Annotated in this window: 53 protein-coding genes and 1 pseudogene (1 of these 54 only partly in view); 42 read left to right on the top strand and 12 right to left on the bottom strand. The window is 74.1% G+C overall.

Annotation, left to right across the window (positions count from 1 at the left end; genetic code table 11):
• From M3185_RS12860 to miaA, 9 genes are all read left to right on the top strand, one after another.
• Positions 1–1,020: the 3' end of an FtsK/SpoIIIE family DNA translocase gene (locus M3185_RS12860; protein WP_251334076.1), read on the top strand. 1,977 nt of this gene lie to the left of the window's left edge; only the last 1,020 of its 2,997 coding nucleotides appear in the window; its start codon lies off the left edge, out of view; its stop codon occupies positions 1,018–1,020.
• 45 nt (positions 1,021–1,065) lie between these two features.
• A complete protein-coding gene (pgsA, locus tag M3185_RS12855; RefSeq protein WP_251334075.1) occupies positions 1,066–1,677 on the top strand; it encodes a CDP-diacylglycerol--glycerol-3-phosphate 3-phosphatidyltransferase in 612 nt (203 codons plus the stop codon).
• Positions 1,674–2,180, top strand: a complete 507-nt coding sequence (locus M3185_RS12850; protein ID WP_251334074.1) for a CinA family protein — start codon at positions 1,674–1,676, stop codon at positions 2,178–2,180. The genes pgsA and M3185_RS12850 overlap by 4 nt, the downstream gene beginning before the upstream one ends.
• Before the next feature lie 123 nt (positions 2,181–2,303).
• Complete coding sequence (locus tag M3185_RS12845) at positions 2,304–2,735, top strand: helix-turn-helix domain-containing protein (RefSeq protein ID WP_285859854.1); 432 nt, start codon at positions 2,304–2,306, stop codon at positions 2,733–2,735.
• Positions 2,736–2,914: 179 nt separating this feature from the next.
• Positions 2,915–3,136, top strand: coding sequence for a DUF3046 domain-containing protein (locus M3185_RS12840; RefSeq protein WP_251334073.1), 222 nt, complete (start codon positions 2,915–2,917; stop codon positions 3,134–3,136).
• Positions 3,137–3,365: 229 nt separating this feature from the next.
• A complete protein-coding gene (gene recA / locus M3185_RS12835) occupies positions 3,366–4,478 on the top strand; it encodes a recombinase RecA (RefSeq protein ID WP_251334072.1) in 1,113 nt (370 codons plus the stop codon).
• Positions 4,479–4,483: 5 nt separating this feature from the next.
• Positions 4,484–5,113, top strand: coding sequence for a regulatory protein RecX (locus M3185_RS12830; RefSeq protein ID WP_251334071.1), 630 nt, complete (start codon positions 4,484–4,486; stop codon positions 5,111–5,113).
• Positions 5,114–5,165: 52 nt separating this feature from the next.
• The gene (gene miaB, locus M3185_RS12825) at positions 5,166–6,719 is read left to right on the top strand and encodes a tRNA (N6-isopentenyl adenosine(37)-C2)-methylthiotransferase MiaB (RefSeq protein ID WP_251334090.1); all 1,554 of its coding nucleotides are present in this window, start codon (positions 5,166–5,168) and stop codon (positions 6,717–6,719) included.
• Positions 6,716–7,645 carry a tRNA (adenosine(37)-N6)-dimethylallyltransferase MiaA gene (gene miaA, locus M3185_RS12820; RefSeq protein WP_251334070.1) on the top strand — a complete coding sequence of 310 codons (930 nt, stop codon included), beginning with the start codon at positions 6,716–6,718 and terminating at the stop codon, positions 7,643–7,645. Before miaB ends, miaA begins: the two co-directional genes overlap by 4 nt.
• Positions 7,646–7,657: 12 nt before the next feature.
• Here the strand turns inward: miaA and M3185_RS12815 are convergent, their stop codons facing one another.
• Together M3185_RS12815 and M3185_RS12810 are read right to left on the bottom strand one after the other, a co-directional pair.
• A complete protein-coding gene (locus M3185_RS12815) occupies positions 7,658–8,335 on the bottom strand; it encodes a TMEM175 family protein (RefSeq protein ID WP_251334069.1) in 678 nt (225 codons plus the stop codon).
• A complete protein-coding gene (locus M3185_RS12810; RefSeq protein WP_251334068.1) occupies positions 8,325–9,227 on the bottom strand; it encodes an LssY C-terminal domain-containing protein in 903 nt (300 codons plus the stop codon). The genes M3185_RS12815 and M3185_RS12810 overlap by 11 nt, the downstream gene beginning before the upstream one ends.
• Positions 9,228–9,369: 142 nt before the next feature.
• Between M3185_RS12810 and dapF the strand changes: the two genes are divergently transcribed.
• Positions 9,370–10,332, top strand: coding sequence for a diaminopimelate epimerase (dapF, locus tag M3185_RS12805; protein WP_374238510.1), 963 nt, complete (start codon positions 9,370–9,372; stop codon positions 10,330–10,332).
• Positions 10,333–10,369: 37 nt separating this feature from the next.
• Here dapF and M3185_RS12800 read toward each other — a convergent pair whose 3' ends face one another.
• Positions 10,370–11,032, bottom strand: coding sequence for a class I SAM-dependent methyltransferase (locus M3185_RS12800; protein WP_251334067.1), 663 nt, complete (start codon positions 11,030–11,032; stop codon positions 10,370–10,372).
• Positions 11,033–11,160: 128 nt separating this feature from the next.
• On the opposite strand from M3185_RS12800, the gene hflX reads away from it, so the two are divergent.
• Complete coding sequence (hflX, locus tag M3185_RS12795) at positions 11,161–12,822, top strand: GTPase HflX (RefSeq protein WP_251334066.1); 1,662 nt, start codon at positions 11,161–11,163, stop codon at positions 12,820–12,822.
• Positions 12,823–12,838: 16 nt separating this feature from the next.
• Positions 12,839–14,899, top strand: coding sequence for an ATP-dependent DNA helicase (locus tag M3185_RS12790; RefSeq protein WP_374238512.1), 2,061 nt, complete (start codon positions 12,839–12,841; stop codon positions 14,897–14,899).
• Positions 14,900–14,986: 87 nt separating this feature from the next.
• Here the strand turns inward: M3185_RS12790 and lexA are convergent, their stop codons facing one another.
• Positions 14,987–15,742: a transcriptional repressor LexA gene (gene lexA / locus M3185_RS12785; RefSeq protein WP_251334065.1), complete on the bottom strand. Its 756-nt coding sequence runs from the start codon at positions 15,740–15,742 to the stop codon at positions 14,987–14,989.
• 335 nt (positions 15,743–16,077) lie between these two features.
• Between lexA and M3185_RS12780 the strand changes: the two genes are divergently transcribed.
• From M3185_RS12780 to M3185_RS12750, 7 genes are all read left to right on the top strand, one after another.
• Entirely contained in the window at positions 16,078–16,530 is a 453-nt protein-coding gene (locus M3185_RS12780; RefSeq protein ID WP_251334064.1) for a LysM peptidoglycan-binding domain-containing protein, read from the top strand.
• Between the two features lie 79 nt (positions 16,531–16,609).
• A complete protein-coding gene (locus M3185_RS12775) occupies positions 16,610–17,713 on the top strand; it encodes a histidinol-phosphate transaminase (protein WP_251334063.1) in 1,104 nt (367 codons plus the stop codon).
• A gap of 145 nt (positions 17,714–17,858) precedes the next feature.
• Positions 17,859–18,482: an imidazoleglycerol-phosphate dehydratase HisB gene (hisB, locus tag M3185_RS12770; RefSeq protein ID WP_251334062.1), complete on the top strand. Its 624-nt coding sequence runs from the start codon at positions 17,859–17,861 to the stop codon at positions 18,480–18,482.
• A gap of 74 nt (positions 18,483–18,556) precedes the next feature.
• Positions 18,557–19,285 (top strand): imidazole glycerol phosphate synthase subunit HisH, encoded by a 729-nt coding sequence (gene hisH, locus M3185_RS12765; RefSeq protein ID WP_251334087.1) that lies wholly within the window; start codon positions 18,557–18,559, stop codon positions 19,283–19,285.
• A complete protein-coding gene (locus M3185_RS12760; protein WP_251334061.1) occupies positions 19,282–19,443 on the top strand; it encodes a hypothetical protein in 162 nt (53 codons plus the stop codon). The genes hisH and M3185_RS12760 overlap by 4 nt, the downstream gene beginning before the upstream one ends.
• A gap of 61 nt (positions 19,444–19,504) precedes the next feature.
• The gene (priA, locus tag M3185_RS12755; RefSeq protein ID WP_251334060.1) at positions 19,505–20,257 is read left to right on the top strand and encodes a bifunctional 1-(5-phosphoribosyl)-5-((5-phosphoribosylamino)methylideneamino)imidazole-4-carboxamide isomerase/phosphoribosylanthranilate isomerase PriA; all 753 of its coding nucleotides are present in this window, start codon (positions 19,505–19,507) and stop codon (positions 20,255–20,257) included.
• A complete protein-coding gene (locus M3185_RS12750; protein WP_251334059.1) occupies positions 20,254–21,108 on the top strand; it encodes an SseB family protein in 855 nt (284 codons plus the stop codon). Before priA ends, M3185_RS12750 begins: the two co-directional genes overlap by 4 nt.
• Before the next feature lie 46 nt (positions 21,109–21,154).
• Here the strand turns inward: M3185_RS12750 and M3185_RS12745 are convergent, their stop codons facing one another.
• On the bottom strand, positions 21,155–21,562 hold the full coding sequence (locus M3185_RS12745) for a DUF1844 domain-containing protein (RefSeq protein ID WP_251334058.1): 408 nt from the start codon (positions 21,560–21,562) through the stop codon (positions 21,155–21,157).
• A gap of 84 nt (positions 21,563–21,646) precedes the next feature.
• Between M3185_RS12745 and M3185_RS12740 the strand changes: the two genes are divergently transcribed.
• The 5 genes from M3185_RS12740 to M3185_RS12720 all read left to right on the top strand — a co-directional run bounded on the left by M3185_RS12740 (position 21,647) and on the right by M3185_RS12720 (position 24,964).
• A complete protein-coding gene (locus M3185_RS12740; RefSeq protein WP_251334057.1) occupies positions 21,647–21,943 on the top strand; it encodes a DUF503 domain-containing protein in 297 nt (98 codons plus the stop codon).
• 352 nt (positions 21,944–22,295) lie between these two features.
• Positions 22,296–23,216: a translation initiation factor IF-3 gene (gene infC, locus M3185_RS12735; protein WP_251334086.1), complete on the top strand. Its 921-nt coding sequence runs from the start codon at positions 22,296–22,298 to the stop codon at positions 23,214–23,216.
• Positions 23,217–23,364: 148 nt separating this feature from the next.
• A complete protein-coding gene (gene rpmI, locus M3185_RS12730; protein WP_047803998.1) occupies positions 23,365–23,559 on the top strand; it encodes a 50S ribosomal protein L35 in 195 nt (64 codons plus the stop codon).
• A 92-nt stretch (positions 23,560–23,651) separates the two neighbouring features.
• Positions 23,652–24,041, top strand: coding sequence for a 50S ribosomal protein L20 (gene rplT, locus M3185_RS12725; RefSeq protein ID WP_251334056.1), 390 nt, complete (start codon positions 23,652–23,654; stop codon positions 24,039–24,041).
• 14 nt (positions 24,042–24,055) lie between these two features.
• Positions 24,056–24,964 (top strand): TrmH family RNA methyltransferase, encoded by a 909-nt coding sequence (locus M3185_RS12720; protein WP_251334055.1) that lies wholly within the window; start codon positions 24,056–24,058, stop codon positions 24,962–24,964.
• Positions 24,965–25,029: 65 nt separating this feature from the next.
• On the opposite strand, the gene M3185_RS12715 is transcribed toward M3185_RS12720, so the two are convergent.
• Positions 25,030–26,106 (bottom strand): DUF808 domain-containing protein, encoded by a 1,077-nt coding sequence (locus M3185_RS12715; RefSeq protein ID WP_251334054.1) that lies wholly within the window; start codon positions 26,104–26,106, stop codon positions 25,030–25,032.
• A gap of 157 nt (positions 26,107–26,263) precedes the next feature.
• On the opposite strand from M3185_RS12715, the gene M3185_RS12710 reads away from it, so the two are divergent.
• A complete protein-coding gene (locus tag M3185_RS12710) occupies positions 26,264–26,767 on the top strand; it encodes a (deoxy)nucleoside triphosphate pyrophosphohydrolase (protein WP_251334053.1) in 504 nt (167 codons plus the stop codon).
• Here M3185_RS12710 and M3185_RS12705 read toward each other — a convergent pair.
• Positions 26,743–27,165, bottom strand: coding sequence for an eCIS core domain-containing protein (locus tag M3185_RS12705; RefSeq protein WP_251334052.1), 423 nt, complete (start codon positions 27,163–27,165; stop codon positions 26,743–26,745). The two genes, M3185_RS12710 and M3185_RS12705, sit on opposite strands and share 25 nt — an antisense overlap.
• A gap of 360 nt (positions 27,166–27,525) precedes the next feature.
• Between M3185_RS12705 and pheS the strand changes: the two genes are divergently transcribed.
• The 3 genes from pheS (at position 27,526) to M3185_RS12690 (ending at position 32,001) form a co-directional block, all read left to right on the top strand.
• Positions 27,526–28,596: a phenylalanine--tRNA ligase subunit alpha gene (gene pheS, locus M3185_RS12700; RefSeq protein ID WP_251334051.1), complete on the top strand. Its 1,071-nt coding sequence runs from the start codon at positions 27,526–27,528 to the stop codon at positions 28,594–28,596.
• Positions 28,597–28,599: 3 nt separating this feature from the next.
• Positions 28,600–31,152 carry a phenylalanine--tRNA ligase subunit beta gene (gene pheT / locus M3185_RS12695; protein ID WP_251334050.1) on the top strand — a complete coding sequence of 851 codons (2,553 nt, stop codon included), beginning with the start codon at positions 28,600–28,602 and terminating at the stop codon, positions 31,150–31,152.
• Positions 31,153–31,350: 198 nt separating this feature from the next.
• Positions 31,351–32,001, top strand: a complete 651-nt coding sequence (locus tag M3185_RS12690; protein WP_251334049.1) for a hypothetical protein — start codon at positions 31,351–31,353, stop codon at positions 31,999–32,001.
• Positions 32,002–32,048: 47 nt separating this feature from the next.
• On the opposite strand, the gene M3185_RS12685 is transcribed toward M3185_RS12690, so the two are convergent.
• From M3185_RS12685 to M3185_RS12675, 3 genes are read right to left on the bottom strand one after another with little or no spacing between them, the layout of a single operon-like run.
• Positions 32,049–33,392: a M1 family metallopeptidase gene (locus M3185_RS12685; RefSeq protein WP_251334048.1), complete on the bottom strand. Its 1,344-nt coding sequence runs from the start codon at positions 33,390–33,392 to the stop codon at positions 32,049–32,051.
• Between the two features lie 41 nt (positions 33,393–33,433).
• Positions 33,434–37,429 (bottom strand): Pls/PosA family non-ribosomal peptide synthetase, encoded by a 3,996-nt coding sequence (locus tag M3185_RS12680; RefSeq protein ID WP_251334047.1) that lies wholly within the window; start codon positions 37,427–37,429, stop codon positions 33,434–33,436.
• Between the two features lie 52 nt (positions 37,430–37,481).
• Entirely contained in the window at positions 37,482–38,450 is a 969-nt protein-coding gene (locus M3185_RS12675) for a quinone oxidoreductase family protein (protein ID WP_251334046.1), read from the bottom strand.
• Positions 38,451–38,628: 178 nt separating this feature from the next.
• Here M3185_RS12675 and argC point away from each other — a divergent pair, with 178 nt between their 5' ends.
• Genes argC through M3185_RS12645 form a run of 6 tightly spaced genes read left to right on the top strand, consistent with a single transcriptional unit; the run spans position 38,629 to position 44,661 of the window.
• Positions 38,629–39,678 carry an N-acetyl-gamma-glutamyl-phosphate reductase gene (argC, locus tag M3185_RS12670; protein WP_251334045.1) on the top strand — a complete coding sequence of 350 codons (1,050 nt, stop codon included), beginning with the start codon at positions 38,629–38,631 and terminating at the stop codon, positions 39,676–39,678.
• Positions 39,675–40,889: a bifunctional glutamate N-acetyltransferase/amino-acid acetyltransferase ArgJ gene (argJ, locus tag M3185_RS12665; RefSeq protein ID WP_251334044.1), complete on the top strand. Its 1,215-nt coding sequence runs from the start codon at positions 39,675–39,677 to the stop codon at positions 40,887–40,889. The genes argC and argJ overlap by 4 nt, the downstream gene beginning before the upstream one ends.
• 54 nt (positions 40,890–40,943) lie before the next feature.
• Entirely contained in the window at positions 40,944–41,885 is a 942-nt protein-coding gene (gene argB, locus M3185_RS12660; protein ID WP_251334043.1) for an acetylglutamate kinase, read from the top strand.
• On the top strand, positions 41,882–43,195 hold the full coding sequence (locus M3185_RS12655; protein ID WP_251334042.1) for an acetylornithine transaminase: 1,314 nt from the start codon (positions 41,882–41,884) through the stop codon (positions 43,193–43,195). The genes argB and M3185_RS12655 overlap by 4 nt, the downstream gene beginning before the upstream one ends.
• Positions 43,196–43,201: 6 nt before the next feature.
• Entirely contained in the window at positions 43,202–44,170 is a 969-nt protein-coding gene (argF, locus tag M3185_RS12650; protein WP_251334041.1) for an ornithine carbamoyltransferase, read from the top strand.
• Positions 44,167–44,661 carry an arginine repressor gene (locus M3185_RS12645; protein ID WP_251334040.1) on the top strand — a complete coding sequence of 165 codons (495 nt, stop codon included), beginning with the start codon at positions 44,167–44,169 and terminating at the stop codon, positions 44,659–44,661. The genes argF and M3185_RS12645 overlap by 4 nt, the downstream gene beginning before the upstream one ends.
• A 22-nt stretch (positions 44,662–44,683) precedes the next feature.
• On the opposite strand, the gene M3185_RS12640 is transcribed toward M3185_RS12645, so the two are convergent.
• The gene (locus tag M3185_RS12640) at positions 44,684–45,118 is read right to left on the bottom strand and encodes an ankyrin repeat domain-containing protein (protein ID WP_251334039.1); all 435 of its coding nucleotides are present in this window, start codon (positions 45,116–45,118) and stop codon (positions 44,684–44,686) included.
• Between the two features lie 206 nt (positions 45,119–45,324).
• On the opposite strand from M3185_RS12640, the pseudogene M3185_RS17555 reads away from it, so the two are divergent.
• Both M3185_RS17555 and M3185_RS17550 read left to right on the top strand, forming a co-directional pair.
• Positions 45,325–46,166 (top strand): annotated as a pseudogene (locus M3185_RS17555) (AMP-binding protein); the annotation flags it as partial.
• Positions 46,167–46,337: 171 nt separating this feature from the next.
• The gene (locus M3185_RS17550) at positions 46,338–46,661 is read left to right on the top strand and encodes an AMP-binding enzyme (RefSeq protein ID WP_374238511.1); all 324 of its coding nucleotides are present in this window, start codon (positions 46,338–46,340) and stop codon (positions 46,659–46,661) included.
• A 108-nt stretch (positions 46,662–46,769) separates the two neighbouring features.
• Here M3185_RS17550 and M3185_RS12630 read toward each other — a convergent pair whose 3' ends face one another.
• Complete coding sequence (locus M3185_RS12630; RefSeq protein WP_251334038.1) at positions 46,770–48,446, bottom strand: catalase; 1,677 nt, start codon at positions 48,444–48,446, stop codon at positions 46,770–46,772.
• Between the two features lie 391 nt (positions 48,447–48,837).
• Here M3185_RS12630 and M3185_RS12625 point away from each other — a divergent pair, with 391 nt between their 5' ends.
• The 6 genes from M3185_RS12625 to tyrS all read left to right on the top strand — a co-directional run bounded on the left by M3185_RS12625 (position 48,838) and on the right by tyrS (position 56,628).
• Complete coding sequence (locus M3185_RS12625; protein WP_251334037.1) at positions 48,838–50,049, top strand: argininosuccinate synthase; 1,212 nt, start codon at positions 48,838–48,840, stop codon at positions 50,047–50,049.
• A 111-nt stretch (positions 50,050–50,160) separates the two neighbouring features.
• Entirely contained in the window at positions 50,161–51,609 is a 1,449-nt protein-coding gene (argH, locus tag M3185_RS12620; RefSeq protein ID WP_251334036.1) for an argininosuccinate lyase, read from the top strand.
• Positions 51,606–52,316: a DNA-3-methyladenine glycosylase gene (locus tag M3185_RS12615; protein ID WP_251334035.1), complete on the top strand. Its 711-nt coding sequence runs from the start codon at positions 51,606–51,608 to the stop codon at positions 52,314–52,316. The genes argH and M3185_RS12615 overlap by 4 nt, the downstream gene beginning before the upstream one ends.
• A complete protein-coding gene (locus M3185_RS12610; RefSeq protein ID WP_251334034.1) occupies positions 52,313–52,849 on the top strand; it encodes an adenine phosphoribosyltransferase in 537 nt (178 codons plus the stop codon). The genes M3185_RS12615 and M3185_RS12610 overlap by 4 nt, the downstream gene beginning before the upstream one ends.
• A gap of 127 nt (positions 52,850–52,976) precedes the next feature.
• Positions 52,977–55,238, top strand: a complete 2,262-nt coding sequence (locus M3185_RS12605) for a HelD family protein (RefSeq protein WP_251334033.1) — start codon at positions 52,977–52,979, stop codon at positions 55,236–55,238.
• 79 nt (positions 55,239–55,317) lie between these two features.
• On the top strand, positions 55,318–56,628 hold the full coding sequence (gene tyrS, locus M3185_RS12600) for a tyrosine--tRNA ligase (RefSeq protein ID WP_251334032.1): 1,311 nt from the start codon (positions 55,318–55,320) through the stop codon (positions 56,626–56,628).
• Positions 56,629–57,018 lie beyond the last annotated feature (390 nt).

The raw sequence follows: 57,018 nt of genomic DNA, 5'->3' as shown, positions 1-57,018 counted from the left end.
GCCTACGAGGGGGTCCCGCACCTGATCACCCCGATCATCACGAACCCGAAGAAGGCCGCCGAGGCGTTGCAGTGGGTCGTGCGGGAGATGGACGCACGCTACGACGACCTCTCCCACTACGGCTACAAGCACGTCGACGACTTCAACAAGGCCGTGCGCAACGGCAAGGTCCAGCCCGAGCCCGGCTCCAAGCGCGTCATCCGCCCGTACCCGTACCTGCTCGTGATCGTGGACGAGCTCGCGGACCTGATGATGGTCGCCCCGCGCGACGTCGAGGACGCGATCGTGCGCATCACCCAGCTCGCCCGCGCCGCCGGGATCCACCTGGTCCTCGCGACCCAGCGGCCCTCCGTGGACGTGGTCACCGGCCTGATCAAGGCCAACGTCCCCTCGCGCATGGCCTTCGCGACGTCGTCGGTCACGGACTCCCGCGTCGTCCTCGACCAGCCCGGGGCCGAGAAGCTCATCGGCCAGGGCGACGCCCTGTTCCTGCCCATGGGCGCCTCCAAGCCCATGCGCGTGCAGGGCGCGTGGGTCTCCGAGTCGGAGATCCACGCGGTCGTCGACCACGTCAAGGGCCAGATGACGGCGCACTACCGCGAGGACGTGGTCCAGGAGGCGCCGAAGAAGGCGATCGACGAGGACATCGGGGACGACCTCGACGTCCTGCTCCAGGCGACCGAGCTCGTCGTGACCACCCAGTTTGGGTCCACCTCAATGCTCCAGCGCAAGCTGCGCGTGGGCTTCGCCAAGGCCGGCCGGCTGATGGACCTGCTGGAGTCGCGCGGCGTCGTCGGGCCCTCCGAGGGCTCCAAGGCCCGCGACGTCCTGGTCAAGCCCGACGACCTCGCCGCCACCCTCGCGGTCATCCGCGGCGAGGAGCCGCCGGCACCGCGCGGCGGGTCCGTGGACTACGGGGACGACCCCGTCGAGGCCTCGCTGGCCGACACCGCCGTGGACTACCACGACGGCGCCGACGCCGAGGGCACCGAGGACGCCTGGCAGCTCACCGGCCGCTGACCCCACCACCTGACCCCGGCCCCACCACCAGGAAGCGAGCACCCGATGAGCCCCGCGGAGACGCAGAAGGCCTCCAACCTCAACCTGCCCAACGCGCTGACCGCCCTGCGCATCGTGCTCGTCCCCTTCTTCGTCTGGTTCCTGTGGGCCGGCGGGCCGTGGGGCGAGGACTCGCTCGCGATGCGGTGGGCGGCCCTCGCCGTGTTCGCGGTGGCGATGTACACGGACAAGCTCGACGGCGACATCGCCCGGGCCCGCGGGCTGATCACGAGCTTCGGCAAGATCGCCGACCCGATCGCCGACAAGCTGCTGACGGGCGCCGCCTTCGTGGTCCTGTCGATGCTCGGGGAGCTGTGGTGGTGGGTGACCGTGGTGATCCTCGTGCGCGAGTGGGGCATCACCCTCATGCGCTTCGTGGTCATCCGGTACGGCGTGATGGCGGCCTCCAAGGGCGGCAAGCTCAAGACCGTCCTGCAGACGGTCGCGCTGCTGCTGCTGCTCCTGCCGCTGGTCCCGCTCGTGGGCCCGTGGTGGCCGTGGCTCGGCTGGATCGCGATGGGCGCCGCCCTCGTGGTCACGGTCGTCACCGGCGTGGACTACGTCGTCAAGGCCGTGCAGCTGCGCCGCCGGGCGCTCGCCGGGCGGGCCGCGCGGTGACGGCCCCGGACGCCCCGGCGGGCGCCGCCGCGGCCGCCCTCGTCGCGGCGGCCGTGCGGCGCGGGGTCACCCTGTCGACCGCCGAGTCCCTGACGGGCGGCGCCCTCGCGGCGGCCGTCGTGGACGTCCCGGGCGCCTCGGCGTGCTTCGAGGGCGCGGTCGTCTCCTACTCCAGCCGGGTCAAGGCCGAGGTCCTGGGCGTCCCCGCCGGGCTGCTGGCAGAGCGCGGGTCCGTGGACCCCGACGTCGCCGTCGCCATGGCGGAGGGGGCGCGCCGGCGGCTGGGCACGGACTGGGGCGTCTCCACGACCGGCGTCGCCGGCCCCGACCCGCACGACGGCAAGCCCGTGGGGACCGTCTACGTGGGCGTCGCCGGGCCGGCGGGCAGCTCAGCGCACGAGCTGGCCGCGGCGGGGGACCGGGCGGCGATCCGGGCCGCCGCGGTCGAAGCCGCCCTCGACCGGCTCACCGCCGCCCTGGTGCTCCCAGACAACTCCCAGTGAAAAAGTTCGCCGCCCGGGGAAGAATGGAACCATCAGCGTGGTTATCAATGTCGAAGGCTCGACTTGAGCCCATCGGAGTCAAGTCGCGGACCGGCCGCGCACACGAGGAGACTAGCGATTCACATGACCAAGCAACCCGTGTCCGTCAATGGCGTCGTCCGTTGGAAGGACGTGGGGGTGGACGATCACGATCGGACCGAGACGAAGGACATGAAGATGGGTGTACTCCGCCAGGAAATCGGTGAGGTTCTGCGCAACGTGCGTCAGCGTCAGGGGCGCACGCTGCGCGAGGTTTCCCACAGCGCCCGCGTGTCCCTCGGCTACCTGAGCGAGGTCGAGCGCGGCCAGAAGGAGGCCTCCTCGGAGCTCCTCGCGTCGATCTGCGCGGCGCTCGACATCCCGATGTCCCAGATGCTGCGCGAGGTCGCCGACCGCCTGGCCTACGCCGAGGGCCTGCTGGTCCCCGACACGGTCCCCAGCGACCTCACCGAGCAGTACTCGCGGGAGTTCGGCCGGGTCAACGGCGGCGAGGCCGCCGCGGCCGGCGCCCGCTGACCCCCACGGGCGGCTCCTCCGCCCCCGCACGGCATCCCCGAGGGCCCGCCGGTCGACAGACCCGGCGGGCCCTCGGCCGCTCAGGTGGCAGAATCGACGGGAACCACGGCCCCGCGGGCCGCCGTCGGCCGGCGAGGGCGCCGGCGGACGGCGCGGGGCACCCCGACGAAGGAGGGCGCGTGAGGCTGAGCAGCTTCTGGGAGCTGATGGCCGGTGAGTTCGGCGCGGGCTACAGCAAGGTCCTGGCGCGCGACCTGGTGCTGGGCGAGCTGGGGCACCGCACGGCCAGCGAGGCCCTCGAGGAGGGCGTCGACCCGAAGGCCGTGTGGTTCGCGGTCTGCCGCGCCCAGGACGTGCCCGAGGCGCGCTGGTGGGGCGAGGACCGGCCGCCGCGCGGCTGACGGGACACGCCCCGGCGCGCCCGTGGACCCGCACCGGCTTCGAAGGTATATTCGAAGAGCGGGTGCGGCCTCCACAGCCGGCCCCGGCCCCGGGCCGGCGCTGCGCGCCCGTCCCCAGGCTCCGCGCGAGGCCTTACGGTGTCCGACCGCGCCGATACCGTGGAACACGACAGCACCAGCAAGAACGGTTCCGGCCCACCGGCGGAGCCCCGCGAACACGAGGTGAATCATGGCAGGCAAGGCCAGCACGCAGCGCCCCGACCAGCAGTTCGGCTCCGACCGCGAGAAGGCCCTCGAGACGGTCCTCGCGCAGATCGACAAGAACTACGGCAAGGGCTCCGTCATGCGCCTGGGCGACCGCCCGGCGACGAAGATCGAGACCATCCCCACCGGCTCCATCGCCATGGACGTGGCCCTGGGCATCGGCGGATTCCCCCGCGGCCGCGTCGTGGAGATCTACGGCCCGGAGTCCTCCGGCAAGACCACGGTCGCCCTGCACGCGGTGGCCAACGTCCAGAAGGCCGGCGGCATCGCGGCGTTCATCGACGCCGAGCACGCGCTCGACCCCTCCTACGCCGAGAAGCTCGGCGTGGACACGGACAGCCTGCTCGTGTCCCAGCCGGACACCGGTGAGCAGGCGCTCGAGATCATGGACATGCTCGTGGGCTCCGGCTCCATCGACATCATCGTCATCGACTCCGTCGCGGCCCTCGTGCCGAAGGCCGAGATCGAGGGCGAGATGGGCGACAGCCACGTGGGCCTGCAGGCCCGCCTGATGAGCCAGGCGCTGCGCAAGATCACGGGCCGGCTCTCCCACACGAACACCACCGCGATCTTCATCAACCAGCTGCGCGAGAAGATCGGCGTGTTCTTCGGCAGCCCCGAGACCACCACGGGCGGCAAGGCGCTGAAGTTCTACGCCTCGGTGCGCGTGGACGTGCGCCGCATCGAGACGCTCAAGGACGGGGCGAACCCCGTGGGCAACCGCACCCGTGCCAAGATCGTCAAGAACAAGATGGCCCCGCCCTTCAAGCAGGCCGAGTTCGACATCCTCTACGGGGAGGGCATCTCCACCGAGGGCGGGCTCATCGACATGGGCGTGGAGCACGGCATCGTCAAGAAGTCGGGCGCCTGGTTCACCTACGAGGGCGACCAGCTCGGGCAGGGCAAGGAGAACGCCCGCCGGTTCCTCAAGGACAACCCGGAGCTCGCCGAGGAGATCGAGCGCCGGATCCTCGTGAAGCTCGGGATCGTGGCCGAGCCCGAGCTGGAGGGCGCCGCCGAGGACCAGGACGCGGAGGCCGCCGGGCTGCCCGCCGAGGCCGCCGGCCCCGCCTTCTGAGCCCGGTGACCGAGAGCCCCTACGCACGACGACGCCGCCGGTCCTCCGCCCGCTCCCGCGGGCCGGAGGGCCCGGCGGCGTCGTCGTCCGCGGCCGCCGACCCGGAGCCCGATCCCCGGGAGGTCGCCCGCGCCATCGTGCTGCGCCAGCTCACCGCCTCCGCCAAGAGCCGCAAGCAGCTCGAGGACAAGCTCGCCGACCGCAACGTCCCCGAGGACGTGGCCCGGGAGGTGCTGGACCGCTTCGAGGAGGTGAACCTCGTCGACGACGCCCAGTACGCCGAGCTCTACGTCCGCTCCCGCGCGGGCTCCCGCAAGCTCGCCCGCTCGGCCATCCGGCGCGAGCTCGCCGCGCGGGGAGTCACCGGGGACGCCGCCGAAGAGGCGCTCGGGCAGCGCACCGACGACGACGAGCGCGCGGACGCCGCCGAGCTCGTGCGCCGCAGGCTGCCCGCCGGCGCGGACCTGGACGACCGCGCCGAGCGGGACCGGCTCGTGCGCCGCCTCGTCGGGATGCTCGGCCGGAAGGGCTACGCGCCGGGTCTCGCCTTCGCGGTGGTCCGGGACGAGCTCGCCGCCCTCGGCGGCCCCGGCCCGGACGACGAGCTCGGCGGGGCGTACCCGGACGCCCCCTGACCGGTGACCCGGGGGCGCCGCGTCCCGCCGCGCCCCGTACAATTGACCGGTGATGTCCAGCCCCGCCGCCCTCTCCCCGGACCTGCCCGTGACCTCCGCCGCGCCCTCGTCCCCGCCCTCCGCAGCCGCCGTGCCGCGCTCCTACGAGGTGCGCACCTTCGGCTGCCAGATGAACGTCCACGACTCCGAGCGGATCACCGGTCTGCTCGAGGCCGCCGGCTACGTCCCCGCCGACGGCGGGGAGCCGGACCTTGTCGTGTTCAACACGTGCGCGGTGCGCGAGAACGCCGACAACAAGCTCTACGGCAACCTCGGCCAGCTCGTGCCGGCGAAGAAGCGCAACAAGGACCTGCAGATCGCCGTGGGCGGGTGCCTGGCGCAGAAGGACCAGGACACCATCCTCACGAAGGCCCCCTGGGTCGACGTCGTCTTCGGCACCCACAACATCGGGTCCCTGCCCACGCTGCTCGAGCGCGCCCGGCACAACGCCGAGGCCCAGATCGAGATCCTCGACGCCCTCGAGATCTTCCCCTCCACCCTGCCCACCAAGCGCGACAGCGCCTACTCCGGGTGGGTGTCGATCTCCGTGGGCTGCAACAACACCTGCACGTTCTGCATCGTCCCGTCGCTGCGCGGCAAGGAGAAGGACCGCCGCCCCGGCGACGTCCTCGCCGAGGTGCAGGCCCTGGTGGACCAGGGCGCCGTGGAGGTCACCCTGCTCGGGCAGAACGTCAACTCCTACGGCGTCGAGTTCGGGGACCGCGGGGCGTTCGCCAAGCTGCTGCGCGCCTGCGGGCAGATCGAGGGGCTCGAGCGGGTGCGGTTCACGAGCCCGCACCCCGCCGCGTTCACCGACGACGTCATCGACGCCATGGCCGAGACCCCCAACGTCATGCCGCAGCTGCACATGCCTCTGCAGTCCGGCTCCGACCGGATCCTCAAGGACATGCGCCGCTCCTACCGCTCGGCGAAGTTCCTTGGCATCCTCGACAAGGTCCGCGCCCGCATCCCGGAGGCCGCAATCACCACGGACATCATCGTGGGCTTCCCGGGCGAGACCGAGGAGGACTTCCAGGACACCCTCGACGTCGTGGCGGCCTCCCGCTTCTCCTCCGCCTACACCTTCCAGTACTCGGTCCGTCCCGGCACGCCCGCCGGGGAGATGGCCGACCAGATCCCCAAGGCCGTCGTCCAGGAGCGCTTCGAGCGCCTCGTGGCGCTGCAGGACCGGATCGCCGCGGAGGAGAACCGGGCGCTCGTCGGCCGGCGGGTCGAGCTGCTCGTCACCGCCGAGGCGGGCCGGAAGGCCGGGTCGACCAGCCGGCTCTCCGGCCGCGCGCAGGACCAGCGGCTCGTGCACTTCGCCGTCCCCGAGGGCGCCGAGGCGCCGCGGCCCGGGGACTTCGTCACGGTCACCGTCACCGACGCCGCCCCGTACCACCTCGTGGCCGACCCCCGCGGGCCCGAGGACTACGTCCTGCGGCGCTCGCGGGCCGGCGACGCGTGGGACCGCCAGCAGGCCGCCTCCTGCGGCGTGCCCGCCGCCCCCGGGACCGCCGGGCCCCGCCCCGTGAGCCTGGGCATGCCGAGCCTGCCGGTCCGGTGAGCGCGCAGCACCTCCCGGTCGTCGCCGTCGTGGGGCCCACCGGCTCCGGCAAGACCGCGCTGGGCGTCGAACTGGCCCTGCGGCTGGACGGGGAGGTCGTCAACGCCGACTCCATGCAGTTCTACCGGGGCATGGACATCGGCACGGCCAAGGCCACCGAGCAGGAGCGCCGGGGCGTCCCGCACCACCTCCTGGACGTCCTCGACGTCACGCAGGAGGCCTCCGTCGCCGACTTCCAGCGCGCCGCCCGCGAGCACTTCGCCGGGATCCGCTCCCGCGGCCGGGTCCCGGTCCTCGTGGGGGGCTCCGGGCTGTACGTGCGGGCGGCCCTCGACGTGCTGGAGCTGCCCGGCACCGATCCCGCCGTGCGGGCCCGGATCGAGCGCGAGCTCGCCGAGCAGGGCCCCGGCGCCCTCCGGGAGCGGCTGCGGCAGGTCGATCCCGAGTCCGCGGCGCGGCTGGCGGACGACCGCCGCGTGGTGCGGGCCCTGGAGGTCTGGGAGCTCACCGGCCGCCCGTTCACCTCCTTCATGCCCCGCCGGGAGTACGTCGCACCCACCGTGCAGCTCGGCCTCGACGGGGACCGGGCCGAGCTGCACGCACGCCTGGCCCGGCGGGTCGAGGCCATGGTCGAGGCCGGCCTGGAGGACGAGGTCCGGCGGCTGGCAGCGGTCGGGCTGCGCCAGGGCCGCACCGCCGCCCGCGCCCTGGGCTACGGCCAGTTCCTCGACGTCGTGGACGGCCGCGCCACCGTGGCCGAGGCGGCCGAGGCCACCGTCGTGGCCACCCGCCGCTTCGCCCGCCGCCAGCTCACCTGGTTCCGGGCGGACCCGCGCGTGCACTGGCTGGACTGGTCCGACCCGCAGCTCGTGGAGCGCGCCGTGGAGCTCGTCGAGCGCTCCGCGCCGGCGCCCGGCCGCCCGTAGGGGCGCCGGCGCTCAGCCGCCGGCCGAGCGGCGCAGCCACCACCGGTCCGCGGCGGCCGCCGGGACGATGAGCAGCCAGGCCCACGGGGCGGCCCCGGGATCCCAGAACGCCACCGGGATGCTCAGGGCGAAGACCACCGGCGCCGGCAGCAGCGCCCGCAGCACGTAGCGGTACAGGGCGGCGTCGACCACGGACGCCATCAGCCCGGCGTGCCAGGCGTGGGCCCACACCAGGTTCAGCGACCCGTAGACGGCCGCCGACACCGCGGCGTACAGCACCACCGGCCACGGCGAGCCGCTCCTGCCGTAGTCGCTGAGCAGGCTCGTGGGCATCGGCAGCAGCGCGACGAAGAACAGCGACAGCAGGTTCAGCCACTGCAGGCCCCGGTCGTAGCGGCAGATGACGGTGAACCGCCGGTGGTGGCTCATCCACGCCGTGCCGATCACGGCGAAGCTCAGGACGTAGGCCAGGAACTCCGGCAGGTGCCCCCGGAGGGCGGAGTCCAGCTCACCGGGGGCCAGGTCCGCCGGGATGATGAGCTCCAGCACGAGCAGTGTCATCGCGATCGCGAAGACGGCGTCGCTGAAGAACACCGTACGCTCCGTGGCCTCACCGCTGCCGAACAGCTGCCGGTACCGCTGGGCGGGACCGTCGCGCCGAGCCGCGCCGGCGCCGTGGTCAGCCGCCACCGGGGGCACCCCCCGACCGCTGCGCCGGCGGGGCCGGCCACACGTCGACGACGGGCAGGTCGCCGTCGGTCTCGATGGCGTCCCCGCCCCCGTTGCGGGCGTGGTAGCCGGTGGAGAAGTGGCGCACCACGTGCACCGTGGCCCCGGCCGAGCGCAGCGCCGCGACGACGCGGTCCCGCTCCTCGTCCGTGCGCTCGGCGATCTTGTGCGTGACCTGCAGGGTGAACAGGGACAGGCCCACCCGCCGGTCGAAGGTCGCCGCGCCCAGCAGGTCGACGGCGTAGCCCCCCGGCAGCAGCCACCCCGGCGGGCAGGTCCAGAACCGCACGTGGTGGCGCTGCGCCGGGCTGCCCGCGACCTCCTGCTCGAAGGCCAGGGCCTGCCGGCAGCCGAAGGCGAACAGCGGGCTGAGGGGTGCCGCGGGATAGCTGCGGCGCAGCAGGGACGCCCGGACGATGTGCCAGCCGGTCCGGACGGTCAGCGGGTCCGCCGCGGTCCAGCCGGCGTCGAGCATCGCCGCCCGCAGCCGCGCGGGGGTGCCCACGACGGCCAGGTTGATCGGGTCCCCCAGGAGCCCGTCCGCGGTCCGGGCGCGTCCGATGAAGTAGTCCGGCACGTAGAGCCGGGTGAGCAGCCGGGTCAGCCGCGGCAGCAGCACGTAGGCCGACAGCACCCAGATCAGCAGGAACGCCCACGGCAGGCGCCCGTCGTCGTCGATCTCCTCGAGGAACAGGTGGTACACGCCCCACCCCGCCAGCACGCTCGTGAGCAGGTACAGGACCCGCTGGCCCCACAGCACGGCGGTGGCCGTCACGCCCCGGCGGCCGGGCGCCCGGGGCTCCTCCCCGGCCGGCCGGAGACCGTCCTCGTCCGTGCCGTCGTGCCTGTTCACCTGACGCACCTCGCTCCCGGGCCGGGCGCCGGACTCCGCCGCCTCCCGCGGGCCGGTGGTCGTGCCCTCAGGCTAGTGGGGGCGGGCGCACCGGGGAAGGGGACGGCCCGGGCCCGTGCGGGCCCGCAGGTATCATGACCGGGTGACTTCCGCGCAGCCCGCCACCGCCCACCCCGCCACCGCCCCGGAGCAGACCGTCTGGGGAGAGCTGCGCGGGTGGTCCTTCGCCAAGGGCCACGGCACGGGCAACGACTTCGTGCTCGTCACGGACCCGGACGCGCGGCTCGTCCTCGACGCGGAGCTCGTGGCCCTCGTCTGCGACCGCCACCGCGGCATCGGCGGGGACGGCCTGATCCGGGCCGTGCGCTCGCAGGCGCTGCCCGAGGGCCGGGCCGTCCTGGAGAGCGCCCCGGACGCCGAGTGGTTCATGGACTACCGCAACAACGACGGCTCGATCGCCGAGATGTGCGGCAACGGCGTGCGCGTGTTCGTGCACCACCTCATTAGCCAGGGCCTCGTGGAGGTCGCCGAGGGCGACGTGCTGCGGATCGGCACCCGCGCGGGCGTGAAGACCGTGGGCCGCACGTCGGCGGGCTACGCCGTGGACATGGGCCCGTGGAGCTTCCTCGACGGCGAGGCCGCCCGCAGCCGCGGCTCGGACGCCGTGGTGACCGCCAAGGGGCTGAAGGTGACCCGCCCGGCGCTGTCCATCGGCATGGGCAACCCCCACACGGTCGTGGCGCTCGCCGAGGGGGAGAAGCTGGACCAGCTCGAGCTGCACACCGCCCCGGTCGTGCGCCCCGTCCCGGAGGACGGGACCAACGTCGAGTTCGTCGTCCCCGCGGACGGCGACGACGACGGGGTCGGCCGCGTCCGGATGCGGGTGCACGAGCGCGGCGTGGGCGAGACGCAGTCCTGCGGCACGGGTGCGTGCGCCGCCGCCGCGGCGACCCGCTTCTGGGGCGGGGCCACGGCCCCGGACCAGTGGCTGGTGCAGGTGCCCGGCGGCGTCGTGTCCGTGACGTTCGTCCCGGCGCCGGACGGCTCGGAGCACGTGGTGCTCGCCGGTCCGGCCGTGCTCGTGGCCGTCGGCACGTTCGTCTGAGCCCGGGCGCGGGCCCGAGCCCCGCCGGCGGCCGGCCTCAGCCGCGGCGGGCGACCCGCAGGACCCGGAAGCCCTTGTCCGTGGCGTGCCGGGAGACGGTGTAGTCCCCGCCCAGGGCCGAGGCCAGCCACTGCTGCAGGGAGTCCGCGCCGAGGTTCTTCTGCACCACGAGCCACGCCGTTCCGCCCGGGGCCAGCCGGGGCAGCCACCGCAGCAGCAGCTCGTGCAGCTGCTGCTTGCCGATCCGGATCGGCGGGTTGGACCAGATGGTGTCGAAGCGCCGCTCCGCGGGCACCCGGTCCGGCGCCATCGCCTCGACGTTGCCGAGCCCGAGCGCCGCGGCGTTGTCCCGGGTCAGGGCGAGCGAGCGCTCGTTGACGTCCACGGCGGTGACCCGCGCCCCCGGGGCGGCCGCGGCCATGCTCAGGGCGATCGGCCCCCACCCGCAGCCCACGTCGAGCAGCTCCCGGCCCGCCGGATCGGGAACATTCTGGAGCAGTACGGACGTTCCCTTGTCGAGACCTCGCGGGCTGAAGACCCCGTTGGAGGTCTGCAGCGCCACCTCCCGCCCGCGCAGCACGACGGTCACCGACCGCCGCTGCTCCGGCGTCGAGGGATCCTCCGAGAAGTAGTGCTCGGCGGCCGGGTTGGGAGCGGCCGAGCTCGTTGCGGGATCGGGGGAGTCGGAACGCGGTGCCATAACCGCCCATGCTACCGACCGCACCGGCCGGGCCCGCACCGCCCGCTTCCCCGCCCCTTCCCACCGACGCCCCCGATGTCCGGGGCGGCGACTAGAATCCGTGTACCACCGTCCTTCCGAAAGGAACCATGACCCAGTCTCACAACACCCCTGCCGAGCGCGGCACCGCGACCTCCGCGGTGCCGGCCGACGACGGCCTGAGCCGGCAGGAGCTCGAGGACGTCGTCGAGCGCGTCCTGTCCCGCGCCCGGGCCCGGGAGGCCCAGCACGGCGAGCAGCAGGCCGCGGAGGGCGACGCCGCCGAGCACGACGACGCCGCGGCCCGCGGCACCGGCCGCCTCACCGGCCGCGCCCGGGAGCTGGCCGACAGCGACCAGGAGCACTCCGACCACGACGGCGAGCAGCAGGACCTCGAGGAGCGCCGCGCCCTGCGCCGCGTGGGTGGACTGTCCACCGAGCTCGAGGACGTCACCGAACTCGAGTACCGCCAGCTGCGCCTGGAGCGCGTGGTGCTCGCCGGCCTCTGGACCGAGGGCACGCTCGAGGACGCGGAGAACTCCCTGCGGGAGCTCGCGGCCCTCGCCGAGACCGCCGGCTCCGAGGTGCTCGACGGCATCGTCCAGCGCCGGCTCAAGCCGGACCCCGCCACCTTCCTGGGCTCGGGCAAGGCCAAGGAGCTGCGGGACATCGTCGCCGCGACCGGCGCCGACACCGTCATCGTCGACTCCGAGCTGGCCCCCTCCCAGCGGCGCGGGCTGGAGGACGTCGTCAAGGTCAAGGTCATCGACCGCACCGGCCTGATCCTCGACATCTTCGCGCAGCACGCGAAGTCCAAGGAGGGCAAGGCCCAGGTCGAGCTCGCCCAGCTCGAGTACCTGCTCCCGCGCCTGCGCGGCTGGGGCGAGTCCCTGTCCCGCCAGGCCGGCGGCCGCGCCGCCGCCGGTGAGGGCATCGGCTCCCGCGGCCCCGGTGAGACCAAGATCGAGCTGGACCGTCGCCGCATCCGCACGCGCATGGCCAAGCTGCGCCGCGACATCGCCGCGATGAAGCCGGCCCGCGAGACCAAGCGCCTCAACCGTCGCCGCAACTCGGTGCCGTCCGTGGCGATCGCCGGGTACACCAACGCGGGCAAGTCATCGCTGCTGAACCGGCTCACGGACGCCGGCGTGCTCGTGGAGAACGCCCTGTTCGCGACCCTGGACCCCACGGTCCGCCGCGCGCAGACCCCCGACGGCATCGGCTACACGCTCTCGGACACGGTCGGCTTCGTCCGCTCGCTGCCCACGCAGCTCGTGGAGGCGTTCCGCTCCACCCTGGAGGAGGTCGCCGACGCCGACCTCATCCTGCACGTGGTCGACGCCTCGCACCCCGACCCGGAGGGTCAGGTCCGCGCGGTGCGCCAGGTCTTCTCGGACATCGGCGCGCAGAACATCCCCGAGATCATCGTGTTGAACAAGGTCGACGCGGCGGACCCCTTCGTCGTGGAGCGGATCAAGCAGCGCGAGCGCAACGTCGTGGTGGTCTCCGCCCGCACGGGCGAGGGCCTCGACGAGCTGCGGCAGCGGATCAGCGACTCCATCCCGCGCCCGGAGACGGTGCTGGACCTGCTGGTGCCCTACCAGCGGGGCGACGTAGTGAGCCGGCTGCACGAGTGGGACGCCGAGATCCTGCGCACCGAGCACCTGGCCGAGGGCACCCACCTGCTGGTGAAGGTCCGCGAGGACCTCGCGGCGGAGCTGTCGGAGTTCGTCCCCGGGCACGCCCCCGCCTTCGGCGCCGAGAGCGCCTGAGCGCGTGGCCGCATTCGTGGACGAGTCCGGGCACGACGTCGCGCAGGTGCGCCCGGAGACCCTGCCTGGGGCGGAGGAGGCCCTGGAGCTGCTCGACACCGCCGTGGACGCGATGGGCGGGCAGGTCCGGGACGGCCAGCGGCTGATGGCCGCGAAGGTCGCCGAGTCCCTGGACCGCGGGCGGCACCTGCTCGTGCAGGCGGGCACCGGCACCGGCAAGTCGCTGGCCTACCTGGCCCCGCTCGTGGCCCACGCCCAGGGCGCGGACAAGCCCGTGGTCGTGGCCACCGCCACGCTCGCGCTGCAGTCGCAGATCGTGGGCCGGGACGTCCCGCGCCTGCTCGCCGCGCTCGAGGGCAGCCTCAAGCGCGAGCTCGACGTCGCCCTGCTCAAGGGCCGCAGCAACTACGCCTGCCTGCACAAGCTCGAGGGCGGCTACCCCTCCGACGACGAGCCCGGCGCGCTCTTCGCCCTGCCCGACTCCGCCCCGCACCCCGGGCCCGCGGAGGCGGACGCGAGCGGCGGCCGGCTCGGCCAGGAGGTGCTGCGCCTGCGCGAGTGGGCCCGGGCCACCGAGACCGGCGACCGCGACGAGGTGGTGCCCGGGGTGAGCGACAAGGCCTGGCGGCAGGTCTCCGTCACGGCCAAGGAGTGCCTGGGCCGCAACTGCCCGCTCGTCGAGGAGTGCTTCGCCGAGCTCGCCAAGCAGCGCGCGGGCGAGGCGGACATCGTCATCACCAACCACGCCCTGCTCGCGATCAACGCGTTCGAGGGCGTCACCGTGCTGCCCGAGCACGAGGTCGTGGTCATCGACGAGGCCCATGAGCTCCAGGACCGGGTCACGGGGGCGGTCACGGGCCAGCTCTCGCCGGCCATGGTCCGCTCCGCGGCGGCCTCCCTGCGCAAGCACACGGCCGCGAGCGCCGACTCCCTCACGGCCGGCGCCGCCAACCTCGAGGCCGCGCTGCTGGGCGTGCCGGCGGAGCTGATGCACCGCGGGCTCGACGACGCCCAGGCGGGCGCCGTCGCCCAGATCCGCGACGCCGCGCGCACGGCCATGACCGAGACCAAGGGCGGCTCGGGCGGGGAGAAGGACGGCGACGCCGGGCGGCAGATGGCCCGCTCCCGCGTCAGCGACGTCTTGGAGCTGGCGGAGCGCATCCTCGCCGCCGGGGACTCCCGCGAGGTGCTGTGGGTCTCCCGGCAGGGCGGGTGGGAGCCCGGCCGCGGCTACGTGCCCGCCGAGGACACCGACCCCGCCACCCTGCACGTCGCCCCGCTGTCGGTGGCCGGCACCCTGCGGGAGGGCCTGTTCGACGGGCGCACGGTGGTCCTGACCTCCGCCACCCTGTCGGTCGGCTCCTCCTTCGACGCCGCCGCCGGAGCCCTGGGGCTGAAGGGCGAGGGCGCCCCGGGCTGGGAGGGCGTCGACGTCGGGAGCCCCTTCGACTACCCCAGGCAGGGCATCCTCTACCTCGCCAAGCACCTCGAGAAGCCCGGCCGCCGGCTCACCGACGCGCAGCTGGACGAGATGCTCGCGCTGCTCGAGGCCTCCCGCGGCGGCGCGCTGGGCCTGTTCTCGTCCCGCCGCGCGGCCGAGGAGGCCGCCGCGGCCCTGCGCGGGCGCACCGACCTGCCGATCCTGTGCCAGGGGGAGTCCTCGCTGGCGGGCCTCGTGCAGGAGTTCGCCGAGGACCCGGCCACGAGCCTGTTCGGGACGATGAGCCTGTGGCAGGGCGTGGACGTGCCGGGCGCGTCGTGCCGGCTCGTGATGATCGACCGCATCCCCTTCCCGCGCCCGGACGACCCGCTGTCGACCGCGCGCTCCCGGGCGGCCGAGCGTGCCGGGGGCAACGGGTTCATGTCCGTCTCGGCCACGCACGCGGCCGTGCGGCTGGCGCAGGGCGCCGGGCGGCTGATCCGCGCGGGCGGGGACCGGGGGGTCGTCGCGATCCTGGACTCCCGGATCGCCACCGCCCGCTACGGCGGGTTCCTGCGCGCCTCCCTGCCCCCGCTGTGGACCACCACGGACCGCTCGGTCGTGCTCGGCGCGCTGGAGCGCCTGTCGACGGGCTGACGCCCGGCGGACGGCACCACGGAAGCGCGACGGGGCCCGGCCGGACGGCCGGGCCCCGTCGCGTCCGGCAGGCCCGGCGCGGGCCGGTCAGAGGCTGCGCAGCACCGAGACGACCTTGCCCATCACCGTGGCGTGGTCGCCGAGGATCGGCTCGTAGCGGGTGTTCTGCGGCAGCAGCCACGTGTGCCCGTCGCGCTGCCGGAAGGTCTTGACGGTCGCCTCCTCGTCGAGCAGGGCGGCCACGATGTCGCCGTTGTCCGCGGAGCTCTGCCGGCGGACCACCACCCAGTCGCCGTCGCAGATGGCGGCGTCGATCATCGAGTCGCCCTTGACGCGGAGCATGAACAGCTCGCCGTGGCCCACCAGCTGGCGCGGCAGCGCGAGCACGTCCTCGACGGCCTGCTCGGCCGTGATCGGCCCGCCCGCGGCGATGTGGCCCACGAGCGGGACCATGGTCACGTCCGCCGACGTTGACAGCTCCGCCACGGAGTCCGGGGCCGCCGTGCGCGCCCGGCGCGGGCCGGAGGGCTCCGCGGCGCCGCCCCCCGCGGTGTCGCGCAGCTGCAGCGGGGTCAGGACCTCCATGGCCCGCGGCCGCTTCGGGTCCCGGCGCAGGTAGCCGAGCTTCTCGAGCTGGGAGAGCTGGTGGGTGACGCTCGACAGCGACGCGAGGCCCACGAGGTCCCCGATCTCCCGCATCGACGGCGGATAGCCGCGCTCGGCGATGGAGCGCTGGATGGCCTCGAGGATCGTGCGCTGGCGCGGGCTGAGGCCGCGGGCGCCGCGGCGGCCGGTGCGGGCGGAGTGCGCCCGGGGGTCCTCGGGGTGGGGGGGCTGGGCCATTCCTCGTCGTCCTTTCCCGTCCGGTGGGGCCGGTTGCGGCGCCCGTCCCGGTTCCGATGTCGGACCCGGGTGGTTCCATGGTTGCCGGTCGCCGGGCGCCGGGGGTTCCAGGAGCGCGCCGGACCGCGGCCCGGACATGTCCACAGCCTAGGGGAGTCCGGGTGTGTCTTCAAACATATGTACGAGCGGGCGTCGACATCCTTCGCAGATGCGTGCTAGACATGGATCACCGGTGTTCGAAAGTATGTTCGATCGAATAGGAATCGGCAGATCCGCCCGGTCGGACCGGAGTTCGAGATCGCCCGCCCGCGCGGGACCGTCAAGGAGTGCATGCCATGAGTGCCAGTGCCAGTGCCAGCTTCAGTGCCGCGAAGGCCGCCGCCGGGGTCGGTGCGGCCCGGATCCGCCCGCTCGGCGCCCCGCGCGCCGTCGCGCGGGCCCTGCGCCGCACCCGCTCCACGGCTCCCGCCGCACCCGCGCCGCTGATCCTCACCCGCCGGGGCCGCCTCGTGTTCCTGGGCCTGCCCGTGCTCACCGGTGCCGCGGCCCTCGTGGTCCTCGCCGTGGTGTTCCTGGTGCCCTCCACCGCCACGGCCACCAGCGAGCCGGTCTCCGGGTCCGGGACCGGGCGCGCCACCGTCCATCCCGGCCAGACCCTCTGGGACGTGGCCGTGGCCGCCGACGCCCAGCGGGACCCGCGCGAGGTCATGGACGAGATCGTGGAGCTCAACGACCTCGAGACCTCCGTGCTCCTCGCCGGACAGGTGCTCGAGGTCCCGGCCGCCTGAGCGCGGCGGCCCGCACCCCGGGCGCCCGGACCCCGGTCCGCCGCGCGGGCGCGCCGTCGGGGCGTCCTAAACTGTATGGGTGACGCAGAACCTCGACCGCCTCAACGCCCTCCCCCTGCGCGACAACTTGCGCGGCAAGTCCCCGTACGGGGCTCCGCAACTCGACGTCGCGGTGGCCCTCAACACGAACGAGAACACCCACCCGGTGCCGGAGGACGTGCACGCGGCGATCGTGCGGGAGGTCACCGAGGCCGCCCGGACCCTCAACCGCTATCCCGACCGGGAGTTCACGGCCCTGCGCGAGGAGCTCGCCCGCTACCTGGGGCACGGCCTGGGCGCCGAGCACCTGTGGGCGGCCAACGGCTCCAACGAGATCCTGCAGCAGCTCCTCCAGGCCTTCGGCGGCCCCGGCCGCAGCCTGCTGACCTTCGTCCCCACCTACTCGATGTACCCCCTGCTGGCCTCCGGCACGGACACGACGTTCATCGCCGGGGAGCGCGCCGCCGGCTTCGGGCTCTCCGCGCGCTCCGCCGCCGAGCAGGTTCGCCGGCACGGGCCCGACGTCGTCTTCCTGTGCTCCCCGAACAACCCGACGGGCACGGCGCTGGACGCGGACGTCGTCACGGCCGTGTACGAGGCGGGGGAGGAGTTCAACACCGTCGTCGTGGTGGACGAGGCCTACGCCGAGTTCTCCCACACCGGCACCCCCTCGGCGCTCGGCCTGCTCGAGGGCCGCCCGCGGCTGGTCGTCTCGCGCACCATGAGCAAGGCGTTCGCGCTGGCAGGCGCGCGGCTCGGCTACTTCGCCGCCGCCCCGGAGGTCGCCGACGCCGTGCGCCTCGTGCGCCTGCCCTACCACCTGTCCGCGGTCACGCAGGCCACGGCCCTCGCCGCTCTGCGGCACTCGGGATCCCTGCTGGCCAACGTGGAGGACATCAAGGTGCAGCGGGACCGGATCGTGGACGAGCTCACCCGCCTGGGCCTGGAGCCCGCCGAGTCGGACTCCAACTTCGTCTTCTTCGGCGGCATGGAGGACTCCCGCGCCGTGTGGGAGGCCCTGCTGGCCGACGGCGTGCTCGTGCGCGACGTCGGGATCCCCGGCCACCTGCGGGTCACCGCCGGCACCGAGGAGGAGACCACCGCCTTCCTCACGGCCATGGAGCGGATCGTGTCGGCGGGCTGAGCCCCCCGGAGCCCGGGGCCCGCCCGCCCCGATAGCATGGACGCAGACCACCACCGGGCCGGCCGCGCCGGACCCGACCACCTTCGCGGCCGCCGCCCCGCCCCCGGCGCGGCGACGGCCGCGCCCGCGAGGAGTTCCACCCGGCATGAGCACCCAGCACCCCACCGCCGCCCCGCGCCGCGCCACCGTCGAACGGCGCACCAGCGAGTCCTCCGTCACGGTCGAGATCGACCTCGACGGCACCGGCGCCCACGAGATCGACACCTCGGTGCCGTTCTACGACCACATGCTCACCGCCCTGGCGAAGCACTCGCTCATCGACATGCGGATCAAGGCCAGCGGCGACACCCACATCGACGTCCACCACACCGTCGAGGACACCGCGATCGTGCTCGGCGACGCCCTGCGCCAGGCGCTCGGCGACAAGGCCGGCATCCGGCGGTTCGGGGAGGCCACCGTCCCGCTGGACGAGGCCCTCGCGAACGCGGTGGTCGACATCTCCGGCCGGCCCTACGCCGTGCACACCGGGGAGCCGGAGGGCCAGCAGTACCACCTGATCGGGGGCCACTTCACCGGCTCCATGGTCCAGCACGTCTTCGAGTCCCTGGCCCACCACGCCGGGATCTGCCTGCACATCACCCTGCTGGCCGGCCGGGACCCCCACCACATCGCCGAGGCCCAGTTCAAGGCGCTGGCCCGCGCGCTGCGCCAGGCCGTCGAGCCCGATCCCCGGGTCAGCGGCATCCCGTCGACGAAGGGCGCCCTGTGAGCACCGGAACCCCCGAGAGCACCGACACCCGCCAGGGCCCCGGGTGGGACGGCGCCGGCGAGCGACGGCCCACCGTGACCGTCCTCGACTACGGCGCCGGCAACGTCCGCTCGGCCGTGCGCGCCCTCGAGGCCGCCGGCGCCGACGTGGTCCTCAGCGCCGACCCGCAGGCCGTGCTCGAGGCCGACGGCCTCGTGGTCCCCGGCGTCGGCGCCTTCGCCGCCGTGATGGACGGCCTGCGCGCCGTCGACGGCCTGCGCCTGATCGGCCGCCGGCTCGCCGGCGGGCGCCCCGTCCTGGGCATCTGCGTGGGGCTGCAGGTGCTGTTCGACTCCGGCGTCGAGCACGGGCAGGAGACCGAGGGCATGGGCGAGTGGCCCGGCGTCGTCGAACGGCTCCGCGCGGACGTCGTCCCGCACATGGGCTGGAACACCGTCGAGCCCCCCGCGGACACCGTGCTGTTCAAGGGCATCGAGGACGAGCGGTTCTACTTCGTGCACTCCTACGGCGTGCAGGAGTGGGACTTCCCGCAGTCCATCGAGAAGATGAGGCCGCCGCAGATCACCTGGTCCGACCACGGCGGGCGCTTCGTCGCCGCCGTCGAGAACGGTGCGCTGTGCGCCACCCAGTTCCACCCCGAGAAGTCCTCCGGGGCCGGGATCCAGCTGCTGCGCAACTGGCTCGGCACCCTGCCGCGCACCGGCCGCCTCGACCACCTGAAGGCCGCCGACCCGCTCGCGGCCGCCGACGAGCCGGCCGACCGCCCCGGTGACCCCGGGCGTCCCGGCCAGGCCCCCGCGTGAGCGCGGCGGTCGTCGTCATGGTCCTCGGCGCGTTCGTCGCCGGCGGTGCCATCTCCTTCCACCAGCAGAAGAAGCCCGCCTGGACCGTCGTGCTCCTGGCCCTGGTCGCCGCGGGCCTGATCGGCTACGGCTGGTACGCCTGGTTCCTCGGCCGCTGAGCCGTCCGCGCCCGCACCCCGACACCCCATCCCGACCCCGCACCCCGAGAAGAGAGATCCCATGCCCCTGAGCGAGACCCCCCGCCTGCAGCTGCTGCCCGCCGTCGACGTCGCGGACGGCCAGGCCGTGCGCCTGGTCCAGGGCGAGGCCGGCTCCGAGACGGGCTACGGCGACCCGCTCGAGGCCGCCCTCGCCTGGCAGGAGGCCGGCGCCGAGTGGCTGCACCTCGTGGACCTCGACGCCGCCTTCGGCCGGGGCGACAACGTCGAGGTGCTGCGCCGGGTCGCGGGAGAGCTGGACCTGAAGATCGAGATGTCCGGCGGGATCCGCGACGACGAGTCCCTCGCCCGGGCCCTGTCGCTGAACCCCGCGCGGATCAACCTGGGCACCGCCGCCCTCGAGAACCCCGAGTGGACGCGCAGGGTCATCGCCGAGCACGGCGACGTCATCGCGGTGGGCCTCGACGTGCGCGGCAGCACGCTCGCCGCCCGGGGCTGGACGCAGGAGGGCGGCGACCTGTGGGAGGTCCTGGACCGCCTCGAGGCCGACGGCTGCGCCCGCTACGTGGTCACCGACGTCACCAAGGACGGGACCCTCAAGGGCCCGAACCTCGACCTGCTGAAGGAGGTCGCGATCCGCACGGACAAGCCGGTCGTCGCCTCCGGCGGCATCTCCTCGCTCGAGGACCTGGAGGCCCTGCGCACGCTCGTGCCCGCCGGGGTGGAGGGCGCGATCGTGGGCAAGGCCCTCTACGCGGGCCGCTTCACCCTCCAGCAGGCCCTCGACGTCGCAGGCCGCCCGGGAGAGCGGTGACCGACCGGCGGCTGCCGGAGCACATCGCCGCCCAGCTGCGCGGTGCCGGCGGCACCGCGGACACCGGCGGCCAGGCGTGGGCGGGGCGCAACCTCGGGGAGGGCACCAGCCACACCCACCTCTTCCCCGGTGACGAGGGCGCCGCCGACCCCGGGGTGCTGGCGGCGCTGGCGGCGCTGCGGGCGGGCACGGGGGACGAGGCGGCCGTCGTCGCCGCGCTCGCCGGCGCCCGCGTCTTCGTGCCCGTGGTCGCCGAGGTCTCCTCGTCCACCGTCACGGAGGCCGGGCTGGTGGCCGACAAGGAGGCCGACATGGCCCTCGTGTCCCTGCGCGCGGCCGACGGCCGCCCGGTGCTGCCCGTGTTCACGTCCCCGCAGGCGCTCGCGGCCTGGCACGCCGCGGCCCGGCCCGTGGCCTCCGACGTGCGCCGCACGGCGATCGCCGCGGTCAAGGACGGCACCCAGCTGCTCGTGCTCGACCCGGGCTCCGCGACGCCCTTCGTGGTCCGCCGGCCCGCCCTGTGGGCGCTCGCCCGGGGCCGGGCGTGGAGCCCGTCCTACCGCAGCGCGGAGGTCGCGGAGGCCGTGGTCCGCTCGGCGACCGGCCTGCCCGGCGTGGTCGCGGCCCGCACGGCACCCGGCGACGGCGTCGCCGCCCGCACCACCGGCGGCGCCGTGGTCCCCGGCGGCGGTGCCGGGCCCGAGCTCGCCGTCGTGCTCGAGCTGCGGCCCGGACTGGACCGGGCGCAGCTGGACGACGTCGTCGCGCGCTTCCAGGCCCGGCTGAGCGTCGAGCCCGCCCTGGCCGAGGACGTGGACTCCATGCAGCTGCGGCTCACGACAGCGGGCTGACCCGGACGCACCGGACCAGCCCGCGGGGGGTGGGACGAGGACGGGGTCAGCTCACCGGGCCGGTGAACTTCTCGCCCGGGCCCTTGCCGGGGGCGTCCGGGTAGGGCGAGGCCTCGCGGAAGGCGAGCTGGAGGGTGCGCAGGCCGTCGCGCAGGGGAGCGGCGTGCTGCGAGCCGATCTCCGGGGCGGCGGCGGTGACGAATCCGGCGAGCGCCGTGATCAGCTTGCGCGCCTCGTCGAGGTCCTTCAGCTCCTCGGCGTCCTCCCCGGCGGCGAGACCGCACTTCACCGCCGCGGCGCTCATCAGGTGGACGGCGGCCGTGGTGATGACCTCGATGGCGGGGACCTCCGCGATGTCGCGCATCTGGTCGTCGACGGCCTGCACCGTCTCCTGGGGGATCTCCTGGCCGGAGCGGTCGGCGTCGTCGAAGCGGAAGGTGTTCTCGGAAGTCATGGTCCAACTCTGCCACACCGCCGGAACGGCCCGGCCTATCCTGCAGGGGAGGCCCGGCGCCGGGCGGAGAGGAGGTCCCGGACCGTGTGGATCGGGTGGATCGAGTTCGACGTGCTGCTCGGGGACGTGCACTCCCTCAAGGGCAAGCGGTCCCTGGTGCGCCCGCTCGTGGCCGAGCTGCGCCGCCGCTTCCCGGTGAGCGCCGCGGAGGCCGGCCACCTCGACCTGCACCGCCGGGCCCTCGTGGGGGCCGCCGCGGTGGCCGGGGACGCCGCCCACCTCGTCGACGTCCTGGACGAGGTCGAGCGCTTCGTGGCGGCCCGTCCCGAGCTGGAGCTGCTCTCCGCCCGGCGGGGGATACGCACGACCGAGGACGACTGACGAGCGGCCGACACGGGGGACGCCGGGGTTTCCGCAACACGGCGCCTATGGGCTAGACTGAGTCGCAGTGTGCAAGTGGAGGAGACTCCCACCCGCGCCGGCCACGACCCCGGTCCTCCCGCAGGACCGGTCGGCGGCCGCCGGGTCCGCGACGACATCGTCCGCACGACGGCCCGCCACGGGGACAGCTCTCCGCAGCGTGCCGTCACGCAGCACGGCCCCCTCCGGGACGCCGTAGCGATGAGCCTCCGCTTGCCGACCGCAGCGGGGGCTTTTGTCGTTGCGGAGCGCAACCGAACCATGACGCTTTCCGGTAGCCGCCGGGGAGCACGCGAAAGAGCAGGAGCACGGCATCAGCGATCCACGCATCAATGACAGAATCCGCGTCCCGGAAGTCCGCCTCGTCGGTCCCGGTGGCGAGCAGGTCGGCATCGTCCGCGTCGAGGACGCGCTCAGGCTGGCCCGCGAATCGGATCTTGATCTGGTCGAGGTGGCACCGAACGCGAAGCCCCCGGTGGCCAAGCTCATGGACTTCGGCAAGTACAAGTACGAAGCCGCGGTCAAGGCCCGCGAGGCCCGCAAGAACCAGACGAACACGGTCCTCAAGGAGGTCCGCTTCCGCCTGAAGATCGACACCCACGACTACGACACCAAGGTCGGCCACGCCAAGCGGTTCCTGGTCGCCGGTGACAAGGTCAAGGCCATGATCCAGTTCCGCGGCCGTGAGCAGCAGCGTCCCGAGATGGGCGTGCGCCTGCTCGAGCGCTTCGCGAACGACGTCGCCGAGGTCGGGGCCGTGGAGTCGAGCCCGCGGGTGGACGGGCGCAACATGGTGATGGTCGTGGGTCCGCTGAAGAACAAGGCCGAGGCCAAGGCCGAGGCGCGCCGCCAGAAGCAGCGCGACGAGGCCCGGGCCGAGAACGAGCGCAGGGCCCAGGAGAAGATCGACACCTCCTCGGCCGAGCCCGTGACGCAGACGATCGGGGACGCGTTCCCGGCCGAGCTGCTCGCCCAGGCCGCCCAGGCCCAGGCGCCGGAGCAGCAGGCGGCGCCGGAGCAGGCCCCGGAGCCGCAGGCGGCCCCCGAGGATCAGGCGCCGGTGGAGCAGGCAGCACCGGAGCAGGCAGCACCGGAGCAGGCGGCGCCCGAGCCCGAGCCCGCGCCGGCACCGCAGCAGCCGGCGGCACCGCAGCAGGCGGCGCCCCCGCGGCCCGCGAAGCCCACGCCGGCGCGTCCGACACCCGGTCCCCGGCCGGGTCCGGGCAGGGCCTGAGCCCGCCGCGCGCGGACAGCAGAACTGACAACGCCCCCGGGCGGGCAGCCGGTCCCCGGCTGTGCCCGGGGGCACCGTTGAGGTGCGACGGACCTCGTCGCGCCCTCCGGCGGTCACCGCCGGACAACTCGTAAGGAGAACGGCTCACATGCCGAAGATGAAGACCCACAGCGGGGCCAAGAAGCGCTTCAAGCTCACCGGTACCGGCAAGGTCAAGCGCCAGCAGGCCAACCGCCGCCACTACCTGGAGCACAAGTCCTCGCGTCTCACCCGCCGTCTGGCCTCCGACCAGATCGTGACCCCGGGCGAGGCCAAGGTCATCAAGAAGATGCTGGGCAAGTAGGCCCACCCCACCCCCGGGGAGCGACGCTCCCCGCCCCGCACAGTTGTGACCTCCCGGCCGGACGGCCGGGACCGAAGTGAAGGAGTACACACGTGGCACGTGTGAAGCGGGCAGTCAACGCCCACAAGAAGCGCCGGGAGATCCTCGAGCAGGCCTCCGGCTACCGCGGCCAGCGCTCGCGCCTGTACCGCAAGGCGAAGGAGCAGGTCACCCACTCGTTCGTCTACAGCTACAACGACCGCCGCAAGCGCAAGGGCGACTTCCGCCGCCTGTGGATCCAGCGGATCAACGCCGCGGCCCGCGCCAACGGCCTGACCTATAACCGCTTCATCCAGGGCCTGAAGGCCGCCGAGGTCGAGGTCGACCGCCGCATGCTCGCCGAGCTGGCGGTCAACGACCAGGCCGCGTTCGTCGCCCTGGTCGAGGTCGCCAAGAACGCGCTGCCGGAGGACACCTCCGCGCCGCGCGAAGCCGCCGCCTGAGCACTGCCGCCGCAGTGAACCTCACGGAGCGCCTGGCCGCCCAGCCGATGTCCAACCCCCGAGCCGATCGGGTGAAGGACGTCGCGGGACTGGCCGGGCGCTCCGCTCGTTCCAAGCGCGGGCTGTTCCTCGCCGAGGGGCCGCAGAACGCCCGCGAGGCCCTGGCCCGCCACCTCGAGTCCCCGTGCGTGGACGCCGTCTACGTCACCGAGGACGCGCTGACCCGCCACCCGGACATCGCCGGGCTGCTCGAGCGCGTCGCCGAGGACCGGTCCGTGTTCGCGCGCCTCGTCACCCGCGACGTGCTCGCGGCGATGAGCGACGCCGTGACCCCGCAGGGCGTCGTCGCGGTGTGCCGGACCCTGCACGTGCCCGCGGAGACGGTCCTCGCGGCGCGCCCCCGGCTCGTCGCGGTCCTGGCCCGCGTCCAGGACCCCGGCAACGCAGGGACGGTCCTGCGCGCCGCCGACGCCGCCGGGGCCGACGCCCTGGTGCTCACCGCCGGCAGCGTCGACGTCTACAACCCCAAGACCGTGCGCTCCACGGCCGGCTCGCTCTTCCACCTGCCGGTGGCCGTGGGCGCCGACCTGCCCGCGCTGCTCGACACCGCGCGCGCGGCCGGGTGCGGCGTGCTGGCCGCCGACGGGCACGGCGACGTGGACCTGGACCGGCTCCAGGACGCCTCCGCGGCCCGTGCCGCCGGGCTGGACGTCCTCGACGCCGGCTACGACCTCGCCCGGCCCACCGTGTGGCTGTTCGGCAACGAGGCGCAGGGCCTGTCCGAGCAGGAGAAGGCCCTGGCCGACCACCGCGTGGCCGTGCCGGTGCACGGGCGCGCCGAGTCCCTCAACGTGGGCACCGCCGCCACCGTGTGCCTCTACGCCTCGGCCCGCGCGCAACGCCGCGGTGCCCGGCCCGCCTGACGCCGCAGACGCGGCGACGGCGCAGCCCCGCGGGGGGCTGCGCCGTCGGTTCCTGCGCCCGGCCGTCAGCGGGCCGCGGTGGATCCTCCGTCGGCCGGGGGCGCGGCGTCGCCCGGGGCACTGCCGTCCTGGGCCGCGGGTGCCGCCGCGGAGTGCTTCCCGTGGTGCTCGCCGGAGGCCTCCTGCTCGGCGTGGTGGTCCCCGTGCCGGCCCTTGCCGAAGGGCAGCAGCTCCCACACCAGCACCAGGACCGCGCCCCAGGCCAGTCCCAGCACCGCGGAGAAAAAGGTGTTCGTGAGCCAGGCCAGCGCCGCGCCGAGGCCGCCGTGGACGGCCCCGTGCACGAGGGTCTCGACGTGGTGCACGGCCTCGTACGGGGCGTGCCAGCCCAGCTCGTCGATCCCGACGAGGATGATGTGCCCGCCCACCCACAGCATGGCGGCGGTGCCCACGACCGAGATGACGGTCAGCAGCTTGGGCATCCCCTTGACCATGCCGCGGCCGATCCTCTGGGCGGCCGGGGACCTCCGCTCGGCCAGGTGCAGGCCGAAGTCGTCCATCCGGATGATCAGCGCCACCACGCCGTAGACCAGGGCGGTGATGCCGAGGGCCACCACCACCAGGATGGCCGCGCGCGCGAGCAGCGGTTCGTCGGCCACCTCGTTGAGGGAGATCACCATGATCTCGGCCGAGAGGATGAGGTCGGTGCGCACCGCGCCGCCGACCATCGTGTCCTCGGCCTCCCGGCTCTTCTCGACCACCGGGGTCTTCTCCCCGGCCCCGTGGCCGGAGAGCTTGCCCCAGATCTTCTCGGCGCCCTCGAAGCAGAGGTAGCTGCCGCCGAGCATGAGGATCGGGGTCAGCAGCCACGGCGCGAACTGGCTCAGCAGCAGCGCCACCGGCAGGATGAACAGCAGCTTGTTGCGCAGCGAGCCCTTGGTGATGCGCCAGATGATGGGCAGCTCGCGCGCCGGGGAGATGCCGTCGACGTACTGGGGGGTCACGGCGGTGTCGTCCACGACGACGCCCGCGGCCTTCATGCTCGCCCGTCCGGCGGCCGCGCCGATGTCGTCCACGGAGGCGGCGGTGACGCGGGCCAGGGCGGCGACGTCGTCCAGCAGGGCCATCAGTCCACCGCTCATCGGAGGGCCTCCAGGTCGATCGTGGTGCGGGTGGGCGGAGCTGCGGTGATGATCAGCATGGTTACAGGGTATGTGCAAGAGGCCGGGATGCAGCACTCCGGCGGACCGGCGGTTCCGCGCACGCTCCCCGTGGCCGCGGGGCTGGCAGACTGGTCCGGTGACCTCCTCCCTCCCCACCGGCCACCGCACCCAGGTGGTCGGCGCCGCCCTGCTGGACGACGCCCGCCGGCCCACCTCCTTCCTCGCCGCCCAGCGGGCCTATCCCGAGGCCCTGCGCGGGCTGTGGGAGTTTCCCGGCGGCAAGCAGGAGCCGCGCGAGAGCTGCGAGGAGGCCCTCGTGCGGGAGTGCGCCGAGGAGCTCGGCACCCGGGTGGAGCTGCTGGCCGAGGTGCCGGGACCGCACGCGCAGGGCTGGTCGCTCAAGGACACCGCGGCGATGCGGGTGTGGACCGGCGTGGTGGCCGACGGCGCGCCCGCCCCCGTCGCGGGGGAGGACCACCTCGCCGTGCGCTGGCTGCCGCTGGCGGAGCCCGGCGCCGTGCTGTCGCTGCCGTGGATCCCGGCCGACCTGCCGATCGTGCGCGCGCTGCTGGAGCAGCTGCGGGACCGACCCCGGTCCCGGGGGCAGGCTCGGGCTCAGCGGGGACCCGGGACGCGGTAGCCGCCGTCGGCGAGGCCGGCCCGCACCTCGAAGACGTTGCGCAGGGCCGGGTGCCCGGTCCGCAGCAGGGACCACGCCGCGGCGGCGGCGTAGAGCGGCAGGAACGGCAGGCCGAGGCACAGCGCGTACTGGCTAGCATGGCGCGCCTCGTGGGCCACGAGCCGGGGACGGGCCACGACGTCGTGCATCCCGGCGCGGAACAGGACCACGTTGCCCACGGTGAACGCCCCGGCCTTCGGCAGCCGGGGCCGGTAGCCGAAGCCGAGGATCAGCCCGTCGGGCCCGCGCACCAGCTTCGTGCCCGTGGCGGCGGCGACGAGCAGGCCCAGCGGCGTCGACAGGTTCGCCATGTTCCACACCGCGCGCATCCGGTGCCCGGGGCTGAGTTCGGCAGTCATGCTCCGAGGCTACGGCGTGGACGGGGCCAGGGGGCCCCGCCCGCGTCCAGGAGCACGGTCCCGGCGGCGGCGAGCGGCTCGCCGGAGAAGACGGCGCCGATCGCGACGACCGCCAGGGCAGGGAAGGGGCAGGGCCCCGTCGGGCTCCTTCGGCGGGCGGGAGCGCGTGCTCCCGTCCCGTCGGGTGCGGCCGGGTCCGGGCGACCGGCCCGGCCGCACGGGCGGGACCCGGAGCACCTGGCATAGACTGGGGCCCGCCCGTGATCCGTGCCGATCCGGGCTTTCCCGTGGAACGAACCGCCCCGAGGGGCCGGAGCGCGCCCGGACGAAGCCGTCCCCGAGCCGAAGAAGTCAGTGCTGATGTCTGAACTGCCACCCGAGACCGCCGCGAGCGGCGCGGTCGACCCGACCGACGAGGCCGCGGTCACCGCCGCCGTGGACGCGGCGCTGGCCGCCGTCGAGAACGCCAAGGACCTGGACGAGCTCAAGGAGGCCCGGCTCGCCCACGCGGGGGAGCGGTCCCCGCTGGCGCTGGCGAACCGGCGGATCGGATCGCTGGACAAGGCGCAGAAGGCGGCCGCCGGCAAGCTGCTGGGCCAGGCCCGTGGCCGGGTCGCCAAGGCGATCACCGCCCGCACCACGGTCCTCGAGGAGGAGCGGGACGCCCGCATCCTCGTCGAGGAGGCCGTGGACGTCACTGCCGCCGGCCGGCGCCGGCGGCTCGGCGGGCGCCACCCGCTGACCAACCTCATGGAGCGCATCGGCGAGACCTTCGTGGCCATGGGCTGGGAGGTCGCGGACGGGCCCGAGGTCGAGTCCGAGTGGTACAACTTCGACGCCCTGAACTTCAAGCCGGACCACCCGGCGCGGGAGCTGCAGGACACGTTCTTCGTCGACCCGCCCGAGGCGCACCTTGTGCTGCGCACGCACACCTCCCCGGTGCAGATGCGCACGCTGCTGACCCGGGAGCTGCCGGTCTACGTCGTCGTCCCCGGCCGCACCTACCGCACCGACGAGCTCGACGCCACGCACACCCCCGTCTTCCACCAGGTCGAGGGCCTCGCCGTGGACAAGGGCCTGTCGATGGCCGACCTCAAGGGCACGCTCGAGCACTTCGCCCGGCAGATGTTCGGCCCGGAGGCGAGGATCCGGTTGCGCCCCAACTACTTCCCCTTCACCGAGCCGTCGGCCGAGCTGGACGTGTGGCACCCGAACGCCAAGGGCGGGCCGCGCTGGATCGAGTGGGGCGGGTGCGGGATGGTCCACCCCAACGTGCTGCGCGCGGCCGGCATCGACCCCGAGGTCCACTCGGGCTTCGCGTTCGGCATGGGCATCGAGCGGACCCTGATGTTCCGCAACAACGTCCCGGACATGCACGACATGGTCGAGGGCGACATCCGCTTCAGCGAGCACTTCGGGATGGAGATCTAGAACATGCGAGTTCCTTTGTCATGGCTGCGCGAGCACGCGCCCGTCCCGGCCGGCGCGACCGCCGAGGACGTGCTGGCCACCCTCGTCGAGGTCGGCTTCGAGGAGGAGGCCGTCCACCGGCCCACGGACGAGCTCAAGGGCCCGGTCGTGGTGGGCCAGGTGCTGTCCAAGGAGCCGGAGACCCACTCCAACGGCAAGACCGTCAACTGGTGCACCGTGCGCGTGGTCCCCGAGGGCCGGCAGCAGACGCTGACCGGCAAGGGCATCGACCCCTCCGGCGTGCAGGGCGTCATCTGCGGCGCCCACAACTTCGAGGTGGGGGACAAGGTCGTCGTGACCCTGCCCGGCGCCGTGCTGCCCGGGAACTTCGCGATCTCGGCGCGCAAGACCTACGGCCACACCTCCGCGGGCATGATCGCCTCCGTGCGCGAGCTCGGGATCGGCGAGGACCACGACGGCATCCTGGTGCTCTCGCGCCTGGGCCTGGACCCGGAGATCGGCGCCGACGCCCTGGAGCTGCTCGGGCTCTACGACGAGGCCGCCGAGATCAACGTGACCCCCGACCGCGGCTACGCGTTCTCGGTCCGCGGCGTCGCCCGCGAGTACTGCCACGCCGTGCACGCGCCCTTCGCCGACCCGGCCGGGGCCGTGGCCGCCCGCGTGCCCGCCGCCACCGCGGACGGGTTCCCCGTCGCGGTCGACGACGCCGCCCCCATCCACGGCAACCCCGGCTGCACCCGCTTCGTCGCCCGCACGGTGACCGGCATCGACGCGGGCGCCCCGACGCCCCCGTGGATGGCGGCGCGCCTGCGCCTGGCCGGGATCCGCTCGGTCTCCCTGCCGGTGGACATCTCCAACTACGTCATGCTCGAGCTCGGCCAGCCGCTGCACTTCTACGACCTCGCCGCGCTGAGCGGCGGCCTCGGCGTGCGGCGCGCGGCGCCGGGGGAGACGCTGACCACGCTGGACGGCAAGCAGCGCACCCTGCACCCCGAGGACCTGCTCATCACCGACGGCTCCGGGCCGATCGGCCTGGCCGGCGTCATGGGCGGGGCCACCACCGAGGTCTCGGACGGCACCGTGGACGTGCTCGTGGAGGCCGCCCGCTTCGACGAGGTCTCGATCGCCCGCACCGCGCGGCGGCACCGGCTCTCCTCGGAGGCGTCCAAGCGCTTCGAGCGCGGCGTGGACCCGCAGCTCGCCCCGGCGGCCGCCCAGCGCGCCGTCGAGCTGCTCGTGGAGCTCGCCGGCGGCACGGCGGGGACCGAGACCACGGACGTGGACCGCACCACGGAGCCCGCCCCGATCGAGCTGCCCTGGGACTACCCGGCCCGGCGCGTGGGCGTGGACTACACCGCCGAGCAGGTCGTGCCGGTCCTCGCGGAGCTCGGCGCGCAGGTCACCGCCACCGACGACGGCTGGCGCGTCGTGCCGCCCACCTGGCGCCCCGACCTCGTCGCCAAGGAGGACCTCGTCGAGGAGATCGCCCGCCTCGACGGCTACGACCGGATCCCGTCCCGGCTGCCCGTGGCCCCTCCCGGCCGCGGCCTCACCGCCGAGCAGCAGGCCCGCAAGCGCGTGGCCGACGCGCTCGCGGCCGCCGGGCTGACCGAGGTGCTCGCCTATCCGTTCGTCACCTCCGCAGACAACGAGCTCTGGGGCGCCCCGGAGCCCGGCGTGCCGGTGCCGTCCGTGAAGCTGGCCAACCCGATCAGCGAGGCCCAGGGCCTGCTGCGCGTCTCGCTGCTGCCGGGCCTGCTCGACGTCCTGCGGCGCAACACCTCCCGCGGCTTCCGTGACCTCGCGCTGTACGAGATCGGGCGCGTCTTCCGGCCGGTGCAGCCGCTGGGCTCCCCGGTGGTGCCGCCGCTGGGTGCCCGGCCGTCCCCGGAGGTGCTCGACCAGCTGGAGGCCGGCATCCCCGCCCAGCCGCGCCACCTGGCGGCGGTGCTCGCCGGCCGGGACGCGGCCGAGACCCCCTGGGTGAGCCCGCGGGCCTTCGACTGGCAGGACGCGCTCGACGCGGCCCGGCTGGCCGCCGAGGTCCTCGGCGTCGAGCTGTCGGTGCGCCAGGGCGCGCACCAGGCGTTCCACCCGGGCCGCACCGCGGTGCTCGCCACGGCCGACGGCACGCCCATCGGCTACGCCGGCGAGCTGCACCCGAAGCTCGTGGCCGCGCAGGACCTGCCCGCCCGCACCGTGGCGATGGAGCTCAACCTCAGCTCCCTCACCGCCGCCGAGACCGGCGTGGTGCAGGCGCGGGCCCTCTCCGGCTACCCGGCCGCGACGCAGGACGTCGCGCTCGTCGTCGACGCCGCGGTGCCCGCCGCGGCGCTGCGCACGGCCCTGGAGGACGGCGCCGGGGAGCTGCTCGAGGACGTGCACGTGTTCGACGTCTACCAGGGCCCCGGCATCGAGGACGGGAAGAAGTCGGTGGCGTTCGCGCTGCGCTTCCGCGCCCCGGACCGCACCCTGACGGCCGACGAGGCGTCCGCGGCCCGCGAGGCGGCCGTCGCCGTGGCCGGGCAGCGCCACGGGGCCGTGCTGCGCGGCTGAGCCCGTCCGCGCCTCCGACGGCCCGCGCCCCGCCCCGGGGCGCGGGCCGTCGCGCGTGCGGGGACGGGCCCCCGGGTAACACGCGCGCACGCCCAGGAGGTGCCCGGCGAACTTGGGTACTGTGGCACCGGGTCACCGCCCGCGCCGCCCCGGTGCCGCGGCCCCCGCTTCCCCCCGCCCCCGTCCCAGGAGCCCAGCATGACCGAGGAGACCACCGACCGGCAGGACGCGTTCTTCGCCTTCGACGACGACACCGAGGACGGCGCCGGCGACCGCCCCGAGCACGAGCGCGACGACGACCGGCGCGCCGGACGCGCGATCGCATGGAAGCCGATCGCGGTGGGGCTGCTCGGGCTCCTCCTGGGCCTCGTCCTCGCCGTGAGCGCGGCCCTGTCCTGGGACGAGTCCCGCCGGCTGGCCGCCTACGCCGACCGCTCCTGGGTCGTCTCCGGGCAGTACCAGGACCTCACCAACGACCTGCGGACGAAAACCTACAACCCCATCTACCGCGGCGCCCTGCCGGGGGACCCGGCCGTCGCCGAGCAGCCCTTCGACTCGGGCCTCGCCGACCCGCGCGTGCCCACGCCGGGGGAGGAGGTCGTCTTCCGCGGCACCCAGACCGGCTCCAGCGAGGAGGACTTCCACCCGGAGGCCGACGCGCTGCTGGCCGTGGAGGACGGCACACTGCAGGTGGTCGAGACCGCCGAGGCCGGCGAGTTCGGGGACGGCATCACGGCCGGCACGGTGGCGTGGCAGCGGGTCCAGGCCGCGCTGCTGCTGCTCGCCGGGCTGGCCACCGCGGGCGCCGGCGTCTGGTTCGCGCGCCGGCTCTACCGCGAGCAGCACTGACCCGGAGCGGTCCGAGATCCTCGCCGCCGGCGCGGCCGCCCGGGGGTTCAGCCGGGGAAGCCGGGCAGGGCCGGGCGGAACAGCCAGTCGTGCAGCAGGGCGGTGAGCTGCTCGCGGGGGAGGCCGGGGCACTTCCCGGCCACGTGCGCCTCGAACAGCTCGGTGGTGACCAGGCCGTGGCGGTACCGCTCGGTCCAGGAGCGCAGCATCGGGAAGAAGGCGTCGTCGCCCACGGCGGCCCGCAGCGCGTGGACCGTCAGGGCGCCGCGCTTGTAGACCCGGTCGTCGAACATGGTGTCGGGGCCGGGACGCCCCACCTCGAGGTCCTGCGGGGCCGCGCGCAGCCCCTCCCACGCGGCCCGGGCCCGGCGCGCCGCGGACCACCCGCCGGAGGCCTCGGACCACAGCCACTCCGCGTAGCAGGCGAAGCCCTCGTGCAACCAGATGTGCTGCCAGCCGGAGGCGGTGAGCGAGTTGCCGAACCACTGGTGGGACAGTTCGTGGGCGATCAGCCGCTGGTTGTCCCAGGAGTGCGCCAGGTGGTTGCGGCCGAAGACCGAGCAGCCGAGGGCCTCCAGCGGGATCTCGAGGTCGTCCTCGGCCACCACCACCGTGTAGTCCTCGAAGGGGTAGGGGCCGAAAGCCTCCGTGAACGCGGCCATCATCTGCTCCTGGGAGTGGAAGCCCTCGGCGCACTCGTCGGCCCGGCCCACCGGGTGGACCAGGTACTGGGGGACGGGTCCCTCCACGAGCCGGGTGCGCCGGTAGTCGCCGATCTGGACGGTGGCGAGGTAGGTCGGCGTGGGGACGTCGAGGCGGTAGACCCAGGTGCGGCGGCTGGCGTGGCGGGTCCGGGACTCGAGCCGGCCGTTGGCCAGGACGTAGTACTCCGCGTCGGTGGAGATCTCGAAGCGGAAGGTCGCCTTCTGCGACGGGTGGTCGTTGCAGGGGAACCAGGTCGAGGCCCCGGTGGGCTGGCCCGCCACGAGCACGCCGTCCGTCAGCTCCTCCCAGCCGATCTCACCCCAGGGCCCGTCGGCCGGCCCGGGCCGGCCCCCGTAGCGGATCTCCAGAGTGAACTCCTCCCCGTGCTCGAGGGGACGGGGGAGGGTGACGGCCAGGCGCGGGCCGTGCTGGGCGAACCGGACGGGCTTCCTCCCCCCGTGCTCCGCCCCCAGGCCCGCGCGGACCCGGCTCACGGACAGCCCGGTGAGGTCCAGCTCGATGCGGGGGGACGAGCTGCGGGCCGTGCAGTGCAGCACGGCGTCGCCGGCCAGCCGGTTGCTCTCCACCCGGTAGTCCAGCTCCAGGTCGTACCGGTGCACGCGGACGGCCGGGGTCCCGGCCGCCGGGGTGTACGGGTCCGGGAGGGGGCAGGAGGTGACGGGCACGCGGGGCCTTTCGTGAGGGGTGGGGGCGGGAACGGGTCCGGTCACGGACCGGTGGCGGCGCCGGCGGTCGGGACGGGGACGTTGCGGGACCAGGGCCGGACCGGGTTGCCGGTCCAGTAGGAGGCGGCGGGCACGGACTCCCCGCGCATCACCAGCGACACGGGTCCCACCGTCGTGGCGTCCCCCACGCTCGCGGCCGGGAGGATCACCCCGTGCGGGCCCATGGTCGCGCCCGTCCCCAGCGCCACGGTGTCCAGGGACATGATGCGGTCGTGGAAGAGGTGGGTCTGGAGGACGGTGCCGCGGTTGACGGTCGAGGCGTGGCCCAGCCGCACGAGGTCCGCCTCGGGCAGCCAGTAGGTCTCGCACCACACGCCGTGACCGATCCGGGCCCCCAGGGCGCGCAGGTACCAGACGAGGGCCGGGGTGCCCGCAGCGGCGTTCGCGAACCACGGGGCGGCCACGAGCTCGACGAACGTGTCCTGCAGCTCGTTGCGCCAGACGAAGGAGCTCCACAGGGGGTGCTCGCCCCCTCGGATGCGGCCCACGAGCGCCCACTTGACGAGCACGGACAGCACCGCCGCGAGCAGGCCCGCCCCCATCATCACCGCGCCGGAGACCAGGCCGGCCACCGCATAGCCGGAGCCCTGGACGATCCGGTCGAGGACCAGCACCGTGAGGAACACCAGGGCGGTCGAGGCGACCACGGCCGTCAGGCGCAGGCTCTCGACGGCCCCGCGGAGCACCTTCAGCCGCGCGGGCGGGGCGTACGTCAGCGCGTCGTCCGCCTCGACCGCCGTGCGCCGCAGCCGGATGGGGGGAGAGCCGAGCCACGAGGACCCGGCCTTGGCCTTCTCGGGGGCGGAGGACAGCACGGCCACCAGGGAGTTCTTGCGCACCCGCCGCCCGGCGGCGGCGAGGCCGGAGTTGCCGAGGAAGGAGCGCTTGCCGATCTTGACGGGACCGACGTGCATCCACCCGCCGCCGAGCTCGTAGGGGGCGAGCTTGGTGTCGTCGGCCAGGAAGGCTCCGGCGCCGATGGTGGTCAGGCAGGGGATGAGCACGGCCGTGGAGATCTCGGCGTCGCGGCCGACCCTGGCGCCCAGCAGCCGCATCCAGACCGGGGTGGAGAGCCCGGCGTAGAGCGGGAACAGCAGCTCGCGGGCCATGTCCATCACCCGCTCCGTGGCCCAGATCCGCCATCCCACGGCCGAGCGGACGGGGTGGTGCCCGGCCGTGATGCCCCGGGACAGGGCCCGGACGACCGCGAGCACCAGCAGGGCGCAGACGAGGAACCACACCAGCGCGGCCAGCGGCACGGCCCACAGCAGGGTCCGGTCCGCGAGCAGGGCGGTGAGGGTGGGCGCCTGCCCCAGCTCCGGGCGCAGCGCCGCGCCGAGGACGGCCGCGGCGGCCGCGGCGGCGAGGTAGGGGATGGCCGACAGCACGACGGAGGCGAGGCCGTAGGCCGTCGCCCACCAGCGGGAGCGCGGCGCCGGCCCCGCTGGCCACGCGGGGCGGTGCCTGCCCGCGGCCTGGGCGGGGGAGCCCTCGGCGCGCACCCCGTCCTTGACCCTCCCGAGCACCGCGGAGCCTGCGCCGACCCGGGCCCCGCGCCCGATCCGCGTGCCGGGCATGAGCGTGGAGCGGGCACCCACGACGGCGTCGGCACCGATCTGGACGGACCCGACGTGGAGCACGTCGCCGTCGATCCACCAGCCGGACAGGTCCACCTCGGGCTCGACGGCGGCCCCGCGGCCGACCGTCAGCAGACCCGTGACGGGCGGGACGGAGTGCAGATCGACGTCGCGGCCGATCCGTGCGCCCAGCGCCCGGGCGTAGTACGGCATCCACGGGGCCGAGGACAGCGACACGGCCCGCGACGCCTGGGCGATGCCCTCCACCAGCCACAGCCGCAGGTGCACCCGCCCGGAGCGGGGGTAGTCCCCCGGGGTCAGGCCGCGCAGGAGGATGCGGGCCGCGAGCACGGTGAGGCCCATCCGGCCGAGTGGGCTGAGGAACACGAGCCAGGCCGCCAGCACCCACCACCAGGACACGACGGGGGTCCCGGGCAGCAGACCGGTCGAGCCCAGGACGTTGTTGAGGACCAGCAGCCAGGTGAGCCAGCGCATGCCCGCCAGGACCTGCAGGGGCACGCCCATGAGCGTCTGGAAGACCTGCGAACGCCGGGCGGTGCGCCGCACGGAGCGCTCGTCGGTCGCGTGGGCCGCGGCCCGGGGCTTGGGGGCGTCACGGCGCACCATCTCGACGAGTGCGCCCGCGCGGGGGTGGGCGTAGACGTCCGAGACGGTGACGGTGGGGTACTTCTGCCGCAGCGCCGAGACGACCTGCGCGGCGGCCAGCGACCCGCCGCCGTGGGCGAAGAAGTCGGCGTCCGGTCCCACCGGCCCGACGCCGAGGACCGCGGCCCACTGCTCGAGGATCCAGCGGTCCTCCTCGTCCGTGCCGGTGAGGTCCGCGGCGGCGGCGTCCGCGGCCCCGGGCAGGGGCCAGGGGAGGGCGCGCCGGTCGACCTTGCCGCTGGTCTTGGTGGGGAGGTCGTCGGTGACGGCCAGCAGGGGGACCAGCGCGGCCGGCAGCGCCTGGGCCAGGTGCTCCCGGGCCGCGGCGGTGTCGAACGGCGCCGAGGCCCCGTGGGCGTCCTCCGGGACCAGGTAGCCGACGAGGACCTGGTGGCCGGCGGCGGTCTCCTGGACGGCGGCGGCCGCGCCGCGCACGCCCGGCAGGGCCTGCAGGGCCGCGTCCACCTCCCCCAGCTCGATCCGCCGGCCCCCGAGCTTGACCTGGTCGTCGGCCCGTCCCACGAACAGCAGGCCCGCCGGGTCGTAGGTCACGAGGTCCCCGGAACGGTAGGCGCGGTCCCAGCCGAGGCCGGGCATGGGGGCGTACTTCTCGACGTCCTTGGCGGGGTCCAGGTAGCGGGCCAGGCCCACGCCCCCGATGATCAGCTCGCCGGTCCCGCCCTCCGGCACGGGAACCCCGTCGGCGTCGACCACGGCGAGGTCCCAGCCGTCGAGCGGCAGGCCGATCGTCACCGGCGCCCCGGCGTGCAGCTGCGCGGCGCAGGCCACGACCGTCGCCTCGGTGGGCCCGTAGGTGTTCCACAGCTCCCGGCTGCCGTCGGCGAGGCGGTCCGCCAGCTCGGGCGGGCAGGCCTCGCCGCCGAAGATCAGCAGCCGGACGGAGTCCAGGGCGGTCGCCGGCCACATGGCGGCGAGGGTGGGGACGGTGGAGACCACGGTGATGCCGCGGGTCTCGAGCCAGGGCCCCAGGTCCGTGCCGGAGCGCACGAGGGAGCGGGGGGCGGGGACGAGGCAGGCCCCGTGGCGCCACGCGAGCCACATCTCCTCGCAGGACGCGTCGAAGGCCACGGACAGCCCTGCGAGCACCCGGTCCTGCGGACCGATCGGGTCCTCCCGCAGGAAGAGGCGGGCCTCGGCGTCCACGAAGGCGGCCGCGGAGCGGTGGCTGACGGCCACGCCCTTGGGCCGGCCGGTGGACCCGGACGTGAAGATGATCCAGGCGTCGTCGTCGGGGGTGGGCATCCGCGGGGCCGGGTACGGTCCCGTGCCGGTGCGCCCTGGTGCCACGGTGATCGAGCCGCCCGCGCCGACGGTGCCGGCGACGCCCGCCTCGTCGAACACGAGCCGGGCGCGCTCCTGCGGGTCGTCGGCGTCCACCGGCACGTACGCTGCGCCCACCAGCAGCACGGCGAGGATGCCGACGTAGAGCTCCGCGGTGCCCGAGGGCACCCGCACGCCGATCCGGTCGCCCGCCCCGAGGCCGGCCGTCGTCAGGCGGCGGCCCACGGCGCGGACCTCGGCCAGCAGGTCGGTGTAGCTCAGGGAGCGCTCCCCGTCGTCGAGCGCGGGCGCGTCGGGGTGCTCCTCGGCGGTCGCCAGGAGCACCTCCACCAGGGTCCGCTCCGGCGGGCGGGCGGCGGCACCGGACAGCTGGGGGCGGTGCGCGGCGGCGGGCGGGCGAGCGGGGAAGGAGAGCAGGACGTCGTCGGTCACGCGCTCATTGTCCCCCGGGCGGAGGAGCGCCCCCGCCCGGGGGTGAGCCCCGTCACGGGACCAGCAGCAGCTTGCCCTGGGCGGACCGGGACTGCAGGACCTCGTGGGCCCGCCGCGCGTCCGCGAGCGGGAACGTCCCGGCGACCCGGACGCCCAGCGACCCGTCGAGCACGGCGTCGAACAGCTCGCCGGCGCGCCAGTTGCGCTCCTTCTCGTCGAGCAGGTAGTCGTTGAGCGTGGGCCGGGTGACGTACAGCGACCCGTGGTGCGCCAGCCGCTGCAGGTCGAACGGCGGGACCTGCCCGGAGGACCCGCCGAAGAGGACCAGCATCCCGCGCTTGCGCAGCGCCCGGAGCGACTCGTCGAAGGTGTCCTTGCCCACGGAGTCGTAGACGACGTCGGCGCCGCGGCCCCCGGTGAGCTCCCGGACCTGCTCGGCGTAGCCCTCGTAGCCGACCAGCGCGACGTCGGCGCCCAGCGAGCGCGCCGTCCCGGCCTTCTCCGGGGAGCCGACCAGGGCGACCACCGTGGCCCCCAGCGACTTCAGCAGCTGCACCACGAGGCCGCCGACCCCGCCCGCGCCGGCGGTGATCACGGCGACGTCGCCCTCCCGTACCGGGCAGGTGGAGCGGACCAGGTAGTGCGCGGTGAGCCCCTGCAGGGGCAGGGCTGCGGCGACCTCGTCGGGGACGCCGGTGGGCACGCGCAGGGCCTTGTCGGCGTCGACGACGAACGCGTCGGCGTAGGTGCGCGAGGCCTGGGACGTCGTGATCCGGTCGCCCAGGGCGAAGTGCGCCACGCCGGGGCCCACGGCCGTCACGACGCCCGTGCCCTCCGAGCCGGGGATGAAGGGGTGCTCCACGGGGTAGACGCCCTCCCGCTGGTAGACCTCGATGAAGTTGACCCCTGCCGCCCGCGTCTCGACCAGCAGCTGCCCCGGACCGGGCTGCGGGTCCGGGCGCTCGCCGAGGACCAGCACCTCGGGGCCTCCGGCCTTCTCGACCATGACGCAACGAACCATGACGGGTACCTCCTGGGCATTGAGGACGCGGACTCCTGCCATCGTAGGCGTCCCGTTCCGGCGCGGGCCGGACCCCGGGGGACCTCCGCGGGCCGTGCACTCGACCCACTCCCGGTCCGCCCGGCCGTGGTGCATAATTATTGATGTGGGTGCATAACTTTGAGCTAGAGTGGGCAGCATGACGTTCAGCGCAGCAGTTTCCGGGGCCTCGGGGTACGCCGGCGGAGAGGTCCTGAGGATCCTGACCGGCCATCCGCAGATCGAGATCGGCGCGGTGGCCGCGCACTCCAGCGCGGGCCGGCGGCTGGGGGAGCTGCAGCCCCACCTGCACTCCCTGGCGGACCGGGTGCTCGTGGAGACCACGGCCGAGCTCCTCGCCGACCACGACGTCGTGTTCCTCGCCCTGCCGCACGGCGCGTCCGCGGAGGTCGCGGCGCAGCTGCCGGCCGGGACCGTGGTGATCGACGCGGGCGCGGACCACCGGCTGGACTCCGCCGAGGAGTGGAACCAGTTCTACGGCTCCGAGCACGCGGGGACCTGGCCCTACGGGCTGCCCGAGCTGCTCGTGGACTCCCGGGGCACCCGTCAGCGCGAGCAGCTGCGCGGTGCCACCCGGATCGCGGTGCCCGGGTGCTACCCGACCAGCGCGCTGCTCGCCCTGGGCCCGGGCTTCGCGGCGGGGCTGCTCGAGCCGCAGGACGTCGTGATCGTCGCCGCGTCCGGGACGTCGGGCGCGGGCAAGGCCCTCAAGGCCCACCTGCTCGGCGCGGAGGTCATGGGCTCCATGTCCCCGTACGGGGTGGGCGGTGCGCACCGGCACACCCCCGAGATCGAGCAGGGCCTGGCGAAGGCGGCGGGGGAGCCCGTCCGGATCTCCTTCACCCCCACCCTGGCCCCGATGCCCCGCGGCATCCTCACGACCGCCACCGCCCGGGTCGCCGAGGGCGTCACGGCCGCGCAGCTGCGCGAGGCCTGGGAGGCGGCCTATGCCGCGGAGCCGTTCGTCACCGTCCTGCCGGAGGGGCAGTGGCCGGCCACGAAGTCGGTCGCCGGCTCCAACCACGCCCAGCTGCAGCTGGCCCTCGACGCCCGCGCGGGCCGGGTGGTCGTCACGTGCGTGATCGACAACCTCGTCAAGGGCACCGCCGGCGGTGCCGTCCAGTCCATGAACCTCGCCCTCGGCCTGCCCGAGGACACCGGCCTCACCCTTCAAGGAGTCGCCCCGTGAGAACGTATCCGTCCCAGCAGCCCGCCGGCTCCCTCGTGGTGGACACCACCCGTGGCGTGGCCGCCGCCCGGGGCTTCCGCGCTGCCGGCGCCACGGCGGGGTTCAAGGACTCCGGCGGGCCCGACCTCGCCCTGGTCGTCAACGACGGGCCCAAGAGCACCGTCGGGGCGGTCTACACCACCAACCGGGTCGCCGCGGCCCCGATCCAGTGGTCCAGGGCCGTGACCGCCGACGGCAACGCCTCCGCCGTGGTCCTCAACTCCGGGGGCGCCAACGCGTGCACCGGCACGCAGGGCTTCCAGGCCTCGCACCGGACCGCCGAGCTCGTGGGCGAGGCCCTCGGGATCGGGGCGGGCGACGTCGTCGTGTGCTCCACCGGGCTGATCGGCGTCCAGCTGCCCATGGACGTCATGGAGCGCGGCGTCCCCCTGGTCGTCGGGGCGCTGGGGGACGACGACGCCGCGGGCGCCGCCGCCGCCCGGGCGATCATGACCACCGACACCGTGCCCAAGCAGGCCGCCTACGTCCGCGACGGGTGGACCGTCGGCGGGATGGCCAAGGGCGCCGGCATGCTCGCCCCGGGCCTCGCCACCATGCTCGTGGTCCTCACCACCGACGCCGACCTGTCCTCGGACGGGCTGCAGTGGGCCCTCGAGGACGCCGTGAAGGTGACCTTCAACCGCACCGACTCCGACGGCTGCATGTCCACCAACGACACCGTGGTGCTCCTGGCCTCCGGCGCGTCGGGCGTCGTCCCGGACGAGTTCGAGTTCAGCCAGGCCGTCACGGCCGTGTGCCACTCCCTGGCCCAGCAGCTGATCCGGGACGCCGAGGGCGCCTCCCACGACATCGAGATCACCACCGTCAACGCGCTGACCGAGAAGCAGGCCGAGGACGTGAGCCGGTGCGTGGCCCGCTCCAACCTGTTCAAGGCCGCGATCTACGGCAACGACCCCAACTGGGGCCGCGTGCTCTCCGCGGTGGGCACCACCGACGCCGCGTTCGACCCGGACAAGCTCGACGTCACGATCAACGGGGTGACCGTGTGCCGCAACGGCGCGATCGGGGACCCCCGCGAGGGCGTGGACCTCGCGGCGGACCGGCGGGTGACCGTGCTCGTCGACCTCAAGGCCGGCGACGCCGACGCCACCGTGTGGACCAACGACCTGACCCACGACTACGTCGAGGAGAACAGCGCGTACTCGAGCTGACCCCGACTTCGACCGGACCCACCGCCCCTTCCGAGACGACGGCGCAGGAGAACGATGCCCCACCCCACCGAAGCGACCACCGACGCGAGCCCCGACGCGACCGCCCAGCACAAGGCGGGCGTCCTGGTGGAAGCCCTGCCCTGGATCCAGCGCCACGCCGGCTCCGTGATGGTCTTCAAGTACGGCGGCAACGCCATGGTCTCCGAGCCCCTGCGCCGGGCCTTCGCCGAGGACATGGTGCTCCTGCGCCACCTCGGGGTGAAGCCCGTCGTCGTGCACGGCGGTGGCCCCCAGATCAACCGGATGCTGGAGCGGCTGGGCATCGAGTCCGAGTTCCGCGGGGGACTGCGCGTGACCTCGCGCGAGGCCGTCGACGCGATCCGCATGGTCCTCACCGGCCAGGTCCAGCGCGAGCTCGTCTCCCTGCTCAACGCCACCGGGCCCTACGCCGTGGGCCTGTCCGGGGAGGACGCCTCCCTCTTCGGCGCGGTGCGCCGGGGCACGGTCGTGGACGGCGCCCCGGTCGACCTCGGCTGGGTGGGCGAGGTGGTCGCGGTCGACGCCGCGCCGATCACCCAGCTGCTCGACGCCGGGCGGATCCCGGTCGTCTCCTCCGTCGCCCCCGAGGTCGACGAGCACGGCCGGCCCACGGGCGAGGTCCTCAACGTCAACGCCGACACCGCGGCCGCCGCCGTGGCCGTGGCCCTGCGGGCCGAGCAGTTCGTGGCCCTCACCGACGTGGAGGGCCTCTACGCGAACTGGCCGGACAAGGACTCCCTGATCTCCTCCCTCACCGCCTCGGAGCTGCGCGAGCTGCTGCCGACCCTGCAGTCCGGGATGATCCCAAAGATGGAGGCGGCGCTGCGGGCCGTGGAGGGCGGGACGGGCCGGGCCTCCATCGTCGACGGGCGCACCCCCCACTCCTGCCTGCTCGAGATCTTTACCGGCACCGGCACCGGTACCCAGCTCATCCCCGACGACGGAGCCCACTCATGACCGCGCTCGACTCCACCCCTTCCCCGGCCTCTCCGGCCTCCGCCCAGCGGGGCCTGCTCGGCGAGTACGCCGAGTCCCTGCTCGGGGTCTTCGGCAGCCCGTCCCTCGTGCTCACCCAGGGGCAGGGCTGCACGGTCACCGACGCCGACGGCAAGGACTATCTCGACCTGCTGGCCGGCATCGCCGTCAACGCGCTGGGCCACGCCCACCCCCGGTGGGTGGAGGCCGTGAGCCGCCAGCTGCGCACCCTCGGGCACGTCTCCAACTTCTTCACCTCGCCGCAGCAGATCGCGCTGGCCGGGAAGCTCCTCCAGCTGGCCGGGGCGCCCGCCGGCTCCCACGTGTTCTTCACGAACTCCGGGGCCGAGGCCAACGAGGCCGCCTTCAAGCTGGCCCGCCGCAACGGCCACGAGCGGCCCGGTCCCGACGGCCGGCCCCGCACCACGGTCCTCGCCCTGGAGTCCGGCTTCCACGGCCGCACCATGGGAGCCCTGGCCCTGACGGCCAAGGAGGCCTACCGCACGCCCTTCGAGCCCCTGCCCGCCGGGGTGCGGCACATCCCCGCCACGCTCGAGGCGCTCGAGGAGCACCTCGACGACACGGTCGCCGCGCTCGTCGTGGAGCCGATCCAGGGCGAGGCCGGCGTGCTCGGGCTGCCCGAGGGGTACCTGCGGCGCGCCCGGGAGCTCACCCGCGAGCACGGCGCCCTGCTCGTCGTCGACGAGGTCCAGACCGGCGTGGGCCGCACCGGCCGGTGGTTCGCCTCGGCCGCCGAGCTCACGGGCCCGGACCTGCCCGACGCCATCACCCTGGCCAAGGGCCTGGGCGGCGGCTTCCCGATCGGCGCGATGCTCACCGTCGGCCCCGAGGTCTCCGGGCTGCTCACCGCCGGCCAGCACGGCACGACCTTCGGCGGCAACCCGCCGGCCACCGCCGCCGGGCTCGCCACCCTGCTGGTCATCGAGGAGGACGACCTGCTCGGCAACGCCCGCACCGTGGGCGCCGTGCTCGCCGAGGGGCTGCGGGCCACCTCCGGCGTGCGCTCCGTGCGGCAGCACGGGCTGCTCATCGGGGCCGACCTCGACGTGCCCGAGGGGGCCGCGGCCCCCTTCGCGCCCGCCGTCGTCGACGCCGCGCGCGAGGCAGGGTTCCTCGTCAACGCCCCGGGGCCCGCGACCCTGCGCCTGGCCCCGCCCCTGGTCCTCACCCCGGAGCAGGCGCGCACCTTCGTGGCCGCCCTGCCCGAGATCCTGTCCACCGCGGCCGCCGCCGTCACGGCGCCGGCCGAGAGCGCACCGAAGGAAGCCTGACCGTCCATGACCCCCCGCCACTTCCTCGTCGACACCGACCTCTCCCAGCAGGAACAGGCCGAGGTGCTCGCGCTCGCCGCCGAGCTCAAAGCGGACCGCTGGGCCCACCGTCCCTACGCCGGTCCCCAGACCGTCGCCGTGATCTTCGACAAGACGTCCACCCGCACCCGCGTCTCCTTCGCGGCGGGCATCGCCGACCTCGGCGGCAACCCGCTGGTGATCAACCCCGGGGAGTCGCAGCTGGGCAAGGAGAGCGTGACGGACACCGCCCGGGTGTTCTCCCGCATGGTCTCCACGATCGTGTGGCGCACCTACGCCCAGGCGGGCCTCGAGGAGATGGCCGCGGCCTCGACCGTGCCGGTCGTCAACGGGCTCTCCGACGACTACCACCCGTGCCAGATCCTCGCGGACCTGCTGACCGTGCGGGAGCACAGGGGCGACCCCGCCGGGCTGACGTTCGCCTACCTGGGCGACGCGGCGAACAACATGGCCCACTCCTACCTGCTGGGCGGGGTGACCGCGGGGATGCACGTGCGCGTGGCCGGACCGGAGGGCTACCTTCCCGACCCCGGCGTCGTGCGCGCCGCCCAGGAGCGCGCCGCGCAGACCGGCGGCTCCGTGCTCGTGACCACCGACCCCGGCGAGGCGCTCGCCGGCGCGGACGTGGTGTGCACCGACACGTGGGTGTCGATGGGCCAGGAGGCCGAGCGGGAGGCCCGCGCCCGGATCTTCACGCCGTACGTCGTGGACGCCTCGGCGATGGCCAAGGCGGACCCCCGGGCGCTGTTCCTGCACTGCCTGCCCGCGTTCCGCGGGGCCGAGGTCACGGCGGAGGTCATCGACGGCCCGCAGTCGGTGGTGTGGGACGAGGCCGAGAACCGCCTGCACGCCCAGAAGGCGCTGCTGGTGTGGCTCATGGCGCAGTCGGGCCGCTACGAGCTGGGGGCCGCGGGCGCGCCCGCGGCGCGCCCGTGAGCATCCCGGCGACCAAGACCGCCCGACAGGCGCGGATCGTGGCCCTGGTGAGCGGGGGGGCGATCCACTCCCAGGCCGAGCTGGCCGCCCGGCTGGCCGAGGACGGTGTGCAGGTCACCCAGGCGACCCTCTCCCGCGACCTCGTGGAGCTCGGCGCCGTGCGGGTCCGGGACGGCGAGGGCGCCCTCGTCTACGCGGTGCCGCAGGCCGGGCCCGACCGCGCGCCGACCGCCGGGCTCACGCAGGAGGTGCTCGACGCCCGGCTGGCCGGGGTGTGCCGGGAGCTGCTGGTCACCGCCGAGGCCAGTGCCAACCTCGTGGTGCTGCGCACCCCGCCCGGGGCCGCGCAGTACTTCGCCTCGGCGATCGACGCCTCCGTGATCCCGTCCGTGCTCGGCACCATCGCCGGGGACGATACCATCATGGTGGTGTGCCGGGAGCCCGGCGGCGGCGACGCCGTCGCCCGTCGTTTCCTCGAGCTCGCCGAGTGAGCGCGGCCGGCCGGCGGCTGGCCTAGCGGCCCGCGTACTCCTCCAGCACCGGCAGCAGCTCCGTGCGCTCGAAGACCTTCGCGAAGTCGGCGGCCGAGTGGGCGCCCGCCGTCTGGGAGGCCCCGGCCTCCAGCAGCCGGCGCACGATCCCCTCCTCGCCGCGGAAGACCGCGCTCAGCAGCGCCGTCTGGCCGTTGTCGTTGACCCGGTCCGGGTCCGCCCCGGCCTCGAGCAGGGCCGCCACCGTGTCCTCGTGCCGGTGGTAGGCGGCGAGGATCAGCAGGGTGTCGCCCTTGCCGTTGGTCAGGTTCACGGGCACGCCCGCCCGCAGCGCCGGGAGCAGGTTCTCGGTGTCGCCGGCCCGGGCCATGTCGAACAGGGACAGCACGTAGGCCATCTCCTCCTCGGTCAGCTCCGGCGCGGCGCCGCCCTCGGGCTGCTGGGGGTTCTCGCTCATGGGTCTCGTCCTCACGTGGTGGGTGCGACCGTGGTGGGCGCCACGGCTCCGGTACAGCAGTTTATCGGGGGCGGGCCCCCGCCCCCGAAGCCGGCCCGGTACCCGGGTCCTGGCGTTGCCGTAACCCCCTGGCACGCTCGCGTGATCCGTCCCACCGAGCACGCCTGTCACGCCGGTGCGCCCGCACCGGGAATCCGGAGCACCCCATGACCAACCTCGCCACCCTGCTCACCGACTCCGCCGCGGCCCGCCCCGAGGCCCGGGCGGTGGTCCTCGACGACCGCGCGCTGACCTACGGCGCGCTGGACGACCTCTCGGCCCGCGTCGCGTCGATGCTCGTGGGCGCCGGGGTGGGGCCGGGGGACCGGGTGGCCATGATCCTGCCCGACGTCCCGCACATGCCCATCGCCTACCACGGCATCCTGCGCATGGGCGGCGTGGTCGTCCCCTCAACCCCCTGCTCAGCCCGCGGGAGCTGACCCACCACTTCGGCGACGCGGAGGTCTCTGTGGTCCTGGTCTGGGAGGCCATGGCCGAGGCCGCCCACCGGGCGGTCGCCGAGCTGGGCCGGGAGGTGCCGGTGGTCGTGGTGACCCCCGCCGGCACCCTGCAGGCCCTGGGCCAGGTGCCCCCGCTGCCCGAGGTCGTCGAGCGGGCCGACGGGGACACCGCGGTGCTGCTCTGCACCTCCGGCACCACGGGCCGGCCCAAGGGCGCCGTGCTCACCCACCACAACCCGCTCAGCAACGCTCGGCTCTCCGCGGCCCTGTTCTCCGTGCGGCCCGGGGACGTCATGTTCGGCGGCCTGCCGTTGTTCCACGTCTTCGGCCAGACCGTGGCCCTCAACGGGGTCGTCTCCGCCGGCGCCACCGTCACGCTGCTGCCGCGCTTCGAGCCGGCGGGGGTGCTCGGGATCCTCGCCCGGGACAAGGTCACGGTCTTCGCGGGCGTGCCGAGCATGTACATCGCCCTGCTGCACGCCGCCGGCGACGGGCCGGCGGAGCTGCCGCACCGGCGCGCCGGGGTCTCGGGCGGGTCCCCGCTGCCCGTGGAGGTCCTCTCGCGCTTCGAGCAGGTCTTCGACGCCCCCGTCTACGAGGGCTACTGGCACAACCCGGAGGCGACGGAGGCCGCGCTCCGCGGCGGCTGGCTCCACACCGGGGACCTCGCCCGGGTCGACGAGGAGGGCTGCTACTACATCGTGGACCGCAAGAAGGACATGGTCCTGGGCGGCGGCTGCAACGTCTACCCGGGCGAGGTCGAGGAGGTCATCCACCAGTTCCCGGGCATCGCCGAGGCGGCGGTGGTCGGCGTCCCCGACGAGGAGCTGGGCGAGGAGGTCGCCGCCGTCGTGGCCTTCCGGGACACGCCCGCGGACCGGGCGGACGGCAGGCTGGGCGAGCTGGACGCCTTCGTGCGCGAGCGCGTGGCCAAGCACAAGCACCCGCGCTGGTACAAGGTCGTCGACGAGCTGCACAAGGGCCCCACGGGCAAGATCCTCAAGCGCTCCCTCGACCTCGGGGGCGCGGTGCGCCCCGCCTGAGCCGGTGCCCGCCGGGCACGCGAGAGGGGGCCGACCGCGGATCGCGGTCGGCCCCCTCCGGGCGTCCGCCCGTCCGGGGGCCCGCCCGGCGGGCCCCCGGTGCCGGGATCAGTTGGACATCATCGCGGGGCTCGCCTGCTGGGGCTCCCGCTCCACGACCACGCGCTCGTTCGGGACGCAGTGGGTCATGGTCAGGCCCTCCACGTTGCGCGGGCCGTTGCTGCCGAGGTTCGCCACGCGCTGCAGCTCCTCCTCGGACAGGCGCTGCGTGGGCAGGGGGCCCAGGTCGCGCACGTCCTCGAGGGACACGCCGACGCCGTCGCCCACGCGCCGGCCCAGCTCGTCCTCGACCATGTAGAAGTGCCAGACCATGCGCTCCTGGATCGGGCGGTCGCACTGGGACAGGGCGCCGATCAGGTTGGAGATCAGCTCCTCCTTCTCCCAGTCCTCCTGGAGCTGGAAGCGCTCGCCGGCCTGCTTGTAGTCGTTGGTCCGCTCGATCCGCGCCCGGGTGAGGCGGCCGGTGATCTCGGGGCCGACCGAGGCGTGGTAGCCCTCGTCCTTCGGGGCCTCCTGCACGCCACCGGTGATGGACGGCTCGTAGTTCACGTGCGGGTTCTGGCCCGGGGCGTGGTCCACGCGGTAGGCCATCTGCCCGTCGCGCTGGTTGGTGGCGACCTTGGCCTTCGGCGCGTTGACCGGCAGCTGCAGGTAGTTCGGGCCCACGCGGTAGCGCTGGGTGTCCGAGTACGAGAAGGTGCGGCCCACGAGCATCTTGTCGTCGGAGAAGTCCAGGCCGTCCACCAGCACGCCGGTGCCGAAGGCGATCTGCTCGTTCTCCGCGAAGAAGTCCTTCGGGTTGCGGTTGAGCACCATGCGGCCCACCGGCTTCGGCGGGAACAGCTCCTCCGGCCACACCTTGGTGTCGTCCAGCGGGTCGAAGTCCAGCTCCGGGTGGTCGTGGTCCTCCATGACCTGCACCTGCAGCTCCCACTCGGGGTAGTCGCCGGCCTCGATCGCGTCGTAGAGGTCCTTGGTGTGCGAGCCGAGCGTGCGCGCCTGGATGTTGGCGGCGTCCTCCGAGGTGAGGGACTTGACGCCCTGCTTCGGGATCCAGTGGTACTTCACGAGCACGGACTCGCCGGCCGCGTTGACCCACTTGTAGGTGTTCACGCCGAAGCCCTGCTGGTGGCGGTAGTCCGCCGGGATCCCGCGCGGGGAGAACAGGATCGTGATCATGTGCATCGCCTCGGGCGACTGGCTCCAGAAGTCGAAGGCGCGATTGGCGACCCCGGCCTCGAAGTTCACGGGGTCCGGCTTCTGGGAGTGGATGAAGTCCGGGAACTTGATGGCGTCACGGATGAAGAACACGCCGAGGTTGTTGCCGACGAGGTCCCAGTTGCCGTCCTCGGTGTAGAACTTCACGGCGAAGCCGCGCGGGTCGCGGGCCACCTCGGAGGAGTCGCGGCCGCCGGCCACGGTGGAGAAGCGCAGGGCCACGTCGGTGCGCTTGCCGGGCTCCTGGAAGAGCTTGGCCCGGGTGTACTTGGCGATGGGCTCGTCGCCGTACTTGCCGTAGGCCTCGAAGTAGCCGAACGCGGTGGTGCCGCGGGCGTGGACCACGCGCTCGGGGATGCGCTCACGGTCGAAGTGGCTCATCTTCTCGAGGAACGCGTAGTTCTCCAGCGTCGCGGGGCCGCGGGAGCCGATGGTGCGGGTGTTCTGGTTGTCGTAGACCGGGTGGCCCTGGCGCGTGGTCAGGGTCTGGTCGGGAACGTTCGTCATTGGGTTCCTCTCGGGATCGGGACCGGGTGGAATGGACGGCCGGGACGCCGGGTCCCGGCCGATCCGCATGTGGTCGGCGGCGAAGCCACCACCCGGGAGCCAGTATGTCGGAAGCAGGGCGTTATTGCTAGTGATTCATAATTGAGCGGCTGCCGTGGCGGCCCCGGGAAGCGGTGCGGAGGGCCGGCGCCCGGGGCCCGCGCGGGGGTGCGGGCGGTGCGGGGGTGGGCCAGGGCCGCGCCCCCAGTCGATCACCCCGGGTGGGGTGCGTCAAGGAGGCGGGACCGGGTCCCGGCGATGCATAAATACAACCATTTGTGTATAGTCATGCACAGCAGGGTGGACGCCCCCCGGCGTCCGCAAGCCCAGAACACTACTGAAGGAGAACACCGTGACCGAGCGCGTCGTGCTGGCCTACTCGGGAGGCCTGGACACCTCCGTGGCCATCGGCTGGATCGGGGAGGCGACGGGGGCGGAGGTCATCGCCGTGGCCGTCGACGTCGGGCAGGGCGGGGAGGACCTCGAGACCATCCGGCAGCGCGCCCTCGACTGCGGCGCCGTCGAGGCCTACGTGGCCGACGCCCGCGACGAGTTCGCGGCCGAGTACTGCATGCCCGCGCTGCAGGCCAACGCCCTGTACATGGACGCCTACCCCGTGGTCTCCGCGCTCTCCCGGCCGGTCATCGTCAAGCACCTCGTGGCCGCCGCCCAGCGCTTCGGCGCCACGACCGTCGCCCACGGCTGCACCGGCAAGGGCAACGACCAGGTGCGCTTCGAGGTCGGCATCCAGACCCTCGGCCCGGAGCTCAAGTGCATCGCCCCGGTCCGCGACCTCGCCCTGACCCGCGACAAGGCGATCAACTACGCCGAGAAGCACAGCCTGCCGATCGTGACCACGAAGAAGAACCCCTTCTCGATCGACCAGAACGTGTGGGGCCGCGCCGTCGAGACCGGCTTCCTCGAGGACATCTGGAACGCCCCCACCAAGGACGTCTACGACTACACCGACGACCCCACGTTCCCCCCGCCCGCCGACGAGGTCGTCGTCAGCTTCAAGCGCGGGATCCCCGTGGCCATCGACGGCCAGGCCGTCACCCCGCTGCAGGCCATCCAGGAGATGAACCGCCGCGCCGGCGCCCAGGGCATCGGCCGGATCGACATCGTCGAGGACCGCCTCGTGGGCATCAAGTCCCGCGAGGTCTACGAGGCCCCCGGCGCCATGGCCCTCATCGCCGCGCACCGCGAGCTCGAGAACGTCACGATCGAGCGCGAGCAGGCCCGCTTCAAGCGCACCGTCAACCAGCGCTGGACCGAGCTGGTCTACGACGGCCAGTGGTTCTCCCCGCTGAAGAAGTCCCTGGACGCCTTCATCCAGGACACCCAGACCCACGTCGAGGGCGACATCCGGATGACGCTGCACGCCGGCAACGCCACCGTCACCGGCCGCCGCTCCGGCACCTCGCTGTACGACTTCAACCTCGCCACCTACGACGAGGGCGACGCGTTCGACCAGTCCCAGGCCCGCGGCTTCATCGAGCTGTTCGGCATGTCCTCCAAGGTCGCGGCCTCCCGCGACCAGCGCCTCGCGGCCGAGGGCAAGTAGACCAGGAGCACGTAGGCTCGGTCCCGACAGGACCGGGCACGACGACGGAGGGCCCCATCCCGGCGGTGGGGCCCTCCGTCCACGCCACCCACGACCGGACGAGGAGACACGATGGCGCAGCAGGACAAGCACGGGACCAACGAGGGCGCCCTGTGGGGCGGGCGCTTCGCGGGCGGGCCCGCCGACGCCCTCGCGGCCCTGAGCCGCTCCACGCACTTCGACTGGCGCCTGGCCCCCTACGACATCGCGGGCTCCCGCGCCCACGCCCGCGTGCTGCGCACCGCCGGGCTGCTCACGGACGACGAGCTCACCGGCATGCTCGGGGCCCTCGATCGGCTCGAGGCCGACGTGCGCTCCGGGGCCTACGTGCCCGCCCCGTCCGACGAGGACGTGCACGGCTCCCTCGAGAAGGGGCTGATCGAGCGGGCCGGTCCCGAGCTCGGCGGCAAGCTGCGCGCCGGGCGCTCCCGCAACGACCAGATCGCCACCCTCGGCCGGATGTACCTGCGCGACCACGCCGGGATCGTCGCCCGCAACGTGCTCGACGTCGTGCGGGCCCTGCTCGACCAGGCGAAGGCCCACCCCGGGGCCCCCATGCCCGGGCGCACCCACCTCCAGCACGCCCAGCCCGTGCTGCTGTCCCACCACTTGCTCGCCCACGCCTGGGCGATGCTGCGCGACGTCCAGCGCCTCGTCGACTGGGACGTCCGCGCGGCGGTCTCGCCCTACGGCTCCGGCGCGCTCGCCGGGTCCTCCCTGGGCCTCGACCCGGCCGCGGTGGCCGCGGAGCTGGGCTTCGACTCCGCCGTCCACAACTCCATCGACGGCACCGCGTCCCGCGACGTCTACGCCGAGTTCGCGTGGGTCACCGCGATGATCGCCGTGGACATGTCCCGGATCTCCGAGGAGATCACCACGTGGGCCACCAAGGAGTTCTCCTTCGTGGTCCTCGACGACGCCTTCTCCACCGGGTCCTCGATCATGCCGCAGAAGAAGAACCCCGACGTCGCGGAGCTCGCCCGCGGCAAGGCCGGGCGGCTCATCGGCGACCTCACCGGCCTGCTGGCCACCCTCAAGGGCCTGCCCCTCGCCTACAACCGGGACCTGCAGGAGGACAAGGAGCCGGTCTTCGACGCGATCGACCAGCTCGAGGTGCTGCTGCCCGCCGTCGCGGGGATGATCGCGACGCTACGCTTCAACACCGCGCGGATGGCGGAGCTCGCCCCGCAGGGCTTCGCGCTGGCCACGGACGTCGCCGAGTGGCTCGTGCGCCAGGGCGTGCCGTTCCGCGACGCCCACGAGATCGCGGGGGACGCCGTGCGCGTGTGCGAGCAGCGCGGGATCGAGCTGTGGGACCTCTCCGACGAGGACTTCGCGGGGATCTCCGCCCACCTCCTCCCCGCCGTGCGCGAGGTCCTCACCGTCGAGGGGTCCCTGGCCTCCCGCGACGCCCAGGGCGGCACCGCGCCCTCGGCCGTGGCCGCGCAGATCGAGGAGCTCGAGCGCCAGCTCGCCGGGGTGGAGGAGTTCTCGCGGCGCGCCCCGGTCGTCGCCGGGTGAGCCCTGCCCCCGTGGACGCCGCCCGGCTGCTCGCGCTGCTGTCCCTGCCCGCCCCCGAGGCCGCCCCGCGGCTGCTCGGCGGGGTCTTCGGCCACCGCACTCCCGAGGGCGTCGTGGCGCTGCGGATCACGGAGATCGAAGCCTACGGCGGCCCGGCCGGCTCCGACCTGCCCGACCCCGGCGCCCACACCTACCGGGGCCGCACCCCGCGCAACGCCTCCATGTTCGGCCCGCCCGGGCACGTCTACGTCTACTTCACGTACGGGATGCACCACGCCGTCAACCTGGTCTGCCGCCCCGCGGGCGAGGCCGGCGGCTGCCTAATCCGCGCGGGGGAGGTGGTCGAGGGCCTCGGCCTGGCCCGCGAGCGCCGCGCCGCCGGCCGCGCCACCCCCGTCCCGGACGCCGCCCTGGCCCGGGGCCCGGGCAACCTGGCCAAGGCCATGGGCATCGGCCTCGTGCACGACGGCGCCCCGCTCGCCCCGGGGGAGGACGCCGCCGCTCCCGGCTTCTTCCTGGTCCCGCCGGAGCCGGCCCCCCGGCCCGCGCTCGCCTCCGGCCCCCGCACGGGGGTGTCCGGGCCGGGAGGGACGGACGCGTTCCCGTGGCGGTGGTGGATCCCCGGCGAGCCCTCGGTCTCCCCGTACCGCGCCGCGCCCGCCCGCCGCCGTCGCCGGGCGGGCGCGGAGGGCGGACCGATAGCATGACGGGCGTGACTGAATCCGTGGAGCAGATGATCGAGCGCCTGTGCGTGAAGATTCCCGACTACCCGGAGCCGGGGGTCCTCTTCCGCGACCTGACGCCGCTGTTCGCGGACGCCGCCGGCTTCCGCCGCACCACCGACGCGCTCGTCGACGCCTTCCGGGGCCAGTTCGACTTCGTGGCCGGCGTCGAGGCCCGCGGCTTCCTCATGGCCGGCGCCGTGGCCTACGCCTCCGGCGTGGGGATGATCCCCGTGCGCAAGGCCGGGAAGCTGCCGCGGGAGACCTTCCGCGAGGAGTACGTCCTCGAGTACGGCTCGGCGGTGCTCGAGATCCACACCGACGACGTCCCGCGCGGGTCCCGCGTGCTCGTCCTGGACGACATCCTCGCGACCGGCGGGACGCTCGGCGCCACGGCCCAGCTGCTGCACCGGGCCGGCCTGCACGTCGCCGGCTTCGGGCTGATCATGGAGCTCACCGACCTGCGCGGGCGCTCGCGGCTGGGCGGGCACCGGGTGCGCGCGCTCTACCGCGTGTGAGCGGTCCCGGCCGCCCCCGCAGCTCCTCCTGACGCTCCTGTTACGGACGGCGCGGTAACGTCACTGCGCGGTGACGTCGTCGCGGTAGACTCGTTGGTCTGTTCGATCCGGAACGAGGTGTCCACCCATGGCAGAGACGACCGTCGCCACGATGGCGGCCGAGCAACTTGCTGTCGAGCGCGCGTACGTGGCGATGCTCTACGACCGGCTGGACGAGCTCCGGGCCGAGAAGTCGGCCGAGCTCGCCGCCGTGCAGCGCAGCGCGAACGCGGGCAACCACCAGAACCGCTCCGAGCGGGACGCCTTCGCCTCCCACTACGAGGACCGGCTGGCCCAGCTCAACGCCGTGGACCACCGGCTGGTCTTCGGCCGGCTGGACACGCGCGACGGCGACCGCCGCTACGTGGGCCGCATCGGGCTGGCCACGCAGGACCACCAGCGGCTCATGGTGGACTGGCGCGCCCGTGAGGCCGCCGCCTTCTACCAGGCCACCGCCCAGAACCCCATGGGCATCCGCCGCCGCCGCCACCTCATCCTGGAGGGGCGGGACGTCACCGCCCTCGAGGACGACGTGCTCGACGCGCAGATGCTCGACGAGGAGGGCGTGCTCCACGGTGAGGGGGCCCTGCTGGCGGCGCTCAACCAGAAGCGCACCGGCCGGATGTCGGACATCGTCGCCACCATCCAGGCCGAGCAGGACCGGATCATCCGCGCACCGCTGCCGGGCGTGCGCGTGGTCCAGGGCGGGCCCGGCACGGGCAAGACCGCCGTGGCGCTGCACCGGGCCGCGTACCTGCTCTACGAGCACCGGGAGCGGCTGCGCAAGGCGGGGGTGCTGATCGTCGGCCCGTCGTCGTCGTTCATGTGGTACATCGAGCGGGTCCTGCCCGCCCTCGGCGAGACCGGCGTGGTCATGTCCTCCCTGTCGGAGCTGTTCCCCGGGGTCACCGCCGTCCCCGAGCGCGACCCCGAGGCCGCGCAGCTGAAGGCCGGCCTCGACATGGCCGACGTGATCGCCAAGGCCGTCAAGGACCGGCAGAAGGTCCCGGACCGGGACCAGGTGCTGCGCGTGGAGTCGCACCGCGTCACGCTCACCCGCCGGATCGTCAAGCGGGCGCGGGACAAGGCGCGCGCCACCGGCAAGCCGCACAACGAGGCCCGCAACACCTTCGTGAAGATCGTGCTGCGCGAGCTCACCGAGCAGCTGGGGGACCACCTCAACAGCACGAGCGGCAACGTCATGGACCGTTCCTACCTCGCCGAGGACATCCGCCAGTCCCGGGACGTGCGGGTCGCCCTGAACCTCGCCTGGATGCCGCTGTCGCCGCAGACCCTGGTCTCGCAGCTGTTCGGCAAGCGCCACTACCTCGAGTCCGCCGCCCCGCACCTGGGCCCGGCGCAGGTCGAGGCGCTGCTGCGCCCGCTCGACGCCCCCTTCACCGTGGCCGACGTGCCGCTGCTCGACGAGGCCGCCGAGCTGCTGGGCGATCTCGACGCCGCCGGGGTGCGGGTGCGCGCCGACGCGGAGCGGGAGCAGCGCAAGGCCACGGACAACGCCGAGCGGGCGCTGCAGAACATGCACCAGAGCCTGGAGGACGTCGGCGCCGACGGCATCGTCACCGCCGCCCAGCTCACCGACTTCAACGCCGTGACACCGCACCGGATGACCGCCGCGGAGGCTGCCACCGCCGACCGCACGTGGGCCTACGGGCACGTGGTGGTCGACGAGGCGCAGGAGCTCTCGCCCATGCAGTGGCGCGTGCTGATGCGCCGCTGCCCCATGAAGTCCTTCACGGTGGTCGGCGACATCGCCCAGGCGGGCTCGGCCGTCGCCGCGCACAGCTGGGCGGACGCGCTCGAGCCGTTCGTGGGGGAGCGGTTCTCCCTCGACGAGCTCACGGTCAACTACCGGACCCCGGCCGCGATCGCCGAGGCCGCCGTGGACGTCGCCCGCGCGGCGGGCCTCGCCCTGTCCGCTCCGCGCGCCGTCCGGGACGGCGAGCCGCCCATCGTCACCCGGTCCGACGACGCGGGCCTGGCCGGCGCCGTGCTCGAGCAGGTGCGCACCGAGCTCGAGGTCGTCGGCGGCGGCCTCGTGGCGGTCATCGTGCCCGAGGACCGGGTCCGGGAGATCGGGCCGGCCCTCGCCCAGGCGCTGCCCGGCCTGGTCGGCGCCGGGGTGCGCCGGCTCGACCGGCAGGTGGTGGTGCTCTCCGCCTGGGACGCGAAGGGCCTCGAGTTCGACTCGGTGGTGCTCGTGGAGCCGCAGGCGCTGGTGGAGGAGACCGGCGGCGCCGTCGGCAACCTCTACGTGGCCATGACCCGCCCGACCCAGCGGCTGCGCGTCGTCGCGGCCCGGGAGCTGCCCGCGGGCCTCGACCGGTTCTGAGGCCCACGGCGGTCACGGCCGTTCCCCCGACGGGTACCAGGGCGCCGGCGCCGGCCCGCGCCCTGGTACCTTGGGAGCCGTGTCGAACGCAATTGATCTGAATTCCCAGCACAACGACCCGACCTTCGCCACCGTGTGGCAGGAGCTGCAGTGGCGGGGCCTGGTGCACGTGTCGACCGACGAGGCCGCCCTCGAGCAGGCCCTGTCGGGGGAGCCGATCACCTACTACTGCGGGTTCGACCCCACCGCGGCGTCGCTGCACCTGGGCCACCTCGTCCAGCTGCTGCTGATGCGCCGCCTCCAGCTCGCCGGCCACCGGCCCATCGGCCTCGTCGGCGGCTCCACGGGGCTGATCGGCGACCCCCGGCAGACCTCCGAGCGCGTGCTCAACTCCAAGGAGACCGTGGCGCAGTGGGTGCAGCTGCTGCGCGCCCAGGTCGAGCGCTTCCTCTCCTTCGAGGGGGAGAACCCGGCCGTGATGGTCAACAACCTCGACTGGACCTCCCAGCTGTCCGCCATCGACTTCCTGCGCGACATCGGCAAGCACTTCCGCGTCGGCACGATGATCAAGAAGGAGATCGTGGCCAAGCGCCTGAACTCCGACGAGGGCATCTCCTACACCGAGTTCAGCTACCAGATCCTCCAGGGACTGGACTACCTCAACCTGTATCGGCACCACGGCTGCACGCTGCAGACCGGCGGCTCCGACCAGTGGGGCAACCTGACCTCCGGCACCGAGCTGATCCGCAAGGTGGAGGGCGCCTCCGTGCACGCGATCGGCACTCCGCTGATCACCAACTCCGACGGCACGAAGTTCGGCAAGTCCGAGGGCAACGCCGTGTGGCTGGACCCGGAGCTCACCTCGCCGTACGCGTTCTACCAGTTCTGGCTCAACACCGCCGACGCCGACGTCGTGGACCGGCTCAAGGTGTTCACCTTCCTGACCCGGGAGCGGATCGAGGAGCTGCACCGGCAGGTGGAGGAGGCCCCCTTCAAGCGCGAGGCGCAGAAGGTGCTGGCCTGGGAGGTCTGCTCCCTGGTGCACGGGGCGGCGGCCACCGAGAAGGCCATCGCCGCGTCCGCCGCGGTCTTCGGCCGGGGCGAGCTGGACGAGCTGGACGCCGGCACCCTCGACGCCGTGGCCCGGGAGCTGCCGACCGCCCGCGTCGAGGCCGGCGCCCACCGGGTCGCCGACCTGCTCGTGGCCACCGGCCTCTCCGAGTCCCGCTCCGCCGCCCGGCGCACCCTGAAGGAGGGCGGCGCCTACCTCAACAACCGGAAGGTCGCCGGCGAGGACGCCGAGCTGGGCAGCGACCAGCTGCTGCACGGCCGCTACGCCCTGCTCCGCCGGGGCAAGAAGCACCTCGCCGCCGTCGTCGTCGAAGCCTGACCGGCGCCCGCGGGGAGCGAGTTGCAGGCCCCCGGAGCCGCGTGTAGTGTTCATCGAGTCGTCAGGCAGGGCCCACGGGGCCGGCGGACGACGAACCCGCAAAGATCAGCACGGCGACCAGCCGTGCCTAGTTCATGCGGGAACGACCGTCACGGTCGTCCGGAACCCGGGACAACGTCAAGTTGACACGCCGGGAACGGGCTCCGTATGATGGTTGAGCCGCTGAAGGAGGGAACGAGGTTCCCGAGCCGGAAGCAGCTTCCTTTCTTCGAGTTCTGGGCCTTGGGGGTCTGGTTCTTGGTCTGTTGTTTGAGAACTCAATAGTGTGCCATGTTTGTTGATGCCAAATGTTTTGTTTGGTTGATTGGCCGTTGCTCGTTCCGCCTCCGT

The sequence above is a fragment of the Kocuria rosea genome, from assembly GCF_023715525.1.
GTDB classification, from domain to species: Bacteria; Actinomycetota; Actinomycetes; order Actinomycetales; family Micrococcaceae; genus Kocuria; species Kocuria rosea_A.
The sequence above is the reverse complement of the archived record's forward strand: the minus strand, read 5'-3'. Positions and strand labels throughout refer to the sequence as shown.

Excerpts from the sequence above, each read along its gene's own strand:
- pgsA (WP_251334075.1), top strand. The coding sequence starts at position 1,066 with ATGAGCCCCGCGGAGACGCAGAAGGCCTCCAACCTCAACCTGCCCAAC.
- M3185_RS12845 (WP_285859854.1), top strand. The coding sequence starts at position 2,304 with ATGACCAAGCAACCCGTGTCCGTCAATGGCGTCGTCCGTTGGAAGGAC.
- recA (WP_251334072.1), top strand. The coding sequence starts at position 3,366 with ATGGCAGGCAAGGCCAGCACGCAGCGCCCCGACCAGCAGTTCGGCTCC.
- miaB (WP_251334090.1), top strand. The coding sequence starts at position 5,166 with ATGTCCAGCCCCGCCGCCCTCTCCCCGGACCTGCCCGTGACCTCCGCC.
- M3185_RS12800 (WP_251334067.1), bottom strand. The coding sequence starts at position 11,032 with ATGGCACCGCGTTCCGACTCCCCCGATCCCGCAACGAGCTCGGCCGCT.
- hflX (WP_251334066.1), top strand. The coding sequence starts at position 11,161 with ATGACCCAGTCTCACAACACCCCTGCCGAGCGCGGCACCGCGACCTCC.
- lexA (WP_251334065.1), bottom strand. The coding sequence starts at position 15,742 with ATGGCCCAGCCCCCCCACCCCGAGGACCCCCGGGCGCACTCCGCCCGC.
- M3185_RS12780 (WP_251334064.1), top strand. The coding sequence starts at position 16,078 with ATGAGTGCCAGTGCCAGTGCCAGCTTCAGTGCCGCGAAGGCCGCCGCC.
- hisB (WP_251334062.1), top strand. The coding sequence starts at position 17,859 with ATGAGCACCCAGCACCCCACCGCCGCCCCGCGCCGCGCCACCGTCGAA.
- priA (WP_251334060.1), top strand. The coding sequence starts at position 19,505 with ATGCCCCTGAGCGAGACCCCCCGCCTGCAGCTGCTGCCCGCCGTCGAC.
- M3185_RS12745 (WP_251334058.1), bottom strand. The coding sequence starts at position 21,562 with ATGACTTCCGAGAACACCTTCCGCTTCGACGACGCCGACCGCTCCGGC.
- rpmI (WP_047803998.1), top strand. The coding sequence starts at position 23,365 with ATGCCGAAGATGAAGACCCACAGCGGGGCCAAGAAGCGCTTCAAGCTC.
- M3185_RS12715 (WP_251334054.1), bottom strand. The coding sequence starts at position 26,106 with ATGAGCGGTGGACTGATGGCCCTGCTGGACGACGTCGCCGCCCTGGCC.
- M3185_RS12705 (WP_251334052.1), bottom strand. The coding sequence starts at position 27,165 with ATGACTGCCGAACTCAGCCCCGGGCACCGGATGCGCGCGGTGTGGAAC.
- pheS (WP_251334051.1), top strand. The coding sequence starts at position 27,526 with ATGTCTGAACTGCCACCCGAGACCGCCGCGAGCGGCGCGGTCGACCCG.
- pheT (WP_251334050.1), top strand. The coding sequence starts at position 28,600 with ATGCGAGTTCCTTTGTCATGGCTGCGCGAGCACGCGCCCGTCCCGGCC.
- M3185_RS12690 (WP_251334049.1), top strand. The coding sequence starts at position 31,351 with ATGACCGAGGAGACCACCGACCGGCAGGACGCGTTCTTCGCCTTCGAC.
- M3185_RS12675 (WP_251334046.1), bottom strand. The coding sequence starts at position 38,450 with ATGGTTCGTTGCGTCATGGTCGAGAAGGCCGGAGGCCCCGAGGTGCTG.
- argC (WP_251334045.1), top strand. The coding sequence starts at position 38,629 with ATGACGTTCAGCGCAGCAGTTTCCGGGGCCTCGGGGTACGCCGGCGGA.
- argB (WP_251334043.1), top strand. The coding sequence starts at position 40,944 with ATGCCCCACCCCACCGAAGCGACCACCGACGCGAGCCCCGACGCGACC.
- M3185_RS12655 (WP_251334042.1), top strand. The coding sequence starts at position 41,882 with ATGACCGCGCTCGACTCCACCCCTTCCCCGGCCTCTCCGGCCTCCGCC.
- argF (WP_251334041.1), top strand. The coding sequence starts at position 43,202 with ATGACCCCCCGCCACTTCCTCGTCGACACCGACCTCTCCCAGCAGGAA.
- M3185_RS12640 (WP_251334039.1), bottom strand. The coding sequence starts at position 45,118 with ATGAGCGAGAACCCCCAGCAGCCCGAGGGCGGCGCCGCGCCGGAGCTG.
- M3185_RS17550 (WP_374238511.1), top strand. The coding sequence starts at position 46,338 with ATGGTCCTGGGCGGCGGCTGCAACGTCTACCCGGGCGAGGTCGAGGAG.
- M3185_RS12630 (WP_251334038.1), bottom strand. The coding sequence starts at position 48,446 with ATGACGAACGTTCCCGACCAGACCCTGACCACGCGCCAGGGCCACCCG.
- argH (WP_251334036.1), top strand. The coding sequence starts at position 50,161 with ATGGCGCAGCAGGACAAGCACGGGACCAACGAGGGCGCCCTGTGGGGC.
- M3185_RS12610 (WP_251334034.1), top strand. The coding sequence starts at position 52,313 with ATGACGGGCGTGACTGAATCCGTGGAGCAGATGATCGAGCGCCTGTGC.
- M3185_RS12605 (WP_251334033.1), top strand. The coding sequence starts at position 52,977 with ATGGCAGAGACGACCGTCGCCACGATGGCGGCCGAGCAACTTGCTGTC.